Genomic DNA, 40,491 nt, shown 5'->3' with positions numbered 1-40,491 from the left:
CGTCTCCCAGGGCCAGGGCCCGCTTGCGTCTTGCTTCACCCATCGGGTGAGTCTGCAGGATCGGCTCAAGTGCTTGTCAGCATTGGCCCGCTGGCCGTCTCACGGGGTAGTAACTGCCGGATTTAGGTTCCATCGAAATCGACTGGCAGGTGCATACGCTCGAATCCGCAACCCGGCATGTCGCTGAACTCATGTGCCAAAGGCGCCCGGAATTGAGCCAGGATGCCGTGTCGGCCATTGCCTGGAAATTCTCATTTGACTGGCGCTGAGGTCGGAGGGCTGCCATGGCCGGGTGGCACCATGGCATTCCATCCGTCACGGCTGCGCAGCAGGCTCCCCGTCCATGCCGGCCGCCGCGCCGCTCAGCTGCCCTTGGCCGCGAGCCCCAGCCGCTCCACCGCGCGGCGCTCGGCGGCATAGGTTTCGCGCATGCTGCGGCCGTAATCCTCCGGGCCGAGGTAGGCCAGCTCCTGGTCGTACTTGGCCAGCTCGGCGATGTGCTGCGGGTCGAACATCGCCGCCTTGAAGGCGTCGTGCAGCACCTGCACGATGGGCCTGGGCAGCCCGCGCGGGCCGGCCAGGCCGTAGGGCGACATTGCCACGATGCCGTGGCCCAGCTCCTTGAGCGTGGGCACCTGCGGCCAGCGCCTGGTGCGGTGCTCGCCGAAGGTGGCCAGCAGCCGCAGCTTGCCGCTGTCCACGAAGGGCGCGAAGCCGTTGGAGGTCACGCCCGCCATCAGCTGCCCCGAGGACACGGCGATCATCTGCTCGGCCACGCCCTTGTAGGGCACGTGCACCCACTCGATGCCGCGGCGGCCGAAGAGCTCGTCCATCACCATGTGCGGCGTGGTGCCCGTGCCGTTGGTGGCCACCGTGAGCTCGCCGGGCCGGGCATGGGCCCAGGCAAAGAGGTCGTCCAGCGTGCGGATGGGGCTGTTGGCGGGCACCACGATGCCGAAGGTCACGCCGCTGATCTGGATGACGGGCGTGCTGTCGCGGATCGGGTCCCACGTCACCTTCTGCACCCAGGGCGCCCGGAACACCGGCTGCGGCATCTGCGCGATGGTGTAGCCGTCGGGCGCGGCCTGCTGCAGCACCGGCATGACCAGCGTGCCGCCGGCGCCGCCGCGGTTCTCGATCAGCACCTTCTGCCCCAGGTGCCGCCCGGCGATCTCGGCCAGCAGCCGCATGGTCAGGTCCGTGGCGCCGCCGGCGGCCCAGGGCACCCACAGCGTCACCGGGCGGCTGGGAAAGTGGTCGCCGGGCTGGGCCAGCACCGCGGCGCTGGCGGTGCCGGCCAGGGGGGCCAGCAGCGTGCCGGCGATGCGCCGCAGCGCGCCGCGGCGCGCCACGAGGTCTAGGTTCATTGCCATGACAACAGCTCCATGGTCAGGGTGCCGCCGAGGAGGAAAGCCGAGCCCGCGCTTTCCTCGCGCTGCAGCTTCACCAGACCGACGCCGGGGCAGTACCACTCGGTGGTGATGAGGGGAAGATCGCGCCAGCCGCTCACCGGGTCGGCGAACAGCCGCAGGGCCGCCGTGCCTTTGACACGCAGGCAGCCCTCGAAGTGCCCGGCGCGCGTGTCCACGGCCTGGCCCAGGGCCTCGATCACGTAGTTCATGTTCGCACCCGGGCTGGTGTAGCGCACCTCGGCCGGAAAGCCCTGGCGGCGCTGCAGCAGGTAGGCGATGGTGGGTGCGCTCCACTGCGTGCCCGCCGCCAGCGGTGCCTTGAGCACGTAGCGCCGCGCCTCGTCGGCCTGCGGCTCGGCCTGCACCAGGCTGCGGCTGGCAACGCGGAAGACGCCGCTGTCGTCGGCGCGCAGCCAGTAGTCCATGCCGGCGTCGCTGCGGCGCAGCCAGGCCGAGCCGTCGGGCAGCGCATCGTCGCGGCCCAGCGTCTCGAAGACGCGCGTCTCGCGCTCCACGCGCTGGTCCTCCCACTCGGTGCGCAGCTCGTAGGTCCAGCGGTGGCCGGAGTCCAGCGGGAACAATTCCGTGCCGGCCGGCCGGCCGCAGCCGGCCAGCAGCGCCGCGCCGGCCAGGGCCGCCATCGCGAGGGAAGGTTGCGCCCGCATCACTTCTCCGGCAGCTGCGGCGCGGGCAGGTCGCGGATGGTCACGCGCTGCTCGTCGCGCCCCGGGCGCAGCCACGACACGCCGCCCTTGCCCACGCGCGGCTCGGCGCTGCCGATCTGGCTCACGCCCTGGCGCACCTTCTTCATGCCCTCGTCGAGCAGCGCGTGCAGGTCCTTGGCGTAGGGTAGCTTGTAGGCGCGCGGCTGGCGCGCGGGCTTGCCGTTCTCCAGCGCGTTGACCCAGACGTAGAGGGCGCCGGGGTTGGCCTTGCTCGGCTCCTCGATCACCGCGGCCAGCAGCACGAACTTCTCCGGCAGCGGGTCCCCATTGGGCCAGCCGGCCAGGCCGTGCGCGGTGTCGTCGGCGAAGAAGTAGAAGACGGTGACGCCCACCACCAGCAGGCCCTTGAGCCAAGCCGGCCAGCGCGACCACACCAGCGCCAGCGTGCACAGAAGCACCAGCACCACGAGGGACAGGATCAGGGCGAGGGTCATAGCCGTTGCACCAGGGTCTTGGGAAGCGTGTTGACGTTGGCCACGTTGCCGTCGGGCAGCACGGTGAAGCGCACGGCCGTGGCCTCGTCGCCCTTGCGGGCCAGCGGCACCTGTCCGTAGAACACCACGTCGGCGCGCGGGTTGACCTTGATGACGGAGACGGTGACCTCCACCGGCTTGCCGTTCTTGGACTCGTAGTAGTGGACGTTGACGGTGAACTCGCCGGGCTCGATGCCGCGCACCGTCACCACTTCCTGGTTCAGCGGGTTGGTGACCTGCTTGCCGTTGATGACGATCACGTCGTTGGTGAGGCCGCGGTCGTCGCGGTCCAGGTGCATCAGCCCCGCCTCGCGGGCGCGGAACCACACCGTCTCGCCGGCCGGGTCCTGCACCCAGGTATCGACGTCGTTGGGGTCCATGTCCGGCCAGGACACGTTGACGATGAACTCTGCCTTGGCGGGGATGTCGCCGGCCTTGAGCGCCTTCGGGTTCATCGCCAGCAGCGCCACGATGAAGCAGAACACGAAGGCGATGAGCATGTTGAACAACATGTCATAGAAGGGATCGACCTCGGCCTCGCGGGCCGTGCGGCGGCGGCGCATGGGGGCCTCACTCCAGGCGCGTGTTCAGCGCCAGCCCGGCGCGCTGGATGTCGGCCACCAGCGCATCGGCGTAGCGGTCCAGCCGCGTGAGCTGCAGGCCCAGCAGGATGTTGCCCACCAGGCCGACCATGGTCGTGAGCAGCGCCACGCCCAGGCCCGTGGTGAGCTGGCGCAGCAGCTCCTGCGACTGCGCCGGGTCGAAGTTCTGCAACTGCCCGATCTGCAGCGCCAGGATCGAGAAGCCGATCACCTTGCCCAGCAGCCCCAGTTTCAATTGGATGCCGTTGACCCACCAGGCGGTGCCATGCGGGCCGTGGCTGCGCTCCAGCAGCAGGTCCAGCGGCGCGGTGCCGTCCCGGGGCGCGGCGCGCAGCGCCTGCAGGTACTCGGCGGCCCAGCCGCCGCCGTGCTCGCCGCGCGCCAGCGCCGCGCGCTCGCGCTGCAGCACGCGCGTGCGCGTGCCGCACCACAGCGACGCGGTGAAGAAGACGACGATGATCACCAGCGTCAGCCCCGTGGGGTCGGCCGACAGCAGCAGCGCCCACACCCCGCGCACGCCCAGCAGCCAGGTGGCGAAGGCCAGCAGCCCGGCCAATGTCAGCCACTCCAGCGCCAGCGGCTCCACGGGTGCCGCGTCGGCGCGCGCGCCGGGGCGGCGGATCGCCAGCGCGCTCAGGGACGGCAGCAGCTTCATGGCCTTGGCTCAACCCCGCTTGGTCAACGCGCCGAAGCCGCGCTGCGGGTCGTAGCCCCAGCTCGCCACCAGGAAGCACAGCGCCAGCGTGCCCAGCACGATCCAGGGCGAGAGGCCCGGGTCCTTGCCGTAGAGCGCGAAGCGCATCCATTCGACGGCATGCGTGAACGGGTTGAAGCGCGCGATCTGGTAGACCCAGTTCGCGCCCGACTCCTCCAGCTTCCACAGCGGGTACAGCGCCGTGGACATGAAGTACATCGGGAAGATGACGAAGTTCATGGTCCCGGCGAAGTTCTCCAGCTGCTTGATGTGCACCGACAGCAGCAGGCCCAGCGCGCCCAGCATCAGCGCGCCGCACACCGCCGCCACCAGCACGGGCAGCAGGTGCTCCAGCACCGGCAGCTCCGTGCCCAGCAGCGCCGCCACGATCACGAAGGCGGCGGCCTGCGCCAGCGACAGCACCGCCGTGGCCATGAGTTTCGACAACAAGATCCACGGCCGCGGCAGCGGCGCGGTGAGCAGCAGCCGCATCAGGCCCATCTCGCGGTCGTAGACCATGGCCAGGCTCGACTGCATGCCGTTGAACAGCAGCACCATGCCCACCAGCCCCGGCGCGATGTAGACGTCGTAGGGGATGTAGCTGTCGTAGGGTTCGACGATGGCCACGCCGAAGACATTGCGGAAGCCCGCGGCGAACACCGCCAGCCACAGCAGCGGCCGCACCAGCGCCGACACCAGGCGCCCGGACTGCCGGGAGAATTTCAGCAGCTCGCGCCAGACGATGGCCCTCATCGCCAGCAGGGCGTGAGAGACCAGGCCCAGGCGCTCGCGGGTAGGGGTCAGGGTCGGGCTTTGCACAGCTTCTCCGGGGCATCGGCACCGAGGGTGTCGAGCACGTTCTTGGGATGGAGCACGCCTTCGACCGGCGCGGTGGAGATCACGCCCTGGCCGTCGGTGAGCAGCAGCGGCTGGCGCAGCTGGCCGTCCCAGGGGCGGAAGCTCATCACCACGCCCTTGGAGCCATCCACGCTGCCCTCCAGCAGTGCCTTCTCGAAGCTCGTCTGCGGCCCCTTGGGCGCGGCCACCGCGGCGGCCACCAGCGTCTTGCCGGCCATCCAGGAGGCCCAGTCGGGCGCCGTCATCGGCCGCCCGGTCGCCTTGGCGAAGCGCCGCGCCACCTGCGGCGCGCCGAAGCGCTCGAACTGCGCATGCCAGGCCAGCGCCACCAGCCCGGCATCGCCCACCACCGGGCGCGGCAGCGCGGTACGGTAGGGCAGCGAGCGGGCGAACTCGCCGTCGCTGTCCACCACCCAGACGGCGTCGTACGTGGCGCCGCCGGTGAGCAGCAGCGGATTGGCGAGGGCGCGCTCGCGCGGATCGGCCGAGAGCTTGAACGGCTTGTTCCCCACCAGCTTGAGCCCGTAGCGCTTGATGGCCGCCTGCGCCACGGCGCTGCGCTCGGCGTCCTGCGGAGTGGGGCCGGTGAGCAGCAGCACCTGCGGCCACTTGCGCGCGGCCAGCGTCTGCGCCAGCGCGTCGGCGCGCATGCGCTCGCTGGGCGCCAGGTGCAGCAGCCGGGGGCGGCAGTCCTGCTGGCGCAGCCGGTCGTCGCCCGCGCCCAGGTTGAGCACCGGGCGCTGCACGGCGTCGGCCACGGCCAGCGTGGTGGCCGCGTCCAGGTCGGTCAGCAGCACGGCGGCGCCGGCCTTCTCGGCCTTCTGCGCCGCGGCGCGCGCGGCGGCCGCGTCGGCCACCGCCACGGTGTCCAGGTTGAGCGCGGTGCCGGCGGCGTCGAGCTCGAAGGCGGCTTCCTTGATCGCCACCTGCAGCCCGTCGCCGGCCGGCCCGCCGGGATGGCCCAGGTAGGCGCGTTCCACGCGGTCGCGCGCCAGGCGCGGATCGTCGGCGCGCACCAGCAGCGTCACCTTGTAGGGCACGGCCTGGGCCGCGCCGGCGGCCAGCAGCAGTGCCGCGGCCAGGGGTCGGAGCAGCGGGCGGGCCATCAGTTGAGCACCACCGCCATGTAGGGCACGCGGCCCACCGGCACGCTCTTGAGCGCCTTGCCGGTGGCCGTCTCGACGATGGTCACGTCGTCGCTCAGGCCGTTGGTGGCCACCAGCCGGCTCTCGTCCGGGCTCAGCGCCACATGCCAGGCGCGCTTGCCCACCAGCACGGTCCTGGCGAGCTTGCGGCTGGCCACGTCGATGACGCCCACGTGGTTGGCGCGGCCCATGCCGACGAAGGCGGTCTTGCCGTCGCGCGTCATGGCCAGGCCCACGGGCGTGATGTCCTCGGCGCGCACGCCCTTGAGCTCCAGCGGGATGGTCTGCACCACCGCCAGGTCCTTGACCGAGATGACGCTGATGCTGGCGCCCAGCTCGTTGGTGACCCACAACTGCGAGCCGTCGGGCGTGAACACCATGCGGCGCGGGCGCTTGCCCACGGCGATGTTCTTCACCAGCTTGCCGGTGGCGGTGTCCACCGCGTGGACCATGTTGGCCACCTCGGACGTGACGAACACCAGCTTGCCGTCGGGCGAGGTCCTGACGCCCTCGGGCTCCTTGCCCACGGGCACGGAAGCCAGCGTCTTGCCGCTGGCGGCGTCGATGGTGACCAGCGCGCCCTCGTCCTCGGCCGAGACGTACAGCGCCTTGCCGTCCTTCGAGAAGTCGAAGGCTTCCGGGTCGTCGCCCAGCGACACGCGCCCCACGGTCTTGCGGCTGGCGATGTCGATCACGTCGGCCTGGCCGGACTCGGCGCAGGCCACGAACAGCCGCTTGCCGTCGGGCGCGACCTGCATGTGGCGCGGTCGCTTGCAGGTGGGCACCACGCCGGCGACCGACAGCGTCTTGAGGTCCACCAGCGTCAGGGCATTGTCCTTCTCGCTCGATACCCAGGCGGTCTGGGCCGAGGCCGCAAGGCCCCACAGGGCCAGCAGGGCGGCCAGCATCGTCTTCTTCAAGGCTCGTCTCCTGTAGTCGGTTGCGCGCGCATCTGACGGGCGCGTCGCATGTTGGCATGCCCTGCGGACCCGGGAGGCCGGGCCGCGGCATGCGCCCGTGTCACGCAGTGGCTTTGACGAAGGCCTCCTCCAGGGAGCCGCCGCCGAGCTGCTCGGTCACCGCGGCCGGCGTGCCGTCGGCCAGCAGCACGCCCTTGTGCAGCACCAGCACACGGTCGGCGGCCTGCGCCTCCTCGACCAGGTGCGTGGCCCACAGCACGCTGCTGTGGCGCGCAGCCACGTCGGCGCGGATGGCCGCGAGCAGGTCGCGCCGCGACTTCGGGTCCAGGCCCACGGTGGGCTCGTCCATCAGCAGCAGGGCGGGGCGGTGCAGCAGCGCGCGCGCGAGCTCGACCTTGCGCCGGTTGCCGCCGGAGAGCTCGCGCACCGCGCGCTGCAGGTCCTTGGTGAGGCCGAAGGTCTCGGCCGCGTCGTCGATGCGCTGGCGCGCCAGCGCCGAGGGCAGGCCATGCAGTTGCGCATGAAACTGCAGGTTGCGGCGCACGCTCAGGTCCAGGTCCAGCGACATCTGCTGGAACACCACGCCGATGCGCGCCAGCGCCTGGCGGGTGTGGCGCCCGAAGGCCAGGCCGTCGATCTCGACCTCGCCCGCGTCGGGCGCGAACAGTCCGGTGAGCAGCTGGAACAGCGTGGACTTGCCCGCGCCGTTGGGGCCCAGCAGCGCCACGAAGCTGCCCGGCGTCAGCGTCAGGTCCAGCGACTTGAGCGCCACGCGCTCGCCGTAGCGCTTGTGCAGCGCTTTCAAGCGCAGCCGCGGTGCGCTGCCACTGTCCGCGGGCAGCGGCGTGGTGTCGGAAACGGGGAGGGGAACGCTGCTCAAAGCTCGATCTCCATGCCGTCAAAGGCCTGTTCGACGCCGACGGCCTCCAGTGCGGGCGCGGGCGGCGGCGGGGCGGCCGGATGCAGCAGCACGCGCCGGGCGGTGCCCTCGGGCGGCAGCGCCGTGGCGGGGTCGCCCAGCAGCAGGCAGTCGGCGCCCGGGTTCGAGGGCAGGGGCCAGGGGCCGGGCCAGTACAGCAGGCGGCGGCCGTCGCGCAGGTCCTCCACTTCCAGCGCCAGGGAGGCGCCGGGTGAGTATTCGTCACCGGCGGCAAAGGCCGTGAAGCGCAGGTTGGGCAGGGCCTCGATGCGGAAGGTCGCCACCGCGCTGTCGCCGGCCACGGGCAGCAGGTGCCAGTGCACGCCGCAGCAGCGGTCCACCACCTGCAGCAGCGGCAACTCGGTGGTCAGCGCTTCGAACACGGCCGGCGTGGCGTAGAGCTCCACCGGCGGGCCGTCGCGCAGGCCCAGCAGGCCGGCCACGTGGTCCATCTGCGCGTCCATCAGCACCACGCCGGCCAGCGGCTCGCGTTGCAGTTGCGGGTGGCGCTGGAGCTGGCGCTCCAGGTCGGTCGGGGCATTGAGCAGCACCCAGCGGCTGCCGTCGGACAGCGCCGCGGCACGCGCGGCGCTGCCCTCGGCGCCGAGCAGCAGCAGCTTCATCATGCAGCGGCGCAGCGGGCCTGAAGGGCGCGGATGCGGTGATTCGGCACGGGATGTCTCCTGAGTGTCCCGGGCTGCCGGACAGCCCGGGCCGGATTTCGTTTTGGAGCGTTCTGCAAAACCCGTGCCGATGCGGTTTTGCAGCGTTTCAGCGGTCAAGGCCGCCCGGGGCCGGCCTCGGGTGTGCCCGGCTGAAACAGGCGCGCTTCAGCCTGACACAGTGCAAACCCGGGGTTCAGGCCGAGCCGCCTTCCGGCCGGTTCCAGCGCAGCTTGCGGTAGATGGTGTTGCGGCTGATGCCCAGGCGCTTGGAGGCCTCGGAGATGTTGCCGCCGGCCGCGTCCAGCGCGGCCTGGATCATGGCGATCTCCTGCTCGTGCAGCGTGCGCGCGCTGACCGCGGGCGGTGCCGCCGGCGCGAGGGGCGCGCCCGCGCCCCCGCCGAGCGGGGCGAAGGCAGCGGCGCCGCCATAGGGCGCCGTGCCGGCCGGCGCTGCCGCGAAGGGCAAAGCTGGCGGCAGGCCCATGGCCGCGTCCATGGGCAGCGCGGCCGGCTGGGCCGCCAGGGGCTGCGGCGCCGCGGCCTGCTGCTGCTGCGCCAGGCGGCGCACGTCTTCGAGGAAGTCGTCCGAGAGATGCGCCTGCGTGATCTGCGGCTCGCCGGCGGCCATGACGGCGGCGGTGCGCAGCACGTTGGCGAGCTGGCGGATGTTGCCCGGCCAGTCGCAGCGCTGGAACAGCGCCATCACCTCGGCGCTGATGCGCGGCGCGCCCTGCGGGCACTCGTTGGCCAGGATGCGCTGCGCCACCAGCGCCAGGTCGCTGCGCTCGCGCAGCGGCGGCAGGCGCAGCACCAGGCCGTTGAGGCGGTAGTAGAGGTCCTCGCGGAACTCGCCGCGCTGGATCATCTCGCGCAGGTTGCGGTGCGTGGCGCCGATGACGGCGATGTCCACCGCGATCGCCTTGCCGCTGCCCAGCGGCGTGACGCAGCGCTCCTGCAGCACGCGCAGCAGCCGCGCCTGCAGCGGCAGCGGCATGTCGCCGATCTCGTCAAGGAACAGCGTGCCGCCGTTGGCCTGCACGATGCGCCCGCTGGCGCCCTTGCGGCGCGCGCCGGTGAAGGCGCCTTCCTCGTAGCCGAAGAGCTCGGCCTCGATCAGCGACTCGGGGATGCTGGCGCAGTTGACGGCCACGAAGGGCTGCTTGGCGCGGTTGGATTCCTGGTGCACCGCGTGCGCCAGCAGCTCCTTGCCGGTGCCCGTCTCGCCCAGGATAAGCAGCGGGATGTCGCGGTTGATGATGCGCCGCGCCTTCTGCACCACGGCCTCGATCTGCGCATCGCCGGTCTGCAGGTAGGACAGCCCCGTGGGCAACGCCGTGGGCGGCTGTATGGGGGACGCCGCAGGCTCGGCCGGGCCGGTGGCGTCGACCAGTGTTGCGGCGGCGGGCTGCGCCGGCACGGTGGTCTCGATCGCCGGCGAGCCGGCGGGCACGGCGGCGAAGGCGAGGGTGGCCCAGTCCATGCGGGCGCTGGCCAGGAACTGGCGCCCATCGGGCAGCGTGAGCTTCATGGGCAGCGCCAGCGGGCTGCGGAAGTGGTCCACCACGGCGGCCACGGTGGTGCCGAACAGCGAGGTCAGCGTCTGGTTGCGCAGCGCCACGCCGCTGAGGCCAAGCTGGTCCAGCGCGCTGCGGTTGGCGCCCAGCAGCTTGCCGTCGGCGCCGATCACCACGATGCCTTCGAGCAGCGTGCCGATGAACTCGGGGCGGCTGTGAAAGTGCAGCCGCAACCGGTTGGCGCAGTGGTCGTTGAGCCAGTGGTTCTCGATCATGCGCGCCGACATGCGCACCAGCCCCATGGTGTGCTGGTGGTAGGTGCGCTGGTCGGCGCTGACGTCGAGCACGCCCAGCATGTTGCCGCGCGGGTCGAAGATGGGCGAGGCCGAGCAGGTGAGGAACTGGTTGGCGTGCATGAAGTGCTCGTCGGCATGCACGAGGGTGGGCCGCTCGGCGAACAGCGCGGTGCCGATGGCGTTGGTGCCCTTGGAGTGCTCGGCCCAGTTCACGCCCGGCGACAGCGCCACCTTGCCGGCACGGTGGACGAAGTCCTCGTCGCCCACGGTGTGCAGGATCGTGCCGTGCGCATCGGTCAGCACGATCATGCTTTGCGTGCCCGCGATCTGCTCCAGCAGCAGCTCCATCACCGGCGCCGCATGCGTGTGCAACCTGCGGTTGCGCTCGCGCGCGTCGTTCAGGTCGCTGCGCATGAGCGGCTCGTAGTCCGGTCGCTCGATGCGCGTGAGTCCCAGCGCGGTGCAGCGCTCGTGCGACTGGCGGATCAGGTCGACATGGGCCGCGGGCCCCTCGTGCGGGGCCGCGATGCTGCTGCGGTGAATCGACATGGGTGCTCTGTCTCCGGTGGCGCGCCTGGGCGGCACGTCCGTTCATGGGGCTGTGCTGCCTGCTCCCTGTGACAGGTGGCTGCAGCGTTGTTTCATTCTTGAGCAGGCGCTCGAACGCGGGCGCAATGCTGTAGCAATCGCTGTGCAATGTCCACCCGGCTTACCCGAAGCTGAAGCGATTGCGAAACCACAAAGTCACGCCCCGGCGCTTGTGGCATGGGCCTTGCAGAAAGGCGCCCCGTTCCATGTCACAACCGAAGGAGACAACCATGCGCAAGCGTTCCGACACCCGTTTCCCCTCGCGCCTGATGGCACTGCTGGCCGGCGTGCTGGTGGCCGGGGCCGCCATGGCCCATGGCGACGTCACGCCGCAGGCGGTGGACACGAGCTCGCTGCCCAAGCTGGGCGAGGACTGGCGCGACCAGAACCCGTTCCGCGGCAACGACGCGGCCGTGAAGATCGGCTCCTCGGCCTACAACCAGAACTGCGCCCGCTGCCATGGCCTGGAGGCCGTCTCCGGCGGCATCGCGCCGGACCTGCGCAAGCTCGACAACGAGTGCGCCTCGCAGAAGGTCGAGGCCAAGAAGTCGGCCTGCACCAAGGACGTGGACGACTACTTCGTCAACACGGTGCGCAAGGGCCGCACGCGCAACGGCGCGGTGTACATGCCGCCCTTCGAGGGCACGCTGAACCAGGAGGCGATCTGGTCGATCAAGGCCTACCTGGAAACCCGTCGCGAGAAGCCGCTGTGAGCATGGGCCGCTCGCACTCCCTGGGCCGGCGCACGCTGCTGCGCGGCCTGGCGGGCGGCGCCGCCATGGCGCTGGGCCTGCCGCTGTCGGCCACGCCGCTGGACAAGATCAAGGAGCGCGGCTCGCTGAGCGTGGCGCTGTACAAGGAGATGCCGCCCTTCCACGACGAGGGCCGCGGCATCGACGTGGAGCTGGCGCAGGCGCTGGCGCAGGCGTTGGGCGTGAAGCTGTCGATGCTGCCGTTCCCGGCCGGCGAGGCCATGAACGACGACCTGCGCAACATGGTCTGGAAGGGCCATTACCTGGGCTTCGGCCCGGCCGACGTGCTGCTGCACGTGCCGGTGGACCGGCCGCTGATGCAGGACAACCCGCAGGTCAGCATCTTCGGCCCGTACTGGCGCGAGCGCGTGGCCGTGGCGCGGCGGCTGGACGCGCTGCCCGCGCTGGAGAGCCTGTCGCAGCTGGGCAAGGCGCGCGTGGCGGTGCCGGGGCTGTCGCTGGCGGGCTGGCTGCTCATCGGCGCCGACGGCGGCGCCTACCGCGAGCAGCTCGTGACCCATCTCAAGGACGGCGTGGAGGCGGCGCAGCTGCTCAAGCGTGGCGAGGTGCCGGTGGCGGCCGGGCTGCTGTCCGAGCTGCAGACGGTGCTGCGCGGCGACGAGCGCTTCGCCATCGAGCCGCTGCCCAGCCCGCGCGCGCCGCGCGAGGGCTGGGCCGTGGGCATGGCCGTCAAGAAGGACGCCACCGAGCTCGCGCATGCGCTGCAGGGCGCGCTCAACCAGCTCGCCGGCAACGGGCAGCTCGCGGCGATGTTCGAGCGTCACAACGTCGCCTGGCGCCCGGTGTAGCAATCTGGAGCAATAGGCCCGCGCCGTCTGGGGTTTCACCCATGTAGGCGGGGGCCTCTTGCGCCCTCAACATAGGTATGCAAGTGCATAGGGAGGCGGACTGATCGTGTCCGCCGGGCGCCGCGCAGGGTTGGGCGCCCAGGGTCGCAACGGGTGTTTTTCGCCCGTCAGATAGGCAGGCCAGTGCATAGGACCCGTCGCCGTGCGGCGCCACAGCCGCGGCGGGGTACCGAATCGGAAGGAAAAGCTCATGCAGAAGTCGCTTCACATCAATCCGGACAAGTGCACCGGCTGTCTCCAGTGCGAGATGGCGTGCAGCTTCGAGAACTACGCCACCTTCGCGCCGGCCAAGTCGCGCATCAAGGTGTTCGACTTCCATCACACGGGCCGCAAGGTGCCCTACACCTGCACGCAGTGCGACGAGGCCTGGTGCCTGCACGCCTGCCCGGTGGAGGCCATCACCATCAACGCGCTCACCGGCGCCAAGGTCGTCAACGAGACCACCTGCGTGGGCTGCAAGGTCTGCACCATCAGCTGTCCCTTCGGCACGATCAACTACGTGCAGGAGACGGGCAAGGTCCAGAAGTGCGACCTCTGCGGCGGCGACCCCGCCTGCGCCACCGCCTGCCCCACGGGCGCCATCACCTACGTGGACGCCAACTGGACCGGCCTGGGAAAGATGGCCGTGTGGGCCGAGAAGCTCGGCAACCAGGCCACCGCGGCATAACAAGTTAGGAGCAGCACATGTCCTGGGCAGGAAAAATCCTTCGCGTCAACCTCACGGACGGCACCGTCAAGTCCGAGCCGCTGAACATGGAATGGGCGCGCGACTACCTCGGCTCGCGCGGCCTGGCCACCAAGTACTTCGTCGAGGAAGTCGATGCCAAGGTCGATCCGCTGTCGGCCGGCAACAAGATCATCTGGGCCACCGGGCCGCTCACCGGCACCATGGCCTCCACCGGCGGGCGCTACACCGTCGTCACCAAGGGGCCGCTGACCGGCACCATCGCCTGCTCCAACTCCGGCGGCTACTGGGGCTCGGAGCTGAAGTTCGCGGGCTGGGACATGGTGATCTTCGAGGGCGCCTCCTCGAAGCCCGTGTACCTCTACATCGAGAACGACCTGGCCGAGCTGCGCGACGCCAGCCACCTGTGGGGCCACAGCGTCTGGGAGACCGAGGAGACGCTCAAGAAGCTGCACCAGGACCCGCTGCTGCGCATCAGCACCATCGGCCTGGCCGGCGAGAACGGCGTGCTGTACTCCGCCATCGTCAACGACCTGCACCGCGCCGCCGGCCGCTCGGGCGTGGGCGCCGTGATGGGCAGCAAGAACCTCAAGGCCGTGGCCGTGCGCGGCACCAAGGGCGTGGCCAACGTGGCCGACCCCAAGGAGTTCATGAAGGTCACCTTCGAGAAGAAAAAGGTGCTGGCCGACAACGCGGTGACGGGGCAGGGCCTGCCCACCTACGGCACGCAGGTGCTGATGAACGTCATCAACGAGATCGGCGCGCTGCCCACGCGCAACCACCGCGACGTGCAGTTCGACGGCGCCAAGGACATCTCGGCCGAGGCCATGGCCGCCCCGCGCGCCACCGACGGCAAGAAGCACCTGGTGACGAACCAGGCCTGCTTCGGCTGCACCATCGCCTGCGGCCGCATCTCCAAGATCGACGAGACGCACTTCTCGGTGCAGAACAAGCCGCAGTACTGGGGCGCCTCCGGCGGCCTGGAGTACGAGGCGGCCTGGGCGCTGGGCGCGGCCAACGGCGTCAACGACCTGGAGGCGCTGCAGTACGCCAACCTGCTGTGCAACGAGCAGGGCATGGACCCCATCAGCTTCGGCGCCACCATCGGCGCGGTGATGGAGCTCTACGAGATGGGCGTGCTCACCGCCGAGCAGATCGGCACCGCGGCGCCCTTCGGCTCGGCCCAGGCGCTGTGCGAGCTGGCCGAGATGACGGCCAAGGGCATCGGCTTCGGCAAGGAGATCGGCCTGGGCTCGGCGCGCCTGACCGCCAAGTACGGCCACCCCGAGCTGAGCATGAGCGTCAAGGGCCAGGAGTTTCCGGCCTATGACAGCCGCGGCATCCAGGGCATGGGCCTGACCTACGCCACCAGCAACCGCGGCGCGTGCCACCTGCGCTCGTACACCGTGGCTTCCGAGGTGCTGGGCATCCCGGTCAAGACCGATCCGCTCACCGCCGAGGGCAAGCCCGAGCTGGTCAAGGCCTTCCAGGACGCCACCGCCGCCTTCGACGCCGCGGGCATCTGCATCTTCACCAGCTTCGCCTGGACGCTGGCCGACGTGCAGCCGCAGGTCGCCGCCGCCTGCGGCCCGGAGTTCACGCTGGAGAAGATGAACGAGATCGGCGAGCGCATCTGGAACATGGAGCGCGACTTCAACAACCGCGCCGGCTTCACCGCCAAGGACGACACGCTGCCGCCGCGGCTGCTCAACGAGCCCGCCAAGACCGGCCCGGCCAAGGGCCTGGTCAACAAGCTGCCCGAGATGCTGCCCAAGTACTACGAGATCCGGGGCTGGGACACCGAGGGCCGCCTCAAGCCCGAGACCCGGGAGCGTCTGGGCCTGTAAGGGCGCGCACGCCGCACACAAGAACGGCATGAAGGCGGTCCTGGGCCGCCTTCTTTATTGGAGCTGTCCATGTTGACTCACCTCATCCTCGGCGCCGGCCCGGCCGGCGTCATCGCGGCCGAGACCATCCGCAAGCACGCGCCGCAAGACAACATCTTCATCGTGGGCGACGAGGCCGAGCCGCCGTACTCGCGCATGGCGATTCCCTACCTGCTGGTGGGCCGCATCGGCGAGCCCGGCACGCACCTGCGCCACAGCCCGGACCACTACGAGCGGCTGCGCATCCACCTCAAGCGCGGCGTGCGCGCCAAGGCCATCGACACCCAGGCCCGCCGCGTGGCCTTCGACGACGGCACGGACATGGCGTACGACCGGCTGCTCATCGCCACCGGCTCCAGCCCGGTGCAGCCGCCCATTCCCGGCATCGACAGCCCCGGCGTGCACACCTGCTGGACGCTGGACGATGCGCGCGCCATCGCCGCGCGGGCCCAGCCCGGCGCGCGCGTGGTGCAGGTTGGCGCCGGCTTCATCGGCTGCATCATCATGGAGGCGCTGGCCCTGCGCGGCGTGAAGCTCAGCGTGGTGGAGACCGGCGACCGCATGGTGCCGCGCATGATGGGCCCCACCGCCGGGGGCATGATCCGGCAGTGGGTGCAGTCCAAGGGCATCGACGTGCACACCGGCGCGCGCGTGGAGGCGATCCAGCCCGTGGGCAATGCGTTGCGCGTGAAACTGTCCAGCGGCGAGGTGCTGGAGGCCGACCTGGTCATCAGCGCCACCGGCGTGCGCCCGAACATCGGCTTCCTGTGGGGCAGCGGCGTGCGCTGCCTGCAGGGCGTGCTCACCGACGAGCACCTGCAGACCAGCGTGAGCGGCGTCTACGCCGCGGGCGACTGCGCCGAGGCCTTCGACCGCGTCAGCGGCCGCACCATCGTCAGCGCCATCCAGCCCAACGCGGCCGAGCAGGCGCGCGTGGCGGCGCTCAACATGGTGGGCCAGCGCGCGGTGCTGGGCGGGGTCACGCAGATCAACGTGCTCGACACGCTGGGCCTGATCTCCACCAGCTTCGGCAACTGGCAGGGCGTGCCCGGCGGCGAGCGCGCCGAGCTCGTGGACCAGGAGGCCGGCAAGGCGCTGAGCCTGCAGTTCGACGGCGAGCTGCTGGTGGGCTGCAACAGCGTGGGCTGGACCGACCACGTCGGCGTGATGCGCGGCCTGGTCGAGGGGCAGATCCGCCTGACACCCGAGTGGAAGCAGCGCCTGCTCGAAGACCCGACGCAGCTCATGCCGGCCTACCTGGCCTGCGCCCAGGCGCAGGAGGCGCGCGGCCTGGGCAAGCTGGCCCCGCGCTGAAGCCCGGACCCCGCCGCAGTACCGTTGCGAGCCATGCGCATCACTTTCAAGCTCTACGCCAGCCTCACCGAGTACCTGCCGCCCGAGGCGCGCCGCGGCAACGCGGTGCAGCTCGATTTGCCCGAGGGCTGCACCATCGCGCAGGCGGTGGAGCCCTACGGCCTGCCGATGAAGCTGGTGCACCTGGTGCTGGTCAACGGCAGCTTCGTGCCGGCCGAGCAGCGGGCCACGCGGGCGCTGGTCGAGGGCGACGTGCTGGCCATCTGGCCGCCCATCGCCGGAGGCTGAGCGCTTGCTGCTGCAGGACGGCTGTCCCGCCGAGTTCGAGCGGGAGATGGGTTGCACCGTGGCCGAGCTGGGCCACTGGCTGCCCGGCGCGGCGCAGCCGCATGCGGTCGAGTTGCGTGCCGACGGGGCCGATGTGTCCCTCGACGCCGGCCGCTTGCGCCTGCGCTGGGAAGCGCTGGCGCCGCGGCGCATCGCGCTGCTGAGCCTGCCGCGGCTGCGGCTGCGCTTTGCCTTCGAGGGCGTGGACGAGCCGGCGCGCGTGCGCTTCATGCGCCGCTTCGACCTCTACACGCAGCGCGGCGGCGGCTGAAGCCGCGCCGCGGCTTAGGCCGTGTCGGTGGACGGCGCTGTCGACGCTGCCGTGGGCCGGTCCAGGCCCTGCAGCTGCGCCGGGGCGATGTCGTCGTGGTGGCCGGTGCGGAAGATGCGCACCGAGTCCGCCACGATCTCGGCTTGGCGGGCCAGCGAATAGGCCGCGGCCGAGAGCTGCTCCACCATCGCGGCGTTCTGCTGCGTCACGCTGTCGAGCTGGGTCACGGCGCGGTTGACCTGCGCCACGCCGTCGGCCTGTTCCTGCGCCGCGCGGCTCATGTTGGCGATCAGGTCGAACACCCGCTCCACGGCCTGCGCGCTCTGGCGCACGGTGCGCCCGGTGCTCTCGGCCAGGGCGTTGCCGGCCTCCACGCGCTCGGTGGCGGCGCCGATGAGGGTCTTGATCTCGCGCGCCGCGCCCGAGGTCTTCTGCGCCAGCGCGCGCACCTCGCCGGCCACCACGGCGAAGCCGCGGCCGGCCTCGCCGGCGCGGGCCGCCTCCACCGCGGCGTTGAGCGCCAGGATGTTGGTCTGGAACGAGATGCTGTCGATGACCTGGATGATCTCGCCGATGCGCAGCGAGGCTTCGCGGATCTCGCCCATGCGCTGCACCATCTCCTGCATCGACTGCCCGCCCTGGCGCGCCGCCTCGCTGGCCTGCTGCGCCAGGCCGCGCGCGGCCTCGGCATGCTCGGCGCTGTGGCGCAGCGTGCCGGCAATCTGCTCCACCGAGGACACGGTCTGCTGCAGGCTGCCAGCCTGCATCTCGGTGCGCGCGCCCAGGTCGCCGTTGCCCGCGGAGATCTCGCGCGAGGCGATGCGGATGCCGTCCACCTCGCGCCGCACGTCGCCGACGATGGCCTGGAGGTTGACGTCGAGCTGCGCCAGCGCGCGCATGAGGCGGCTGACGTCGTCGTCGCCGCCCTGGGTCGGCGCGCCGCCGAGCTGGCCCGCGGCCAGGCGGTTGGCCGTGGCGACCGCGTCGCGCAGCGGCGCCACGGCCATGCGCCGCAGCCACAGCGCCGTGCCGCCGCCCAGGCCCAGTGCCGCGCCCAGCGCCAGCGTCCAGTGCACCCCGCTGGCGGCCAGACCGGTGCTGGCCAGCGTGCTGGCCAGGCTCAGGGTCGCGACGCGCCCGCCCAGACCGAACTGCAGCCGCGTGCGCAGCCGGCCCACCAGGGTGCGCTTGTGCACGGCACCGTGGTGCAGCGCGTAGCGCTGCGGCTGCTCGCGCATGCGCGCGTACAGCGCCTCGGCCTGCTCGACCAGCTCGCGCGCGGGCTTCACGCGCACCGACATGTAGCCCACGGTGCGGCCGTCTTCGCTCACCGGCGTCACGTTGGCCTGCACCCAGTAGTGGTCGCCGTTCTTGCGCCGGTTCTTGACCATGCCCGACCAGGGCAGGCCTTCCTCCAGCGTGGCCCACAGGTCGCGGAAGGCCTCTGGCGGCATGTCCGGGTGGCGGATCATGTTGTGCGGCTGGCCCAGCAGTTCCTCGCGTGCATAGCCGCTGGCCTGGATGAAAGCGGGGTTGCAGTAGGTGATCCGGCTCTTGAGATCGGTGGTGGAGACCAGCGTCATGCCGTCCTCCAGCACGTACTCACGGCCGGTCACGGGACCCGTGTTGCGCATGGGGGAATAACTTTCGGGAAACGGAAGACGCGCCGCGGTCCTCGGTGACGGCGGCGCCTCGGCCAGTCGCGCGGATGCCGGGCGGCACCGAGCTCCGAAGAGGGCGCTACGGTGCCGGTGGGCTCAAGCGCGGCTGGCCGGTGGCCATGGCGCGGACGCCACGGCGCAGCGGATTTCTGACACCGCGAAGTGTTCGGCTTTTTGGGGCCAGGGTGTTGATGGCCGCCGTGACAAATTGCCGGCTTGCGTGGCCGTCCTGACCAGGGCGGTAGAAATGTAACTCGTTGTGTGACAAGCAAAGTGCTGGATTTGCACTTTCCGCGGCGATTGCCGCGACGGCGCTTCAGCGGGCCAGGGGCGCCGGGGCGGTGGTCGTCGCGCGGGCCAAGCGCTCGCTCAGCAGCGCCGGCAACTCGGCCACCAGGCGGGGCTTGTGCACCACCGGCACGCCCGCCAGGGCAAAGGTGTAGGGAGCGCGCTGGGCGTCGTCCAGGGCGGTCAGCACGATGAGCTGGCTGCGTGCGAACTGCGGGTGCGTGCGCAGGCTGGTGATGAGCGTCGCGCCGTCGATGCCCGGCAGCAGGATGTCCACGATCAGCACCGCCGGCTGCAGCTCGCCCGCCATGGCCAGGCCCGCGATGCCGTCGTCGGCCACATGCAGCTCCACGTCCGGGAACTGCTCGCGCACCAGCAGTGACACCAGATGCTGGAAGTGCGCCGAATCCTCGATCAGCAGCACCGTGCGGCTGGCGGAGGGGGCCGGCTGCGCGGGCTGCACCGCGCCGCTGTGATGGGAAGCGAGCCAGCGCTCGACCGAGCTGCGCGAAATGCGGCGATGGCCGCCCGGCGTCTTCCAGGCCTGCAGCTCGCCGCGGTCCACCATCAGCTGCACCGAGCGCACCGCCATGCCCAGCCATCGGGCCACCTCCAGCGTGGTGCAGTGGTCGGCGGCGCTTTCCACGGGAGCCGGATGATCGGAGACGGGGCGCGTGGCAGTCATGTATCCATTTTTGCCGACTTGTGGATTTCGTGTTCTACCGTGTTTACAGGAATAGCAATTTCACCGATTGCACGCGAATCGGGCCCGGGCGGGTCGGAAAAAGCTGTCAGTTTGGCGCCAATGCCCCTACCGGCGCGCGGTGGTGCCCTGGCGGCGCCGGGCTCCTGGGTGTAGAGCGCGCCCGGCCCGGGCCCCGGTGAGGGCGCGGCGCCGGGCCGGCGGGCTCAGTCGTTCGGGCGGAAGCCGATGACGATGGCCGAGGGCACGCGGCCATCGGTGTCGCGCGGCAGCACGCCGGTGCGGTCCACGGCGCGCAGCACGGCCTGGTCCCACTCCGGGATGCCGCTGCTGCGCACCAGGCGGCGACCGATGATGGTGCCGTCCGGCGCGGTGCGGACTTCCACTTCCGCCTTCGGGTTGCCGCTGACCTCGTCGCCGAAGACGATGTTGGGCTTGACCCGGGCCACGATGCGGCCGGCGTAGGCGGCGGAAGGACCACTGTCGCGGTCGGCCTTGCCGCTGGAGCCCGGCGCGCCTTGGCCGCCGGGGCTGCCGGCCGAGCCGCCGACCTGGCCCATCATGCGGGCGAGCTGCTGCTCGCGCAGCTTGGCCGCCACTTCCTGCTGGCGCTTGTCCTCGGCGGCGCGGGCGCGCTTCTCGTCGGCTTCCGCCTTGGCCTTGGCTTCGGCCTTGGCGCGCTTCTCCGCCTCCTCGGCCTTGGCGGCCTTGGCCCGCTTCTCGGCTTCTTCCGCCTTGGCGCGCTTTTCCGCCTCGGCCACCTTGGCGCGCTTCTCCTCGGCCTCGGCCTTGGCGCGCGCCTCGCGCTTCTCGGCTTCGCGCTGCTCCTTGAGCCTGGCCTGGCGCTCCTGCTCCACCTTCTCGGCCTTCTCCTTGGCGAGCTTGTCGGCCTTTTCCTTGGCCAGCTTCTCGGCGCGGGCCTTGGCTTCGAGCTCTTCCTGGCGTTCACGCTCACGCTCGCGGCGTTCGCGCTCCAGGGCGATCTGGGCATCGCGCGGCGAGGGCGCCGCCGCGGCCTTGGGCGGCGGCGGGGGCGGTGGTGCCGGCCTCGGCGCCGGGGGAGGCGGCGGCGGCGGCGCGGGCGTGGGAGCCGGTGCGGGGGGCGGGGGAGGCGGTGCCGGCGTGGGCTCGCCCGCGGCCGGCGGCGCCGCTACCTGCGGCACGGAGGACCACAGCTCGGCGCTCACCGGCGTGGGCTCCTGGGCATGCCAGCTCACGCCCAGCGCCAGTGCGGCAATGAGGCCCACGTGCACCGCGGCGGCGATGGCCGCGCCGCGGCCGAGCCGGTCCGCGCTGGGCGGACGCAGGTTCTCGGAGCCGGCCGCGGCGGGCCCTCGGGGCGCGGGAGCGGGAGGAACCGGTCGCGCCATCAGCCGCCCTGCTTGACCGACAGCCCCACGCGCTGCACGCCCGCGCGCTGCAGGCGGTCCATCACCTGCACCACGCTCTCGTACTTCACCTGGCGGTCGGCCGAGATCACCACCGGCACGTTGGCGTCGCCGCCCTGGGCCTCCAGCACGCGCTCGCGCAGATCCCCCAGCGCCAGCGACCGCTCCTCGGTGTCGCCGTTGACCTTGAGCTTCAGCTTCTCGTCCTTGCCGACGATGACCTCGATCACCTTGTCCGGGCGCTGGCTGGACTTGCCCACGCTGGGCAGGTCCACGCTGCCAGTGGTGATCAGCGGCGCGCTGACCATGAAGATGATCAGCAGCACCAGCATCACGTCGATGAACGGGACCATGTTGATCTCGTTCATGGTGCGGCGGCGGCGGCTGCCGCCCCGTGCGGCGACTCCAGGCATCTCAGCGCCCCTGCGCCGCCGTCACCGGCGTGACCGTGGCGGGCGCGCCCACGTTGCGCTGCAGGATGTTGGAGAACTCCTCGATGAAGGTCTCCAGCTGGATGGCGAGGCGGTCGATGTCGCGCGCGAAGCGGTTGTAAGCCATCACCGCCGGAATGGCGGCGAACAGGCCGATGGCCGTGGCCACCAGCGCCTCGGCGATGCCCGGCGCCACGGTGGCCAGCGTCACCTGCGTCAGGTTCGACAGGCCGACGAAGGCATGCATGATCCCCCACACCGTGCCGAACAGGCCCACGTACGGGCTGATCGAGCCCACCGTCGCCAGGAAGCTCAGGTGGCTCTCGATCACGTCCAGCTCCCGTTGGAAGCTCGCGCGCATGGCACGGCGTGCGCCGTCGAGCTGGGCACCGGCGTCCAGGCGGCGCTCGCGCAGCTTCAGGAACTCGCGCATGCCGCTGGCGAAGATGCGCTCCATGGGCGCGGTCTCGGCCTTGGTGGCGGCGGCCTCGTGCAGCTCCTGCAGGCTGCGGCCGGACCAGAACTCGCGCTCGAAATGGTCGTTGCGCCCGCGCACGCGCTTGAGCCCGAAGAGCTTGGCGAAGATCACCGTCCAGCTCGCCAGCGACATGAACATCAGGCCCGCGATGACGAGCTGAACGATGGGGCTGGCGTGCAGCACGAGGCTGACGATGGAGAGGTCCTGGTTCATCCGGCTTGGGAAAGGGTGTTGATCAGTTCGTCGGGCATGCGCCGCGGGCGGAAGCTGTCGGCATCGACACAGCCGATGCGGATGCTGCCCTCAGCCAGCAGCGTCGCGCCGCGCCAGGCCTGCTGGTGCACCACCAGGCTGGCGCGTCCGGCCGGCTCGGGCCGCACCGTGACCCGCAGCTGGTCATCGAGCCGGGCCGGGGCGCGGTACTGCAGCTCGGTGCGCGTCACCACGAACAGCATGCGCTGCTCGTGGCGCAGCCGCTCCTGCTCGAAGCCCAGGTGGCGCAGCCACTCGGTGCGCGCGCGCTCGAAGAATTTCAAATAGTTGGCATAGAACACCACGCCGCCGGCGTCGGTGTCCTCCCAGTACACGCGCACCGCAAAGCTGAACGCGGGCCCGCCCGGGCTCGTTGACTGGTCCATGCGCAGCTCCTTCAACGCGACAGCAGCTGCTGCAGCCGCCGCACGGCCTCCTGCAGCTGCGGCATGGCGTTGGCGAAGCTGAAGCGCACGAAGCGTTCCGTGCCGGCATGGCCGAAGTCGCGTCCCGGCGTCACGCAGACCTGCGCCTTCTCCATCAGCTCGAAGGCGAAGTCCCAACTGCTGGCGCAGAAGGCCGAGGCGTCGGCCCAAACGTAGAAGGCGCCGTCGGGCAGCACCGGCACCTTGAAGCCGATGGCCTCCAGTGCCGGCACCAGCCAGTCGCGCCGGCGCCGGAACTCGGCACGCCGCGCCTCGTACTCGGCGATGGACTCGGGCTCGAAGCAGGCCAGCGCCGCGCGCTGCGCCACCGTCGAGGCGCAGATGAACAGGTGCTGCGCCAGCATCTCCACCGGCGCCACCAGCGCCTCCGGCAGCACCAGCCAGCCCAGGCGCCAGCCCGTCATGCTGAAGTACTTGGAGAAGCTGTTGACGCTGATGACGTCCTCGCCCCAGCGCAGCGCGCTGCCGCCGAAGCGCTCGTCAAAGCTCAGGCCGAGGTAGATCTCGTCCACGATCGTCACGCCGCCGCGCGCGCGCACGGCCGCGACGATGCGCTGCATCTCCTCGGGGTCGATGGAGGTGCCGGTCGGGTTCGACGGCGAGGCCAGCAGCACGCCGCGCGTGGCTGGCGTCCAGGCCGCCTCGACCGCCGCGGCGTCGAGCTGGAAGCGGTGCTCCGGCGTCGTGGGCAGCAGGCGCGGCGTGGCGCCGGCGGCGCTGACGAAATGCCGGTTGCAGGGGTAACCGGGGTCGGAGAGCAGCACCTCGTCGCCGGGCTCGAACAGCACCTGCGTCAGCAGCTGCAGCGCGGCCGAGGCCCCGGCCGTGACCAGGATGCGCCGCGCCGGGATGTCCAGGCCGAAGCGCTCGCCGTACCAGCGCGAGATGGCCTCGCGCAGCTCGGGCAGCCCGGCCGCGGGCGTGTACTGCGTGCGGCCGGCGTCCAGGCAGGCCTGGGCGGCGGCGAGCACCGGCGGCGGCGCGGTGAAGTCCGGCTCGCCGATGTTGAGATAGAGCATGGGCCGCCCGCCCTGTGCCGGGTCGCACAGGGGGCCGCGCGCGATCTCCGCCGCGGCCTTGGCGCATTCCATGACGTAGAAAGGCTCGATGCGATCGAGCCGGCGCGCCAGCTTCATGGTCAAGCGTGAGGGAAGGGCGCGTCAGCGCGCGTTGCGGGCGCGCGCGGCGGCCACTTCCTTGGGGCGCAGGTCGGCGGCGGCCTTGTCGAGCACGCCGTTGACGTAGCGGTGCCCGTCGGTGCCGCCGAAGCTCTTGGCCAGTTCCACGGCCTCGTTGATGGCGACCTTGTAGGGCACGTCCATGCAGTGCTTGAGCTCGTAGGCGCCGATCATCAGCACCGCGTGCTCCACGGGCGAGAGCTCGGTGGTCTTGCGGTCCACATGGCGGGCCAGCACCGCGTCGAGGTCGGCGGCCTCGTTGATGCCGCCGTGCAGCAGCGCGTCGAAATGCGCGCGGTCGCACTTGTCGAACTCGGCGTCGGCCTGCTCGCGCACATGCGCCTCGATGGCGCCGGCGTCGGCGCCGCCGATGAGCCATTCATACAGGCCCTGCAGGGCGTACTCGCGCGCGCGGCGGCGCGCCGACTTGGCCGCCGGGGCGGCTTTCTTCTGGGGGGGATTCACAACAACTCGTCCAGCAGATTGGCCATCTCCACCGCCACGCGGGCGGCGTCGCGGCCCTTGGGTTCGGCACGAACCCAGGCCTGATCCTCGTTCTCGACCGTGAGGATGGCGTTGGCAATGGGGATCTGGTGGTCCAGGGCCACGCGGGTCACGCCCGCGCCGCTCTCGTTGGACACCAGCTCGAAGTGGTAGGTCTCGCCGCGGATGATGCAGCCCAGCGCCACCAGGGCGTCGAAGTGGTCGTCGCCCGAGGCCATGGCCTTGAGCGCCAGCGGCACTTCCAGCGCGCCCGGGACGGTGACGAGGCGGATGTCCTCCTCGGCCACGCCCAGGGCCAGCAGCTCGTCCATGCAGGCCTTTTCCAGGGTGGAGGTGATCGCGTCGTTGAAGCGCGCGCGCACGATGCCGATGCTCAGCCCCTGGCCGTCCAGCCCCAGCGGCTGGCCTTGATCCGCGTCCAGCATATTTATTGAGTGTCCTTGTCGTTGGCGGCGGCGACGAAGCCCGTCACCTCCAGGCCGTAGCCGGTCATGCTGGGCATGCGCCGCGGGTTGCCCAGCAGCTGCATGCGCGTGATGCCCAGGTGGCGCAGGATCTGCGCGCCCACGCCGTAGGTGCGCAGGTCGATCTGGCCGGTGCGCGGCGCCACCGTGGTGCCCGCCGGCGGCAGCAGGCCCGGCAGCAGCGCCGCGGCGTCCTCGCCGCAGTTGAGCAGCACCGCCGCGCCGGCCTCCGAGGCCTGCAGCCGCGCCAGCGCCGCAGGCAGCGGCCAGGAGTGGCGGCTCGTGCCGGTGTCGAGCAGGTCCAGCACCGACAGCGGCTCGTGCACGCGCACCAGCACCTCGTCGCCGGGCTTCCAGCTGCCCTTGGTCAGCGCCAGGTGCAGGCCGCCGGAGCGGTCGCGGAAGGCGTGGCAGTCGAAGGTGCCCTGGGCCGTCTGCAGCTCGCGCTTGCCCAGGCGCTCGATCAGCGTCTCGTTGTGGCTGCGGAACTGGATCAGGTCGGCGATGGTGCCGATCTTGAGGCCATGCTCCCTGGCGAAGATTTCGAGGTCGGGCAGCCGCGCCATGGTGCCGTCGTCGTTCATGACCTCGCAGATCACGGCCGCCGGCGAGCAGCCGGCCATGGCGGCGAGGTCGCAACCGGCCTCGGTGTGGCCGGCGCGCATGAGCACGCCGCCGTCCTGGGCCTGCAGCGGGAAGATGTGGCCGGGCTGCACCAGGTCCGCCGGCACCGCGTCGCGCGCCACCGCCACCTGCACGGTGCGGGCGCGGTCGGCGGCGGAGATGCCGGTGGTGACGCCGGTGGCGGCCTCGATGGAGACGGTGAAGGCGGTGCCGTGCACGGTGCCGTTGCGCGCGGCCATGGGCGGCAGCTGCAGCTTCTCGCAGCGCTCGCGCGTGAGCGTGAGGCAGATCAGGCCGCGCGCGTGCTTGGCCATGAAGTTGATGGCTTCCGGCGTGACGTGGTCGGCCGCGATGACGAGATCGCCTTCGTTTTCGCGGTCCTCCTCGTCGACGAGGATCACCATGCGGCCGGCCGCCAGCTCGGCGACCAGCTCGGGAACGGGTGAAATGGGCATCCCGCGATTGTAGGCGGGCCCCCTGGTTGGGCCCTGGGCAAGCCCTTGCGGTGGGCCAGCAGGAAAGCCGGACCGGCATTGCCCGGAGGCTGATGCGTTTCGCTTTCCATCCCGTCATTCCCGCGGAGGCGGGAATCCAGGCGGCCCCCAAGCGGATCGCAAGCGCACCCGCCGGCGTGAAGCACGTCACCGCCGCAGGAACCAGCCCGCAATTTCCGGCGTGAATATTTCACGGCTGCGCCCGGCGTTGCCTGTGGCATTCGGCCCTCGCGCCGCGCATGACACATCTTGTCACCCTATCTGCCTACACTGGATTCGTGGCCACGGCAGGGGTTTGCACTGTGGCATTTCAAACCACCGCCGCCCTGATTCATGCCCTCCCCAGCGGACAACGACAAGCTGCCTTACCGGCTCACGCAAATCCTGCGTCGTCTCAACGAAGGTCAGAACCCGGAGGCGCGCGCTGGCCGAGGAATTCAACGTCAATCTGCGCATCATCCAGCGCGATTTCAACGAGTGTTTCTCGTTTTTCCGCTGGAGCGAACGGTCAGCGCCGCGGTTGAAGCCGCAATAGTGCGCATCAAGCGCCGGAAGAAATTGAATTGCTCGTAAATCAACATATGCGGCGCCATCTTGGCAGCTGAGTACAGAAATCCTAAAACCAAAGCAGGTAACAAAATGACGAAAGCTCAATCTACAGATATTCGTGTGGCTCTTTTTGGCCAAAGTGGAGCGGGAAAGACGACCTTTCTGGTAAGTTATTTTGGAAATCAGCAGCGGCATTCATTCGAGCAAAAGCATGGCTATCGACTTGAGGCAGATGATGTGGCCGTCGGTAACCAACTTTTGAGTCGTTATTATAAGATGGAGTGTGGACAGTTTCCGGATGGAACCAGTGTATCCTCGGAGTATAAATTCAATCTCAAGCTGGCCGGTCTTTCTGAACCGGGTTTGCATATTACATGGGTAGATTATCCGGGTGCTTGGTGGGAGAGCCAGCCAAAAGATTCTGCCGAGAAAACATCGCGCCAAAATGCTTTAAGTGGGCTTCTTGGTTGTCACGTGGGCCTGTTGCTCGTTGACGGAATGCAGTATCGGCGGCACGGCCTTTCGTATGTTCGCGCACTTTTGGATCAATTCAAGAGCGAAATTAGAAGACTGAAAGATGCAGCAAGTAAGGTGACTCAACGAGAGAACTTTCCGCAAATCTGGCTCCTTGCCATCTCAAAGGCTGATGTTCTGTCTCCCGGTACGACTGCTGAAATGATTGGCAAGGAAATCACCATGGGGGCCGCAGATCAAATCAAAGGCGTTGCGGACGCTTTGGATTCCAAGCAGTTCGGCCATCAATATCTGCTGCTTTCGTCCGCAGAGGCTGACGGCTCGAAGGTGCTTGATGCCACGAAGTGTATTGGTTTCCAGTTGCTGGCTCCTATTGCCCTTGAATCAATGTTGCTTGATGCAGTAGCAGAGGCCAGAAAGAAAGAAAATGGTCGCTCAGGCTTGTTCGCAAAAGTTCTAGACACCCTGTCTTCCATTGTTGACATGGTGGATTCATTGGACGATTTTCTGCCCCCAAAATACCAGGTGTTCACAAAGCTGTTGAAGGCTATGTCGATCAAAGAAGAGCTGAACAAGGGCGCCAGTCACTTCCGGGAAAAACAGGCGGCTGCATCCAAGCGGGGGGACATCATCGCGGCCACAGCTTCAGCAATGAAGGCTGAATTATCTTCGCCCATGGCTCGAAAAGCGTATTTCAATAATCAAGCCTGATCATGCAGCAGAAAACAATGTCGCTATCGCTTTCAGGGGTCTCGTGGGATAAAGTTCTTTAGCGAACTCGTGGCAAAAACTGGGATTATGCCTTCATACTTCGGCCGTCGCGCGTTGGATTGAATGGTTGGTATGATTTTCACGCCAAGGCGTTCGAGGGAATGTCCGCAGGCGCGGAGACGCAGATCCGCGCTGGCGTGCTGAAAACGGCGGCAGGCCGTTATCATTATGTGGCGACCGTATTCCAGGATGAAATTCGTCTGGATAAGTTTGGTCGACCTATTTTCCATTATATTGCTTGGGTTCTGGAAGGGGGAGATAGTCGATTGGAGTCGGTGCGCATGCCCAGAAACTGGGGCGTGCAATTGGCTCGATTGCTTGGGGAGGAGATTGACAAAATATATTCATTTCAAGCCTTTAGTGGTGAAGGAGGCGACGCGGAACAGTGGTTTAGTCACGCCTGTCATAGGAGAGAATTATTGTCATTGGGGGATGCTGACTGCTCGCTAATACCTGTTGATAAAGAAGTGGAAATCATTGAAGACAAGTCGGAGTGTGACGGGTCTGGTGCGGAATCGGCTGCATGCCGGAATATATCGGGGTGCGTGGATAATGGCCCGCTTAGTGCAATCCAGATGCGGCGCCGCAGTGCGGCTGCATCAGAAATGCCTGCGGCGTCACCATTGAATTGGAGTGTCTTGGCTGCCCTGTTGCAAGGATTAATTTCGCGCATGCGTGGAATCGTTGAGCGACTTGGCAAGCATGGTGGTAAGTCACGGTAGCTTTAGTTTTTTTTAGGACTTACGCAAGGCGCCTTCAGCTAGCGCCGAAGCTTTGCTTTTCGGCGCTACTTCAGACGTGTGCCATCCGTACCGACGGGTTTTTCAGCTCTTGCTTCATGTAGCTCGATAGCATCTCCTTTTTGATGCTGTAGATGTTCTACTTCAGCTCTCGGGCCAGCTCGGACAAGTACACCCAGACCAGCATCGCACAACCAATATGATTCCTCTGGGCACGTGCCGATCGGCACTGACATTTCTCGATGCCCAGCGTTTGCTTGACTTCTCGATGATATTGTTCGATTTTCCAGCGAACGGCGCACATTTCTCGCGTGCCATTCGTTGAATCTTGAGAAAAATCGTTCGTCACAATCCATTCCGTGCGGCTTTTTTCAACCGCGACCCGGAACAGTTTGAGCTTGAAGTCTCCCGGGAACCCATGCACCTTGACCAGTTTTCCGTGCGCGGCTTGCTTTGACGTCCACTGCAATTCGCTCACTGCCTTGTAGGGCTCTTCGCCACCACTGTCATCGACCTTGCGGTTGCTCTTGAGCGGGCAGTAGAAGAGCTTGTCTGAGGCGTGGATGTGCTTCATCAGCTCCTTGGTGGCGTACCAAGAGTCCATCAGTACGGTGCGAAAGCGCAGCTTCTTGCCGTGGATGGCGTTATCGAACATCTCCCTGGCATGGGCCAGTTTGGTTTTGTAATCTTCGTCGGGTGCGTAAACACGCCAGTCGATGACCCAATAGCGGCCTGTCCTCAAATTGACGTACAGACAGTTGACCACGCCAATGCCTTTGATCAGTCGATGGGCGTTGCCGCTGTACTGCAGACGCACCAAATCGATCTTGTGGGCGTGGTTCTTGTCCAGGACGCTGTCATCAAAAATCAAGCAAGCGTCATCGTCATATTCGATGACGTCTTTGACGCTATTCCACAGCTCCTCGGGGGTTACGTTGTCGTCCTGCAAATAGCGGTTGATGGCGTCATGCGAGAAGTGCGGATGGTGATCTGCGAAATAGGTTTGTGTGTAATTGGTCTGACTGGATAAAATGAACTGACAGTAATCACGACGAGTTGGCTTCACAGAGTTCCTCGCGCATGAGTGAAGCCCCTATTTTACTCAACCAAGTAACCAACTCAAAAACATTATGAAGTTTCTTTTGCGTAAGTCCTATTTTTAAAAGGTCACTGAAGTCAGAGTGGCAACGGGATTGCTGTGCGCGCTGTTTCGGGACTGTCTGCTTCTTGGCAATTTTTGGAAGATCACTTATTGCGCTCATTGCGGCCGACCGGCGTCAATCCATCCCTGCGTGGCCGACATCGTTAACCGATACCGCGCACAATTGAACACCTCCAGCTTTTTCAATTCATCCAGCAGCAGCGCCCGGAATCCCGGCGCCTCGTCCTCCGTAAGCTTCAATTCCTCAAGAGCAGCCTGCGCGGATTTGCGCTCCCTGACGATCAGGCCCATGGCGTCGGTCAGGCTTTCCCGGTAACGCAGCCGAAGCGGGTCCGGCATGCCCAGGGATTCCATGACAACCAGATACTTATTTATGGAGCGCCTGTAGGTCCAGGAAAATAAATCAACGGCGAGCGCGACGTCACGAAACTCGTACACACCGAGCATCGCGCGCGCATAGTCCTGGGTGTCCACGTCGAGGAACGACAGCGGCGCGCAGTTGTAGAGCAGCAGCGGAATGTTCGCGGCCAGGCGGCTGGTGCGCTTGTTGCCGTCCTCGAAGGGCTGCAAATAAGCCAGATTGACCCAGAGGAAAAAGGCGGCTTCGACCGGATTCTTGATAAGCCTTGCCTTGGCCACGATGCTCTCCAGCATTTCTTCGAGCATGGCGGGCACCTGGGTCGGCACGTAAACCGTGTCGCTGATATTGACCACCTTCTGGCGGATGGCGCCCAGGTCGTCGGTATCGGCCAGCAGGTCCTGCATCAGTACGGCGTGCAGGTTTCTCACGAGTGGGGTGGATAAACCCTGAACCGGCACGGCATCCACCAGAAATTCGATGGCCGTCTTGTGATTGAGCAGCATCACCGCGTCCGCATCGCTGCCCGCGGTGCCGCGCCTGAACAGTTCCTCGGTCGCCAGCAGGCTGTAGCGGTTGCCTTCCAGGCGCGACGAGGACCAGGAAAGGTCGATTAGCAGTTGCTCTAGCACCTTGCGCGCATAGGTTCCGGCGGGCTGCTGTCCCTGCAGGCGACCCGAGCGATGCAGCGCTTCGGCAAGCTCGCGAGGCATGAGCCAACTCTCGTTGGGCACGTAGTCGTCGACGAACCGGCGCTGGTACGTGACAGGGTTCCGTGCGGCCAGGGGCATGGCCAGCCTGCTGCTCATCGCCAACGCAGCCGGCGACCAGACCGGGAGCAGCCTGGATTCGGCCTGAGCTGGGGCCTCGGTGGCCGAAACCGCAGTGGCCTCGTTCGTGTCCTTGAGCCGGTAGCGCGTGGCACGCGCCCGGCCGGTGCGTACCACCGCGCCGCTGGCCCACAGCGCTTCCAGATGGCGGCGAACGGTGGCCGAGCTGCCTTGCGTGGCGTGAATGAGGTCGGTGGAGGAAGCTTCAAATTGCCCCGCACGGGCCAAGCGCCGCAGCGCCTCCAAGACGTCGTCGCGCGTGGTGCCGCTCATGTATCTGCTCAAGATTCGTTCAATGTTGAGCAGATTTTTGAGCAGATTTCATTCCGAATGAGCAGATTTTGAGCAGATTCCTGTCAGGGGGACTGGCCAACGGCGCACCGGCCCATCATGCAGCGGCTTGGCTCAGCGACTCACTTTCCCGCCCCCAACATCCTCTCCACATACCGCGCAATCAGATCGATCTCCAAGTTCACGCGGCTGCCCGGCTGCAGGTCGCCCAGGGTGGTTTCCTGGATCGTGTGCGGGATGAGGTTGATGCTGAACTCGCAGCCGGCGTCGCTGTCCTGCACGCGGTTGACGGTCAGGCTCACGCCGTTGACGGTGATGGAGCCCTTGTAGGCCAGGAAGCGGCCCAGCTCCTTGGGCGCGCGGATGCGCAGCTCCCAGGACTCGCCCACCGGCGCGAAATGCGTCACCTCGCCCAGGCCGTCCACGTGGCCGCTGACCAGGTGGCCGCCCAGGCGGTCGTGGGCGCGCAAGGCTTTTTCCAGGTTGACGCGCCCGGGGCGGTCCAGCCCGGCGGTCAGGCGCAGGCTCTCGGCCGAGATGTCGATGTCGAACCAGGGCGCGGCCGCGTCGAAGCCGGTGACGGTCATGCACGCGCCGTTGAGCGCGATGCTGTCGCCCAGCTGCACGTCGTCCAGGTAGCCCGCGGGCGGGGCGATGCGCAGCCGCTTGCCGTGGCTGCCGTCCGGGCCCAGGGGTTGCACGTCGGTAATGCGGCCCAGGCCGCTGATGATGCCGGTGAACATGTGAGTGATCGGGGTAGGGTGCTTCAGAAATCGCCGCGCCGCGGCGGGCGGGCCAGGATGCGCAGGTCGCGGCCCACGGCCTCGAACTCGCGGAACTCGAACTCCAGCGCCTCGGCCAGCGTCTCCAGCGGGCCGAAGGCCGCCATCTCGCGGCCCAGGCCGATGAGCTTGGGCGCCAGGTACACCAGCAGCTCATCCACCAGCCCGGCCTTGAGCAGCGAGGCATTCAGCTTGTGCCCGGCCTCGACATGCAGCTCGTTGACGCCGCGCGCGGCCAGGTCCGTGAGCATGGCTTGCAGGTCCACCTTGCCGCGCCCGCTCTCGGGGAAGAAGGCGACGTCGGCCCCGGTGGCGCGCAGCGCGGCCTCGCGCCGGGCATCGGGCACGGCGCCGTAGACCAGCACCGCGCCGGGTGGGGCCAGCAGCTTGGCGGTGGGCGGCGTCTCCAGCCGCGAATCGACCACCACGCGCAGCGGCTGCTTCGCGGTCTCGACCACGCGCACGTCCAGGCGCGGATCGTCCTCCAGCAGCGTGCCGATGCCGGTGAGCACCGCCCCGGCGCGCTTGCGCCAGGCATGGCCGTCGGCGCGCGCGGCCTCGCCGGTGATCCACTGGCTCACGCCGTTGTTCAGCGCCGTGCGCCCGTCCAGCGAGGCGGCGATCTTCATGCGCACCCAGGGACGCTGGCGCACCTGGCGCGAGAAGAAGCCGATGTTCAACTCGCGCGCCTCGGCCGCCATCAGCCCCTCATCGACGCGGATGCCCGCGGCGCGCAGCCGCGCGCTGCCCTGGCCCGCCACCAGCGGATTCGGGTCGCCCACGGCCACCACCACGCGCGCCAGGCCGGCCTGGACCAGCGCGTCGCAGCAGGGCGGGGTGCGGCCGTGGTGCGCGCAGGGCTCCAGCGTGACGTAGGCGGTGGCGCCGCGCGGGTCATGGCCCGCCTCCTGGGCGGCGCGCAGCGCCATCACCTCGGCATGGGCCTTGCCGGCCACCTGTGTGAAGCCCTGGACCTGCCAGCCCTCGCCGACGAGGACGCAGCCCACGCGCGGGTTCGGGTCCGACAGCCCGATGGCCGAATGCGCCAGGCGCAGCGCTTGCGCCATGGCCAGCTCGTCGAAGGCGGAGAAATCGGTGGCAGTGCTCATCCCCGGGATTGTGCCCAGCGCGCGATGCCCTCCCGCCGATGCCGAGGTGAAAAGCTCAGCGCGGCGCGCTGGCCGTTGCGGTTGGGATCGGCACCGAGGGCCGGCGCAGCGTCAATGAGGGCTCCACCACGCCCAGCGCGCCGGAGAAGGTGGCATCAAGGCTCGCCACCAGGCCGTGCAGCGACAGCGCCTGCGCCTGGCCGGCGCGGTCGTTCCAGGCGACATCGAGGCGCACCGCCTGCAGCCCGTCCTCTCGTGCCGACACCCGGCGCTGCAGCGTGAATGGGCCTTCGGCGGAGGCCGCGTCCTGCAGCGGCCGGGTGCCGGCGCGCAGGCCTTCGAGCTCGCGCTGCGCCAGTTGCAGCGCCTGCGCGCGCAACCGCGCCGTCTCGGCCTGGCCATGCAGCTGCAGATGCGCCTGCAGCAGTGCCAGCAGGCCGGCGCCCATGACGACGCAGGCGATCAGGGTTTCGAACAGGGTGACGCCTCGGGCATGGCGGCTGGCGTGGCGATCCGCCCGCAGCCTCACCCCCGCCCCTCTCCCGTGCGCGGGAGAGGGGATAGCGGCGTCGCGTGGCTCGCAAGGGCGCATGGCGTGCTGCCGTGGATGGGTCAATCGAAATCCCTCCAGCCGCCCGGCACCCGGACATAGCGACCGGCCTGGCGCGCCAGGCGGCGCAGCAGCGCGGTGTCGCGCTCCACCGTGGGCGCGCCGCTGCCGTCGCAGCAGTCGCCGGCCACCAGCAGCGCGCCGCGAATGACATCGCCGCCGGAGCGCGCCTGCCAGTGCAGGGCGCCCGCCGCCAGCAGGCCGTGCAGCACCACGCCGGGGCCGAGCCGGGCCTGGCCCTGCACGGCCAGCAACACGGGCGCGTCCACGCTGCCCAGCACCACGCCGGCGGGCAGCGCCAGCTCGCCCTCGATCCACAGCGCCTGCGCGCCGCCAGCCACGGCCGTCCTCAGCGCCTCGGCACAGTCCCCGCCGCAGCGCAGCGTGCGCACGCCGGGGGCGCGGGCCAGGTCCGCCGGGTCCAGGCCCAGGAAGGCGTGCAGGAAGCGTCCCGGCACCAGGGCGAGCGCCGGATCGTCCTGGGCCGTGAGGCTCGACAACTCCGCCGCGGTGACGCCGTCCGGCAGTACCAGCGCCGGCGCCTGCACCGCGCCGCCGGCGTGGATCAGCAGGCCGCGCTGGTCGCGCTCGCGCACCGCCAGGCGCGGCGCCAGCGGGTCCAGGCGCAGCGCGCCGGCCACGACCAGCGGCGCTGCCGGCAGCCCGGTGAGCGCCGGCACGAAGGCCAGCAGCGTGGACACCTGCGCCCGCGCGTCCCGCTCGCCGCCCTGGCAGCCCACGCAGCCGCGCGACACCAGCCGCAGCAGACCGGTCCGGGCGCCGGCCTCGGCCTGGACGCTGAAGGAGGGCGCCTCGTCGGCGGACGCGGGCGCGCCGTCGCCGCCGCAGCGGCAGCTCCAGGCACCGGCGGCGTCCAGGGTGCAGCCAGCGCTCCATGGCGTGCCGGTGTCGGACAGCCGGGGTGCCAGGCGGCCATCGTCGGCGTACTCGATGAGGCGATCGCGCAGGCGCCGGCCCGCGGCCTCGCTGCTGGGACGGCAGGCGTCATCCAGGGAGCCGGCGTTGAGCTGCACCAGCGCCCATTGCAGCCCCGACTCCGCCGCCTCCAGCGCCTGCGCGCTGCGGCGCTGCACCTCCGCGCCGCGCAGCTCGGCCAGCAGCGCGCGGTGCGCGTACAGGCTGGCGAGCAGCGCCAGGCCGCACAGCAGCAGCACGGTGAGCAGGGCGGCGGCGCCGCGTTGCCTCACAGCGGACACACGCCCTCCACCACCTCGTTGCGCAGCGCCACCTCGCCGCGCAATGCATGCCGCAGCGCCGGCTCCTGCGCGGACTGGGCTTCCAGGCGCAGCGCCACGCGGCGCTGCAGCAGCCGCGGCGGGCAGGTCTCGCCGGGCAGGCAGCGGCCCTGCGGACGCGGCGTGTCGCAGTGCCGCTCCAGGTCCAGCGCGCGCTGGTGCAAGCTGAGCTCGAAGGCGGTGACGGTGATCGAGGCCGGATCGGTCAGCGGCTGCCAGCGCCCGCCCAGGCGCATGTCCACGATGCCGTCGCGCAGCCGGAAACCCGCCTGCTCGTTGGCCTGCACCCCGGCCGCGGCGCTGTCCGCATCGGCGTAGGCGAAGCGCAGGGTGTCGCCGGGCCGCTCCGGCAGGGCGTCGTCGATGCGGGCATAGGGGTTGTCGGGCGGGAGCTGACCCAGGCGCTTGATGCCCTCGTCCGCCCGCGCCCAGTGCCCGGCGCGGCGCAGGTCGCGCAGCACGAGGTCAGCCACGGTCTGCACCTGCCGCTCCAGGCGCAGTTGCAGCAGCAGCCGGCGGTTCTCGCCCAGCAATTGGTGCAGCAGCACCGTGGCCGAGGCCGCCACGAACAGGCCGATGGACAGCCCCAGCAGCACCTCCAGCAGCGACAGGCCGCGCAGCGCGGCGCGGCGCGGGGAAGGAGGTCGGTGCGCGCGCATTCAGCAGCTCCTGAAACCCGGCACGGCGCCCGCGGGTGCGCAGCCGCGCACCCGGCCCACCACGCTCACCACCTCGCTGACGCTGCGGCCGCTGCGCGCGCTCAAGGTCAGCGTCAGGGCGGGCGAGACGGTGTGGCGCGGCGCGCTGAAGCGCACCGACGCGGCATTGGGGGCCAGGCGCAGCGGCACCGTGCCGGGCAGCACGCTGGCGCGCAGCAGCTCGGACGGCGCGTCGCAGGCGGCGCTGCCGGTGACGGCGTCGCAGCGGCAGGCCTCGGGCTCGCCGGTGTGGACCAGCCAGCAGCGCGGCCCGTCGGCGCCGTCGAAGAACGTGAGGCGCACCGACTGCGCGCGCAGCTCGGCGCTGTCGCGCGCGAACTGCACGTCGGCCTCGAACTGCGCCGCCACGCCCTGCAGGTGGCGCTGCTCGGCCAGCGCGGTGAAGGCGGGCAAGGCGGCGCCCGCAACGATGGCCAGCACGGCCAGCGCGACGAGGCTTTCAACGAGGCTCAGACCCTGGGCACGGCAACTGCGACTGCGGCCAGGGCGGCCGAGGCGAGGGGCGGCGGGCATGTCTTGGGCAAGGACGGATGCCCGGGATGGTAGGCGGCGCCGGCATTGCGCGCCATGGGAGGAATGAACCAGTCAGGGCGCGGGCGGCAGGCCGCCGCGCCGGCTCAGATGTCCTTGATGATCTGCCGGAACTGGTCCACGTCCTCGAAGCTGCGGTAGACCGAGGCGAAGCGCACGTAGGCCACCTTGTCGAGCTTCTGCAGCTCGCGCATGACCAGTTCGCCCAGCCGCGCGGTGCCGACCTCGCGCTGGCCGTCCTGCAGCAGCTGCTCCTGGATGCGCACCAGCGCGGCCTCGACCTGCTCGGTGCTCACCGGGCGCTTGCGCAGCGCCAGCTGCATCGAGGCGCGCAGCTTGGCGCGATCGAACTCCACGCGTGCGCCGTCCTTCTTGACGACGGCGGGCAGCAGGATCTCGGCGCGCTCGTAGGTGGTGAAGCGCCGGTCGCACTTCTGGCAGCGCCGGCGCCGGCGCACCGCATCCTCGGTCTCGCGGGTCTCGACGACCTGCGTCTCGCCGTGGCTGCAGAACACGCAACGCATGAGGTATCGGAAGGCAGTGGGGACGAAAGAGAGAGGAGCAAGCGGCCGGCCGGCGCCTTGGAAACGCCGGCCGGCTGCGCGCTCAACCGATCAACCGTAGACCGGGAAGCGGCTGGTCAGCGCCTTGACCTGCTCGCGCACGCGCTCGATGGTCGCGGCGTCGTGCGGGTTGTCCAGCACGTCGGCGATGAGGTTGGCCGTCAGGCGCGCCTCTTCTTCCTTGAAGCCGCGCGTGGTCATGGCCGGCGAGCCCAGGCGGATGCCGCTGGTGACCATGGGCTTTTGCGGGTCGTTGGGGATGCCGTTCTTGTTGCAGGTGATGTGGGCCTGGCCCAGGATCGCTTCGGCTTCCTTGCCGGTGAGGTTCTTGGGGCGCAGGTCCACCAGCATCACGTGGCTCTCGGTGCGGCCGCTGACGATGCGCAGGCCGCGCGCGGTCAGCGTCTCGGCCAGCACGCGCGCATTCTTGACCACCTGCTCCTGGTAGGCCTTGAACTCGGGCGACAGCGCCTCCTTGAAGGCCACGGCCTTGCCGGCGATGACGTGCATCAGCGGGCCGCCCTGGATGCCGGGGAAGATCGCGCTGTTGATCTTCTTGGCGATGGCCTCGTCGTTGCACAGGATGATGCCGCCGCGCGGGCCGCGCAGGCTCTTGTGCGTGGTGGAGGTCACCACGTCGGCATGCGGCACGGGGTTGGGATACACGCCCGCGGCAATCAGGCCGGCGTAGTGGGCCATGTCCACCATGAAGTACGCGCCCACGGCCTTGGCCACCTTGGCGAAGCGCTCGAAGTCGATGCGCAGCGCGAAGGCCGAGGCGCCGGCGATGATCAGCTTGGGGCGGTGCTCGTGCGCCAGGCGCTCCATCGCGTCGTAGTCGATGTCTTCCTGGGCGTTGAGACCGTAGCTCACGACCTTGAACCACTTGCCGCTCATGTTGAGCTGCATGCCGTGCGTGAGGTGGCCGCCCTCGGCCAGGCTCATGCCCATGATCGTGTCGCCGGGCTGCAGCAGCCCGAAGAACACGCCCTGGTTGGCCTGCGAGCCGGAGTTGGGCTGCACGTTGGCGTACTCGGCGCCGAAGAGCTGCTTGAGGCGGTCGATGGCCAGCTGCTCCACCACGTCCACGTGCTCGCAGCCGCCGTAGTAGCGCTTGCCGGGATAGCCCTCGGCGTACTTGTTGGTGAGCTGCGAGCCCTGGGCTTCCATCACGGCCGGCGAGGTGTAGTTCTCGCTGGCGATGAGCTCGATGTGCTCTTCCTGGCGGCGGTTCTCGTCCTGGACGGCGGCGAACAGCTCGGGGTCGACGTTGGCAAGGGTGGATTGGGTGCGGTCGAACATGGCAGTCCTCAGCAAAGCGTGTGGAGGTCCCGGCGTCCGGCACGGTGCGGCGCGGACAAAAGGGCTGCCCAGGCGAACGGCTTGAAGCGGCTGCGCGGACACCGGAATCCAGGCCCTGAAACCGCCCGCGCTCCACGGTGGTCCTCCACCTCGGGGCTTGCTATTGAAACCCCTATCGCCAGTCGCGCGGGCTGCCAGTGTAGCGGAGGGCATGGACGATGCCGGCGGCCCCACCGCGCTCGCAAGCCTTCCGGCAGTGCCGGCCGCGTTGCAGGGCGCTGGCGCCCGGCGTCCGGGGCTGGGCGCGGCGCTTGCCTAGAATCGTCGGCTTTTGGCCTGCCTGCCCCCATTCATGACCACACCTGATGCTTTCCGCGGCCCTAGCTGGCGGCGGCGTGCAGTCCTGGCCGCGCTGGGCGCGGCCGCCGGTGCCCCGGCGCTGGCGCAGTTCCGCGTCGAGATCAGCGGCGTCGGCGCCACGCAGATCCCCATCGCCATCGCCCGCTTCCGCGACGAGAAGCTCGGCGGCCAGCCCATCAGCGAGATCGTGCGCGCCGACCTGGAGCGCAGCGGCCTGTTCCGCGCCATCGAAGGGCCGGGCGTGCTCGACGAGGGCTCGCTGCCGGTGATGAGCGAGTGGAAGGGCAAGAACGTGGACGCGCTGGCGGTGGGCTCGGTCAGCCGCCTGGCCGACGGCCGCTTCGACGTGCGCCACAAGCTGTGGGACGTGGTCAAGGGCGAGGACCTGGGCGGCCAGGCCGTCGCCGTGCCCAGCGCCGACCTGCGCCTGGCCGCGCACCGCGTGGCCGACGCCATCTACGAGAAGCTCACCGGCGAGAAGGGCATCTTCTCCACCCGCATTGCCTACGTCACGCGCTCGGCCGGGCGCTACACGCTGCGCGTCACCGACGCCGACGGCGAGGGCGGGCAGATCGCGCTGGCCAGCCCCGAGCCCATCATCTCCCCGGCCTGGTCGCCCAACGGGCGCGAGCTGGCCTACGTCAGCTTCGAGACGCAGAAGGCCGTGGTCTGGGTGCAGGACATCTCCAGCGGCGCGCGGCGCAAGGTGGCCGACTTCCGCGGCAGCAACAGCGCCCCGGCCTGGTCGCCCGACGGCAGCCAGCTCGCGGTGACGCTCTCGCGCGAGGGCGGCTCGCAGCTGCACCTGATGAGCCGCAGCGGTGGCGACGTGCGCCGCCTCACCTCCAGCTCGGCCATCGACACCGAGCCGGTGTTCGCGCCCAACGGGCAGATCTACTTCGTCAGCGACCGCGGCGGCAGCCCGCAGATCTACCGCATGGGCAGCAACGGCGGCGGCGTCGAGCGCGTGAGCTTCAACGGCAACTACAACATCAGCCCGGCCATCAGCCCCGACGGGCGCGCCATGGCCTACATCACGCGCCAGGGCGGGGCCTTCAAGCTCATGCTGATGGACCTCGCCAGCGGCGACGTGCGCGCTCTCACCGACACCTCCGACGACGAGAGCCCCAGCTTCGCGCCCAACGGCCGGCTGCTGATCTACGCCACCCGCAGCGGCGGGCGCGACGTGCTCATGACCACCACGCTCGACGGCCGCATCAAGACGCGGCTGCTGTCCTCGGGCATCGACGTGCGCGAGCCGGTGTGGGGGCCGTTCGGCCGATGAATTCATGACCGCCGTGGGCCTTCACACGGCGGCAAGGTGGATGGGACAGAATTCTTTTTTCCTTACGAATCAAGGAGTAATAGTGATGAATGCAATGCGTGGCAGCCTCGGCGCCCTCGCGGTGGCGGCCCTGCTGGCCGGCTGTGCCTCGGGCGTCAAGCTCAACGAGACCCCGGTCGAATCCCGCACGCCCACGGCGGCCGATGCCAATGCCGGCGGCGCCGGCGCGGCGCCGCAGTCGCAGGTCACGACCGTGAGCGTGGACCCCAACGGCGGCGCGCAGAACGGTCTGGGCCGCACGGTGTACTTCGACTTCGACAGCTTCGTGGTCAAGGACGAGTACCGCCCGGTGGTGGAAGGCCAGGCCCGGCGCCTGAACGGCGACAAGAGCCGTCGCGTGAGCATCGAAGGCCACACCGACGAGCGTGGCGGCCGCGAGTACAACCTGGCGCTGGGCCAGAAGCGCGCCGAGGCCGTGGCGCGTTCCATGACGCTGCTGGGCGTCAATGCCAACCAGATCGAGCCGGTGAGCTTCGGCGAGGAGCGTCCGGCGGTGCAGGGCAGCGACGAGGCCGCCTGGGCCAAGAACCGCCGCGCCGAGATCAAGGACCGCTGACATGCGCGCCCCGCGCTTCCTGGCCCTGGCGGCCGCGCTGGCCCTGGCGCTGCCCGCGGCGCGCGCCGAGATCTTCCCGGACAACGAAGCGCGGCGCGCCATCCTGGAGCTGCGCAAGCAGGTCGAGGATGCCGCCAAGGCGCAGAAGGCCCTCGACGCGCAGATGCAGGAGGAGCTCACCCAGCTGCGGCGCAGCCTGGTGGACCTCAACAACCAGATCGAGACCCAGCGCGCCGAGATGGCCACGCTGCGCGGCTCCAACGAGCAGCTCACGCGCGACGTGGCCGAGCTGCAGCGGCGCCAGAAGGACATCGCCCAGGGCGTGGACGAGCGCATGCGCAAGCTCGAGCCGCAGAA

At 69.4% G+C, this 40,491-nt stretch carries 42 protein-coding genes, 1 pseudogene and 1 riboswitch (1 of these 44 only partly in view); of the genes and pseudogenes, 12 read left to right on the top strand and 31 right to left on the bottom strand.

Translation table 11 applies throughout. The features are described 5' to 3' along the window. Positions 1–362 precede the first annotated feature (362 nt). The 11 genes from HHL10_RS07150 to HHL10_RS07100 all read right to left on the bottom strand — a co-directional run bounded on the left by HHL10_RS07150 (position 363) and on the right by HHL10_RS07100 (position 10,772). Positions 363–1,373, bottom strand: coding sequence for a tripartite tricarboxylate transporter substrate binding protein (locus tag HHL10_RS07150; RefSeq protein ID WP_235971143.1), 1,011 nt, complete (start codon positions 1,371–1,373; stop codon positions 363–365). Continuing rightward, a complete protein-coding gene (locus HHL10_RS07145; RefSeq protein WP_235971141.1) occupies positions 1,364–2,077 on the bottom strand; it encodes a hypothetical protein in 714 nt (237 codons plus the stop codon). Before HHL10_RS07145 ends, HHL10_RS07150 begins: the two co-directional genes overlap by 10 nt. Continuing rightward, positions 2,077–2,571, bottom strand: coding sequence for a hypothetical protein (locus tag HHL10_RS07140; protein WP_169159639.1), 495 nt, complete (start codon positions 2,569–2,571; stop codon positions 2,077–2,079). Before HHL10_RS07140 ends, HHL10_RS07145 begins: the two co-directional genes overlap by 1 nt. Further along, positions 2,568–3,173: a DUF2135 domain-containing protein gene (locus HHL10_RS07135; protein WP_169159638.1), complete on the bottom strand. Its 606-nt coding sequence runs from the start codon at positions 3,171–3,173 to the stop codon at positions 2,568–2,570. Before HHL10_RS07135 ends, HHL10_RS07140 begins: the two co-directional genes overlap by 4 nt. 7 nt (positions 3,174–3,180) lie before the next feature. Beyond that, entirely contained in the window at positions 3,181–3,867 is a 687-nt protein-coding gene (locus HHL10_RS07130) for a MotA/TolQ/ExbB proton channel family protein (protein ID WP_169159637.1), read from the bottom strand. A 9-nt stretch (positions 3,868–3,876) separates the two neighbouring features. Next, positions 3,877–4,659: a lanthanide ABC transporter permease protein PedC gene (gene pedC, locus HHL10_RS07125; protein ID WP_169159667.1), complete on the bottom strand. Its 783-nt coding sequence runs from the start codon at positions 4,657–4,659 to the stop codon at positions 3,877–3,879. 47 nt (positions 4,660–4,706) lie between these two features. Further along, entirely contained in the window at positions 4,707–5,870 is a 1,164-nt protein-coding gene (locus HHL10_RS07120; RefSeq protein WP_169159636.1) for a type 1 periplasmic-binding domain-containing protein, read from the bottom strand. Further along, entirely contained in the window at positions 5,870–6,817 is a 948-nt protein-coding gene (locus HHL10_RS07115; protein ID WP_169159666.1) for a PQQ-dependent catabolism-associated beta-propeller protein, read from the bottom strand. Before HHL10_RS07115 ends, HHL10_RS07120 begins: the two co-directional genes overlap by 1 nt. Positions 6,818–6,929: 112 nt before the next feature. Next, a complete protein-coding gene (pedB, locus tag HHL10_RS07110) occupies positions 6,930–7,670 on the bottom strand; it encodes a lanthanide ABC transporter ATP-binding protein PedB/LutE (protein WP_375138945.1) in 741 nt (246 codons plus the stop codon). Between the two features lie 35 nt (positions 7,671–7,705). Then, positions 7,706–8,374 carry an MBL fold metallo-hydrolase gene (locus HHL10_RS07105; protein ID WP_169159635.1) on the bottom strand — a complete coding sequence of 223 codons (669 nt, stop codon included), beginning with the start codon at positions 8,372–8,374 and terminating at the stop codon, positions 7,706–7,708. A 232-nt stretch (positions 8,375–8,606) separates the two neighbouring features. Further along, positions 8,607–10,772, bottom strand: a complete 2,166-nt coding sequence (locus HHL10_RS07100) for a sigma-54-dependent Fis family transcriptional regulator (RefSeq protein WP_169159634.1) — start codon at positions 10,770–10,772, stop codon at positions 8,607–8,609. A gap of 308 nt (positions 10,773–11,080) precedes the next feature. On the opposite strand from HHL10_RS07100, the gene pedF reads away from it, so the two are divergent. The 7 genes from pedF (at position 11,081) to HHL10_RS07065 (ending at position 16,915) form a co-directional block, all read left to right on the top strand. After that, a complete protein-coding gene (pedF, locus tag HHL10_RS07095; protein WP_375138944.1) occupies positions 11,081–11,524 on the top strand; it encodes a cytochrome c-550 PedF in 444 nt (147 codons plus the stop codon). A gap of 2 nt (positions 11,525–11,526) precedes the next feature. Continuing rightward, on the top strand, positions 11,527–12,372 hold the full coding sequence (locus HHL10_RS07090) for a substrate-binding periplasmic protein (protein ID WP_169159632.1): 846 nt from the start codon (positions 11,527–11,529) through the stop codon (positions 12,370–12,372). A 250-nt stretch (positions 12,373–12,622) separates the two neighbouring features. Continuing rightward, positions 12,623–13,099 (top strand): 4Fe-4S dicluster domain-containing protein, encoded by a 477-nt coding sequence (locus HHL10_RS07085; protein ID WP_169159631.1) that lies wholly within the window; start codon positions 12,623–12,625, stop codon positions 13,097–13,099. 17 nt (positions 13,100–13,116) lie between these two features. Then, positions 13,117–14,964: an aldehyde ferredoxin oxidoreductase family protein gene (locus tag HHL10_RS07080; RefSeq protein WP_169159630.1), complete on the top strand. Its 1,848-nt coding sequence runs from the start codon at positions 13,117–13,119 to the stop codon at positions 14,962–14,964. Between the two features lie 69 nt (positions 14,965–15,033). Further along, positions 15,034–16,317 (top strand): NAD(P)/FAD-dependent oxidoreductase, encoded by a 1,284-nt coding sequence (locus tag HHL10_RS07075; RefSeq protein ID WP_169159629.1) that lies wholly within the window; start codon positions 15,034–15,036, stop codon positions 16,315–16,317. A 33-nt stretch (positions 16,318–16,350) separates the two neighbouring features. Beyond that, positions 16,351–16,605: a sulfur carrier protein ThiS gene (gene thiS / locus HHL10_RS07070; RefSeq protein WP_169159628.1), complete on the top strand. Its 255-nt coding sequence runs from the start codon at positions 16,351–16,353 to the stop codon at positions 16,603–16,605. Positions 16,606–16,609: 4 nt separating this feature from the next. Beyond that, the gene (locus tag HHL10_RS07065; RefSeq protein WP_235971140.1) at positions 16,610–16,915 is read left to right on the top strand and encodes a hypothetical protein; all 306 of its coding nucleotides are present in this window, start codon (positions 16,610–16,612) and stop codon (positions 16,913–16,915) included. Positions 16,916–16,929: 14 nt separating this feature from the next. On the opposite strand, the gene HHL10_RS07060 is transcribed toward HHL10_RS07065, so the two are convergent. The 10 genes from HHL10_RS07060 to ribBA form a co-directional block, all read right to left on the bottom strand. Beyond that, positions 16,930–18,549, bottom strand: a complete 1,620-nt coding sequence (locus tag HHL10_RS07060; protein ID WP_169159627.1) for a methyl-accepting chemotaxis protein — start codon at positions 18,547–18,549, stop codon at positions 16,930–16,932. Positions 18,550–18,892: 343 nt separating this feature from the next. Next, on the bottom strand, positions 18,893–19,549 hold the full coding sequence (locus HHL10_RS07055) for a response regulator (RefSeq protein ID WP_169159626.1): 657 nt from the start codon (positions 19,547–19,549) through the stop codon (positions 18,893–18,895). A gap of 224 nt (positions 19,550–19,773) precedes the next feature. Further along, positions 19,774–20,937: a cell envelope integrity protein TolA gene (tolA, locus tag HHL10_RS07050; protein ID WP_169159625.1), complete on the bottom strand. Its 1,164-nt coding sequence runs from the start codon at positions 20,935–20,937 to the stop codon at positions 19,774–19,776. Then, positions 20,937–21,368 (bottom strand): protein TolR, encoded by a 432-nt coding sequence (gene tolR / locus HHL10_RS07045; RefSeq protein WP_169159624.1) that lies wholly within the window; start codon positions 21,366–21,368, stop codon positions 20,937–20,939. The genes tolA and tolR overlap by 1 nt, the downstream gene beginning before the upstream one ends. A gap of 1 nt (position 21,369) precedes the next feature. After that, positions 21,370–22,077, bottom strand: coding sequence for a protein TolQ (tolQ, locus tag HHL10_RS07040; RefSeq protein ID WP_169159623.1), 708 nt, complete (start codon positions 22,075–22,077; stop codon positions 21,370–21,372). Beyond that, complete coding sequence (gene ybgC, locus HHL10_RS07035; RefSeq protein ID WP_169159622.1) at positions 22,074–22,502, bottom strand: tol-pal system-associated acyl-CoA thioesterase; 429 nt, start codon at positions 22,500–22,502, stop codon at positions 22,074–22,076. Before ybgC ends, tolQ begins: the two co-directional genes overlap by 4 nt. An 11-nt stretch (positions 22,503–22,513) precedes the next feature. Further along, positions 22,514–23,698 (bottom strand): pyridoxal phosphate-dependent aminotransferase, encoded by a 1,185-nt coding sequence (locus HHL10_RS07030; protein ID WP_169159621.1) that lies wholly within the window; start codon positions 23,696–23,698, stop codon positions 22,514–22,516. A 24-nt stretch (positions 23,699–23,722) separates the two neighbouring features. Next, on the bottom strand, positions 23,723–24,205 hold the full coding sequence (gene nusB / locus HHL10_RS07025) for a transcription antitermination factor NusB (protein ID WP_169159620.1): 483 nt from the start codon (positions 24,203–24,205) through the stop codon (positions 23,723–23,725). After that, positions 24,202–24,669 carry a 6,7-dimethyl-8-ribityllumazine synthase gene (gene ribH, locus HHL10_RS07020; RefSeq protein WP_169159619.1) on the bottom strand — a complete coding sequence of 156 codons (468 nt, stop codon included), beginning with the start codon at positions 24,667–24,669 and terminating at the stop codon, positions 24,202–24,204. The genes nusB and ribH overlap by 4 nt, the downstream gene beginning before the upstream one ends. 2 nt (positions 24,670–24,671) lie before the next feature. After that, complete coding sequence (ribBA, locus tag HHL10_RS07015; RefSeq protein ID WP_169159618.1) at positions 24,672–25,787, bottom strand: bifunctional 3,4-dihydroxy-2-butanone-4-phosphate synthase/GTP cyclohydrolase II; 1,116 nt, start codon at positions 25,785–25,787, stop codon at positions 24,672–24,674. 678 nt (positions 25,788–26,465) lie between these two features. Here ribBA and HHL10_RS07010 point away from each other — a divergent pair. Beyond that, a complete protein-coding gene (locus HHL10_RS07010; protein ID WP_205832936.1) occupies positions 26,466–27,560 on the top strand; it encodes a hypothetical protein in 1,095 nt (364 codons plus the stop codon). A 119-nt stretch (positions 27,561–27,679) separates the two neighbouring features. Continuing rightward, positions 27,680–28,342, top strand: a complete 663-nt coding sequence (locus HHL10_RS07005; protein ID WP_205832935.1) for a hypothetical protein — start codon at positions 27,680–27,682, stop codon at positions 28,340–28,342. A 70-nt stretch (positions 28,343–28,412) separates the two neighbouring features. On the opposite strand, the pseudogene HHL10_RS07000 reads toward HHL10_RS07005, so the two are convergent. The 10 genes and pseudogenes from HHL10_RS07000 to glyA all read right to left on the bottom strand — a co-directional run bounded on the left by HHL10_RS07000 (position 28,413) and on the right by glyA (position 37,873). Beyond that, positions 28,413–29,426, bottom strand: a pseudogene (locus tag HHL10_RS07000) (IS701 family transposase). Between the two features lie 192 nt (positions 29,427–29,618). After that, the gene (locus tag HHL10_RS06995) at positions 29,619–30,983 is read right to left on the bottom strand and encodes a Fic family protein (protein WP_169159615.1); all 1,365 of its coding nucleotides are present in this window, start codon (positions 30,981–30,983) and stop codon (positions 29,619–29,621) included. A 140-nt stretch (positions 30,984–31,123) separates the two neighbouring features. Then, on the bottom strand, positions 31,124–31,744 hold the full coding sequence (locus HHL10_RS06990) for a riboflavin synthase (protein ID WP_169159614.1): 621 nt from the start codon (positions 31,742–31,744) through the stop codon (positions 31,124–31,126). 23 nt (positions 31,745–31,767) lie between these two features. After that, complete coding sequence (gene ribD / locus HHL10_RS06985; RefSeq protein ID WP_235971138.1) at positions 31,768–32,892, bottom strand: bifunctional diaminohydroxyphosphoribosylaminopyrimidine deaminase/5-amino-6-(5-phosphoribosylamino)uracil reductase RibD; 1,125 nt, start codon at positions 32,890–32,892, stop codon at positions 31,768–31,770. A 55-nt stretch (positions 32,893–32,947) separates the two neighbouring features. Then, complete coding sequence (locus HHL10_RS06980; RefSeq protein ID WP_169159613.1) at positions 32,948–33,421, bottom strand: type IV pilus modification PilV family protein; 474 nt, start codon at positions 33,419–33,421, stop codon at positions 32,948–32,950. 83 nt (positions 33,422–33,504) lie between these two features. Continuing rightward, a complete protein-coding gene (locus tag HHL10_RS06975) occupies positions 33,505–34,719 on the bottom strand; it encodes a hypothetical protein (RefSeq protein ID WP_169159612.1) in 1,215 nt (404 codons plus the stop codon). Further along, positions 34,707–35,417, bottom strand: coding sequence for a hypothetical protein (locus HHL10_RS06970; protein WP_169159611.1), 711 nt, complete (start codon positions 35,415–35,417; stop codon positions 34,707–34,709). The genes HHL10_RS06975 and HHL10_RS06970 overlap by 13 nt, the downstream gene beginning before the upstream one ends. After that, positions 35,418–35,990 carry a GspH/FimT family pseudopilin gene (locus HHL10_RS06965; protein WP_169159610.1) on the bottom strand — a complete coding sequence of 191 codons (573 nt, stop codon included), beginning with the start codon at positions 35,988–35,990 and terminating at the stop codon, positions 35,418–35,420. A gap of 104 nt (positions 35,991–36,094) precedes the next feature. Further along, positions 36,095–36,532 (bottom strand): transcriptional regulator NrdR, encoded by a 438-nt coding sequence (gene nrdR / locus HHL10_RS06960; RefSeq protein WP_169159609.1) that lies wholly within the window; start codon positions 36,530–36,532, stop codon positions 36,095–36,097. Positions 36,533–36,622: 90 nt separating this feature from the next. Continuing rightward, entirely contained in the window at positions 36,623–37,873 is a 1,251-nt protein-coding gene (glyA, locus tag HHL10_RS06955; RefSeq protein ID WP_169159608.1) for a serine hydroxymethyltransferase, read from the bottom strand. A 59-nt stretch (positions 37,874–37,932) separates the two neighbouring features. Beyond that, positions 37,933–38,069: riboswitch (ZMP/ZTP riboswitch) on the bottom strand. 156 nt (positions 38,070–38,225) lie between these two features. Here glyA and tolB point away from each other — a divergent pair. From tolB to ybgF, 3 genes are all read left to right on the top strand, one after another. Next, the gene (gene tolB, locus HHL10_RS06950) at positions 38,226–39,518 is read left to right on the top strand and encodes a Tol-Pal system beta propeller repeat protein TolB (RefSeq protein WP_169159607.1); all 1,293 of its coding nucleotides are present in this window, start codon (positions 38,226–38,228) and stop codon (positions 39,516–39,518) included. Between the two features lie 85 nt (positions 39,519–39,603). Continuing rightward, positions 39,604–40,134 (top strand): peptidoglycan-associated lipoprotein Pal, encoded by a 531-nt coding sequence (gene pal, locus HHL10_RS06945; protein WP_169159606.1) that lies wholly within the window; start codon positions 39,604–39,606, stop codon positions 40,132–40,134. A gap of 1 nt (position 40,135) precedes the next feature. Further along, positions 40,136–40,491, top strand: the beginning of a protein-coding gene (ybgF, locus tag HHL10_RS06940) for a tol-pal system protein YbgF (RefSeq protein ID WP_169159605.1). It continues 409 nt past the right edge of the window; the window shows 356 of its 765 coding nt (coding positions 1–356); it begins with the start codon at positions 40,136–40,138; its stop codon lies beyond the right edge, outside the window.

Source organism: Azohydromonas caseinilytica (genome assembly GCF_012927045.1).
Lineage (GTDB): Bacteria > Pseudomonadota > Gammaproteobacteria > Burkholderiales > Burkholderiaceae_C > Azohydromonas > Azohydromonas caseinilytica.
Note: the sequence above shows the minus strand (reverse complement) of the source record. Positions and strands in the feature narration are given on the sequence as shown.

Bases quoted from the DNA above. Each gene is read 5' to 3' on its own strand.
- ribH (WP_169159619.1), bottom strand. From the start codon at position 24,669: ATGCTGGACGCGGATCAAGGCCAGCCGCTGGGGCTGGACGGCCAGGGG.
- HHL10_RS06970 (WP_169159611.1), bottom strand. From the start codon at position 35,417: ATGCGCGCGCACCGACCTCCTTCCCCGCGCCGCGCCGCGCTGCGCGGC.
- tolQ (WP_169159623.1), bottom strand. From the start codon at position 22,077: ATGAACCAGGACCTCTCCATCGTCAGCCTCGTGCTGCACGCCAGCCCC.
- nrdR (WP_169159609.1), bottom strand. From the start codon at position 36,532: ATGCGTTGCGTGTTCTGCAGCCACGGCGAGACGCAGGTCGTCGAGACC.
- HHL10_RS07130 (WP_169159637.1), bottom strand. From the start codon at position 3,867: ATGAAGCTGCTGCCGTCCCTGAGCGCGCTGGCGATCCGCCGCCCCGGC.
- HHL10_RS07030 (WP_169159621.1), bottom strand. From the start codon at position 23,698: ATGAAGCTGGCGCGCCGGCTCGATCGCATCGAGCCTTTCTACGTCATG.
- ribD (WP_235971138.1), bottom strand. From the start codon at position 32,892: ATGAGCACTGCCACCGATTTCTCCGCCTTCGACGAGCTGGCCATGGCG.
- HHL10_RS07010 (WP_205832936.1), top strand. From the start codon at position 26,466: ATGACGAAAGCTCAATCTACAGATATTCGTGTGGCTCTTTTTGGCCAA.
- HHL10_RS07140 (WP_169159639.1), bottom strand. From the start codon at position 2,571: ATGACCCTCGCCCTGATCCTGTCCCTCGTGGTGCTGGTGCTTCTGTGC.
- pal (WP_169159606.1), top strand. From the start codon at position 39,604: ATGAATGCAATGCGTGGCAGCCTCGGCGCCCTCGCGGTGGCGGCCCTG.
- HHL10_RS07090 (WP_169159632.1), top strand. From the start codon at position 11,527: ATGGGCCGCTCGCACTCCCTGGGCCGGCGCACGCTGCTGCGCGGCCTG.
- tolA (WP_169159625.1), bottom strand. From the start codon at position 20,937: ATGGCGCGACCGGTTCCTCCCGCTCCCGCGCCCCGAGGGCCCGCCGCG.
- thiS (WP_169159628.1), top strand. From the start codon at position 16,351: ATGCGCATCACTTTCAAGCTCTACGCCAGCCTCACCGAGTACCTGCCG.
- pedC (WP_169159667.1), bottom strand. From the start codon at position 4,659: ATGAGGGCCATCGTCTGGCGCGAGCTGCTGAAATTCTCCCGGCAGTCC.
- ribBA (WP_169159618.1), bottom strand. From the start codon at position 25,787: ATGCCCATTTCACCCGTTCCCGAGCTGGTCGCCGAGCTGGCGGCCGGC.
- HHL10_RS07135 (WP_169159638.1), bottom strand. From the start codon at position 3,173: ATGCGCCGCCGCCGCACGGCCCGCGAGGCCGAGGTCGATCCCTTCTAT.
- HHL10_RS07060 (WP_169159627.1), bottom strand. From the start codon at position 18,549: ATGCGCAACACGGGTCCCGTGACCGGCCGTGAGTACGTGCTGGAGGAC.
- HHL10_RS07150 (WP_235971143.1), bottom strand. From the start codon at position 1,373: ATGGCAATGAACCTAGACCTCGTGGCGCGCCGCGGCGCGCTGCGGCGC.
- HHL10_RS07115 (WP_169159666.1), bottom strand. From the start codon at position 6,817: ATGCTGGCCGCCCTGCTGGCCCTGTGGGGCCTTGCGGCCTCGGCCCAG.
- tolR (WP_169159624.1), bottom strand. From the start codon at position 21,368: ATGCCTGGAGTCGCCGCACGGGGCGGCAGCCGCCGCCGCCGCACCATG.
- ybgC (WP_169159622.1), bottom strand. From the start codon at position 22,502: ATGGACCAGTCAACGAGCCCGGGCGGGCCCGCGTTCAGCTTTGCGGTG.
- HHL10_RS06990 (WP_169159614.1), bottom strand. From the start codon at position 31,744: ATGTTCACCGGCATCATCAGCGGCCTGGGCCGCATTACCGACGTGCAA.
- HHL10_RS07120 (WP_169159636.1), bottom strand. From the start codon at position 5,870: ATGGCCCGCCCGCTGCTCCGACCCCTGGCCGCGGCACTGCTGCTGGCC.
- HHL10_RS07145 (WP_235971141.1), bottom strand. From the start codon at position 2,077: ATGCGGGCGCAACCTTCCCTCGCGATGGCGGCCCTGGCCGGCGCGGCG.
- HHL10_RS06995 (WP_169159615.1), bottom strand. From the start codon at position 30,983: ATGAGCGGCACCACGCGCGACGACGTCTTGGAGGCGCTGCGGCGCTTG.
- HHL10_RS07055 (WP_169159626.1), bottom strand. From the start codon at position 19,549: ATGACTGCCACGCGCCCCGTCTCCGATCATCCGGCTCCCGTGGAAAGC.
- HHL10_RS07080 (WP_169159630.1), top strand. From the start codon at position 13,117: ATGTCCTGGGCAGGAAAAATCCTTCGCGTCAACCTCACGGACGGCACC.
- glyA (WP_169159608.1), bottom strand. From the start codon at position 37,873: ATGTTCGACCGCACCCAATCCACCCTTGCCAACGTCGACCCCGAGCTG.
- HHL10_RS06965 (WP_169159610.1), bottom strand. From the start codon at position 35,990: ATGCCCGCCGCCCCTCGCCTCGGCCGCCCTGGCCGCAGTCGCAGTTGC.
- pedF (WP_375138944.1), top strand. From the start codon at position 11,081: ATGGCACTGCTGGCCGGCGTGCTGGTGGCCGGGGCCGCCATGGCCCAT.
- HHL10_RS07085 (WP_169159631.1), top strand. From the start codon at position 12,623: ATGCAGAAGTCGCTTCACATCAATCCGGACAAGTGCACCGGCTGTCTC.
- tolB (WP_169159607.1), top strand. From the start codon at position 38,226: ATGACCACACCTGATGCTTTCCGCGGCCCTAGCTGGCGGCGGCGTGCA.
- HHL10_RS07105 (WP_169159635.1), bottom strand. From the start codon at position 8,374: ATGATGAAGCTGCTGCTGCTCGGCGCCGAGGGCAGCGCCGCGCGTGCC.
- HHL10_RS07100 (WP_169159634.1), bottom strand. From the start codon at position 10,772: ATGTCGATTCACCGCAGCAGCATCGCGGCCCCGCACGAGGGGCCCGCG.
- HHL10_RS07075 (WP_169159629.1), top strand. From the start codon at position 15,034: ATGTTGACTCACCTCATCCTCGGCGCCGGCCCGGCCGGCGTCATCGCG.